This window comes from Solidesulfovibrio fructosivorans JJ], assembly GCF_000179555.1.
GTDB classification, from domain to species: domain Bacteria; phylum Desulfobacterota; class Desulfovibrionia; order Desulfovibrionales; family Desulfovibrionaceae; genus Solidesulfovibrio; species Solidesulfovibrio fructosivorans.
Genome location: NZ_AECZ01000014.1, coordinates 55,709 through 110,639, shown reverse-complemented (window position 1 = coordinate 110,639; position 54,931 = coordinate 55,709). Strand labels below are relative to the sequence as shown.

Sequence of the window (54,931 nt, the reverse complement as noted above, 5' to 3'; positions counted from 1 at the left end):
CGAAGCCGTAATCGTTGCCTATAGCGGTAAGTATGGACGTATCGGTGGTCAAGGCCATGGCCGGCAGGGGCGGGCGCTCCAGCTCGAACCGGTTGACGAACTCGGCGGCCAGATGCTGGGCGTCGGCGGCCGAGCCGCCGTTGCCGCAAAAAAGAATTTTGCCGCCCTTGGCCAGGGCCACGGCCATGGTGCGGGCAGCCTTGTCGACAAGGGCCGCGTTTTCGGCAAAAAAACGCGCGCGCAGGGCGTTCGCTTCCTCGGTATAGGCGGCGATCAGCCGTAACGTTGTTTCCGACATGGCCTCCCCCATGTGCGCGACGTCGAAAAGCGCCGCGCCCGCCCCTTCTTAGCCAAAGGCCGGCTTTCTGACAACGTCGGGGTGAACGGCAAGGGCCGCTATGAAATCGGCGCGAAAAAGGCTAAGAGACCTTTCGCCGCAACGGCGGCCGACGCGGACCCCATGCAACCACCTTTACTTGGCCGAATATCGGATGAGCGCTGCGTAAGCCTCATCGGCATGGCCGGGGCGGGCAAAACCACCCTGGCGACGCTGCTTGCCCGGCATCTGGGCTGGGCCAGTCTCGACACCGACCGCCTCATCGAGGCCACCACCGGCGAACGTCTGGCCGATCTGCTCACGCGCCTGGGGCTTGCCGGCTTTTTGCGTCTGGAAGAGGATGTGGTGGCCGGGCTCGGCGTCAAGCGGTGCGTGGTGGCCACGGGCGGCTCCGTCGTGTACTGCCCCCGGGCCGTGGCCCGGCTGCGCGCCTGCGGGCCGGTGGTCTATCTTTCCATCGACCTGCCCACGTTTCTTGCCCGGGTGGGCGATCCCGGGGCGCGCGCCTTTGTCGTGCCGGAAGGGATGACCCTTGCCGACGTCTATGCCGAGCGCCAGCCGCTTTACGCGGCGGCGGCCGATGTGACCGTGACCAGCTGCGGCGTCACGCCCGAGGCGTGCGTCGAGGAAATACTCAAAGGAATCGCTTCGTGAGCCTATCGTTTCCCGCTTCCCGCAGGCGGACCGTTTTGGCCAAGTTGGCCACGCTGTATGCCGACATGGACGCGGCCTACACCGCCGCCGCCGCGGCCGCCGGGCTGTCCTGCGCCGGCTGCGCCGAGAACTGCTGCGTGAGTTTTTTTCAGCACCACACCCTCGTGGAGTGGCTGTACTTGCACAAGGGCCTCGACGCGTTGCCGGACGAGCGCCGGGAGCGCTATCTTGAGCGGGCCAGGGAATATGTGGCGGGTGTCCGGGAGGCGGTCGCCCGTGGCGAGACGCCGCGCATCATGTGCCCGCTCAACGACGAAGGGCTGTGCGGGGTCTACGACCACCGGCTCATGATCTGCCGGCTGCATGGCGTGCCAAATGTGCTCATCGGCGGCATGGGCGTGCGGGAGTTTCCGGGCTGCGGGCCGTGCCAACGGCTGGCCGAAGCCAACCCGAACATCAAGGCCATGGACCGCACGCCGCTTTTGCGCCGTCTGGCCGGGCTGGAGATGGAGCTTTGGGGCGGCAAGGCCGGCCGGCCGCCCAAGGTGGACATGACGCTGGCCGAGATGATGCTGCGACGCCCGGGGGAGTAACGGTTTACATCGGAAAGGAGGTATTATGACGTCTTCACGCCGCGCAACGGATGCGCCGCGCCTTTGGGCCGTGATGATTCTCGCCATGGCCGCGCTTGCCGGCTGCTCCAGCCTTTCCGTATCCCACCTCGAGTCGCGCCCGGTCGTCGCCACCGCGCCGACCGGCATCACCATGAAATTCTGGCGCTTTGAATTTACCGGCGCGCTCTCCGGCGACGCCTACGTCATCCACGGCCGGGCCACGCCCATAACCTCCAGCCTGCCGCCCTGGGTCGACCGGCTGGAAGAGCTGACGCTTACCGCCTATTTGCGCGACCCGGCCGGCAAGGTCCTGGCCAGCGCGGAAAAGACCTTCAAGGCCATGCCGCTTGGGCCGGACGCGGTCGTGCCCTTTTCCTTCACCCTGGCCCCGGCCGGGCAGGCCGCTGGCAATTACGGCATCTCCTTCGGCTACAAGGCCCTCTACGGATCGAGCTCCGCCCGCAACGCCCTGGGCGCGTCCGTGCCGCCGCCGGCCGGCAGCGTGTTCTTCGCCGGCGAAGGCGCGGTGCTCAAGGAGTAGGAGTAGGGGGAGGGAAGAGGGGAGAAGAGAATGCGAGAGGGGAAACCCTTTTGCACAGGGTTCTCCCCTCTCACGCTCTCCCCTTCCTAAACCTTTTATTGGTAGAACTGTGGAACAGGTAACAATCTGTCTCTATTGAAAGTCTTTGGGAAAGGGGTCTGGGGAAAACCCTTTCTACAGAAAGGGTTTTCCCCAGCTTCTTTTCCACTTCCCTTATTATGAAACGATTCCTTCGCATTGGCGGCATCGTGCTGCTTGTGGCTGTGCAGGTGCTGCTGGCGTGTTATATCGTCGACTTCGTGTTCCGTGATTATGAAAAGGAGCACGTCTACTCGTATGCTTCCAAGGATGCGCCTGAGTATTCATTGAAAAAGATGCTGCTCAACGACGTCCACGGGGTTGTCGCCAAGCGCAAGCCGGCCGGCGAGTACCGCATCCTGGTTTTCGGCGACTCCTACACCTACGCCGTGACCAAGCCGGAATACGGCTTTTGCGCGGTGCTGGAAAAAAAGCTCAACGCCATGGGCCTTGGCCGCACGTTTCGCGTGGTCAACCTCGGCTTCCCCTCCATCTCCTTTCCCGACTATCTGGAGCGCTTCGCCTTCTGGACCCAGGCCCTGGACTACGACGCGATCATTTTCAACGTCTATTTCGGCAACGACTTCAACGACGTGCGCAACACGCCCTATGATCCGGCCGCCTTTGCCGCGCGCCTGGCCGACGCCTGCCGCCACGGCATGGCCTACGGTCCCTACACCCTCGTGCCGCACCAGTATCCGTTCCGTTTCATGGACTTCGTCAAGGCCCAGGTGTTGTTCAAGCTGCAAAGCGACAAGGCCTTGCGGCGAATGCTCTTCCTGCCCGACCTCGATGCCCTGGGCGTGATGCCCGACAAGCAAGACCCGCGCTACAGTTCGCTTTTGCCGCTCACCCCGGACCAGATGGCCTCGGAGATGCGCTCCAGCATGAAGCCGTTTTATAAGGACACCATGTTCGCCTACAAAAACGACCTGCCCTGGTACGCGCTCTTTCTGGCCACGGCGGCCAAGGTGGCGGGCACAGGCAAGCCGGTCATGGTCATGCTGTCCCCGCCGGAATGCGCCGTGTCGCGCCCGGTCGGGGACAAGGCGGCCCGCGATCTGGGCGAGGACCCGGCCAAGGCGGATTTCGGCCTGCCCACCCGCATCACCCGCGAGCTGGCCAGGCGGGTCGGCCTGCCCCAGGACGACATCTACGACCTGACCCCTTGCCTGGCCGGCGACACGCCCGGGGGCAAGCGGACCTACACCGGCCGCGACACCCATTGGAGCCCGGAAGGCAACGCCTGGGTGGCCGAGCTTCTGGCCCGTCGCGTCGCTTCCCGCTGGTTCGGGCGCGAGACGGAGCCGGCCGCCTGTCCGCAAAAAACGTCGGCCTTCGAACCGATTCCGGCCGGCGAACTGCCGCCCACGGACAAAATCGAGGGGCTCGCCGCCTCCATCGTGGCCGGCTGCCCGCGCTGACCCGGGGACATCCGCCTTTCCCCGATCCTGGCCAAAGGCCGTATGACACCCGGGGATCGATGCGCGCGCGACGAAACCTACCAAATTGTCGCTGCTGATACGAAAACGTTGGGTAAACGTGTTCCCTGTGTCGGGTGACGACAGGGGAAATCGGCCCGATGCGGGCATTTCCGCAGAAACGCAAATTTTGGCACGGAGCTTGTAACAACCCGTGCGACCCCAGTTCCCAGGGAATCGGCCGGATGGGGCGTCCTCCTCCTGGCCGGCCGACATCCCGCTCCATTTTCTTAGGTTGGTTTTTGGGTTCCGCGTTCGGTGGCAAAAACGACGTTGCATGGTGCGGCGTCGTTTTTGTTTTTCTCTTGTATGGGTAGAAATTAAAAAGACACTGGTTTTTATAAAAAGGTGTCCGTTCGTTTTTGAAGTTGTGTTAATTCAGTGCGACAATTTTGTTTTTAGCGATTTTTACAATATTCGTGTTTATCTGTAGAGTATTGTTTTATAATTGCAGTATAATTCGAAACTGGTACGGCAAGTGCTTCATGTCGATCGCTTCTTGCAGGGGGGCGGTTTGCGGAAGGGGCGAAATTGCGCACGCTCCTTCCGGAACCGCCGGATGACAAAGACCTCAAGCCTCAAGGTACCGGAGGAACACTGCATGCGAAAGATCGCCATTTACGGCAAGGGCGGTATCGGCAAATCCACGACCACCCAGAACACCGTGGCCGGCTTGGCCGAGATGGGCAACCGGATCATGGTGGTGGGCTGCGACCCCAAGGCCGATTCCACCCGCTTGCTGCTCGGCGGCCTGCAACAAAAGACCGTCCTCGACACCCTGCGCGAGGAAGGCGAGGACGTCGATCTCGATGATATCCTGAAGGTCGGCTACAAGGACACCCGCTGTACCGAATCCGGCGGACCGGAACCGGGCGTCGGCTGCGCCGGCCGCGGCATCATCACTTCCATCAACCTCCTGGAACAGCTCGGCGCCTACCAGGCGGACAAGAAACTCGACTACGTGTTCTACGACGTCCTCGGCGACGTCGTGTGCGGCGGTTTCGCCATGCCCATCCGCGACGGCAAGGCCGAGGAAATCTATATCGTCTGCTCCGGCGAAATGATGGCCATGTACGCGGCCAACAACATCTGCAAGGGCATCGTGAAATACGCCGACGCCGGCACCGTGCGCCTGGGCGGGCTCATCTGCAACAGCCGCAAGGTCGACAACGAGCGCGAGATGATCGAGGAGCTGGCCGAGCGCCTCGGCACCCAGATGATCCACTTCATGCCCCGCGACAATCAAGTCCAGCGGGCCGAGATCCACCGCAAGACCGTCATCGATTATTCCCCCGAACACCAGCAGGCCGACGAGTATCGGGCCCTGGCCGAAAAAGTCCACAACAACGAGATGTTCGTTGTGCCCAAGCCCATGTCCATCAACGAGTTGGAGAAGCTGCTCATCGACTTCGGCATCGCCAACTGACTTCGCGACAGGCTCCAGTGTGTTTCGCGCCGGGGGGCGGACAGCCTCCCTCGCCCTCCGGCCGACTTTCCGCCAATCCGCCCCGCCTCTTTACGGAGCCGGTTCGATGGGGTAGCCCCAAAGGGCCGGAAGATAACACCCGTGCCCGGCCACATCCGCGCATTGTCGCCGATGGAGGCGCTTCCCCATGCTGCAACGCCTGCTCCTCTTGCTTGCCGCCGCCGCCATGATCTTCGTCGGAGCCTGGTGGCTCTACACCGGCGGGCGTGCCCCACAGCGCGCCGAGTCGCCGCAACCCGTGGCCGTGATCCCGGTCACGCCGCCGCTTCCCTCGCCGGTCCGGCCGGCCCCCGGTCCCGCGCCGGCCTGGATCGCCGCGCCCGGAGTGGTGGAACCCCGGTCCGGGGTGATCCGCCTGGGCTTCGCCACCGAAGGCGTCATCGGCTCGGTCGATGTGGAAGAAGGCGATACCGTGCAACAAGGGCAAATCCTGGCCCGCCTGGCCGGTCCCGAGTCCCAGGCCGGGATCGCGGCGGGCGGGCAGGCCCTGGCCGCAAGCGAGGCCCGTCTCGACGACCTGTCCCCATCCGCCGGCAAGAAAGAACGCCAGGATGCCAAAGACGCCGTCGACGCCGCCAGGGCCGCATTGGCCGCCGCCCAGGTGCGGGCCGAAAAGGCCATGTTGCGCTCCCCCCTCCACGGCATTGTGCTGCGCAAATTCCGCCGTCCCGGCGAAGTCGTCTCCCCCTCCCGCGACACCCCGGTCCTCACTGTGGGCGATACAAGCAAACTGCGCGTGCGCGCCGCCGTGCCCGAACGCGACATCGCCCGCCTCGCCGTGGGACAACACGCCGTCCTCATCCCCGAAGCCTTTGCCAAACATCGTTTCACCGGCATCGTCTCCCGTCTCGCCCCCGCCCTTCGCGGGCCGCGTGATTTTCGCGTTCTCGAAGTCGTCATCGACCTCGACGGCACGCCGCGACTCCCCGTCGGCTTGGCCGTGCAGGTCTATATCGTCGTGCGCCCCGGCGGAGAAAAGGAGCTGGAGCAGGGGATGCCGACAGGGGAGAGGGGGAAGCAGAAGCGGGGCTCCGCCCCTGGACCCCGCCGGGGGACTTGATGTCCCCCGGACCCCCTTTTACCGGGTTGGGTTGGTGGGGTGTGGGAGAGGTTGGTGGGGTGAGGGTTGTGATGTCTTTGGGTGATGGGACGCCGTATGTTTGTTGCCGCAATCGGCCCGGGACACGAGGGGCTTTCGCCCCTCGACGCCGGACGCGATTGCGGCAACAACCGCGCCAGCGGCGAAGCGCCGCATTTTAAGAAGAAGAGTTTTTTTGACTGTCGCCCCGTAGGGACGACCGGCGTGGTGGAGGCGGAATTTGTTCGGGACGAGCCTGCCGCGCAAGCGGCGGCATCGTCACGAACAAATCCCGCCTCCATCTTCTCCATGCTCCGCCTTCCCGCCAGCCAACCCGGCCTCCCGCCCAGCCAAAGCACACCAGACGGGGGGACCGGGGGCGCGCTCGCCCCCCGGCGGGGTCCGGGGCAGCGCCCCGGCTAGCCTTCGCCTTAACCCTGGCCCTAGCCTTCGCTGACGCCGGCGGCGGCGAAGGTGGCCATGTTGTTGTAGACGTTGGCGCTGGCGCGCATGAGGAAGATGGCCAGGGCCGCGCCGGTGCCTTCGCCGAGGCGCAGGCCGAGGTCAAGGAGCGGCTTGTGGTCCAGGGCGTTCATGATGGGGGCGTAGCCGGGCTCGGCCGAGGCGTGGCTGACGACGGCATAGTCGGCCACGTCGGGCGCGATGGCCCGGGCGGCGACGTAGGCGGCGGTGGAGATGAAGCCGTCCACGGCGATGGGGAGCTTGTTGGCGGCCGCGCCGAGGACGAGCCCGGCGAGGCAGGCGATTTCGAGGCCGCCGAGTGCCGCCAGGATGGCCACGGGGTCGCCGGAGTCGATGACCTTTTCGTGCAGTTCGAGGCCCTTGGCCACGATTTCGGCCTTGCGTCGCACGCCGGAGGCGTCGAGTCCGGTGCCGGGGCCGGTGATGGTTTCCGGGTCGAGGAACAGGTAGGCGCAGAAAAGCGCGGTGGACGGGGTGGTGTTGGCGATGCCCATATCGCCGGTGCCCAGGCATTTGACGCCTTCGGCGGCGGCCTGCGCGGCCAGGGATGCGCCGAGGAGCAGGGCCTTGGTGCAGGTGTCGACGCTCATGGCCGGGCCGACGGCCAGGTCCTCGGTGCCGGAGGCGACGCGGGAGCCGGCGAAGAGGGGATGTGGCGGGAACGGGTCGCCCAGGCATCCGGCGTCGACGACGCGGATGTCGATGCCGGCGGTATCGGCCAGGACGTTGATGCCCGCGCCGCCGGCCAGGAAGTTGGCCACCATCTGCCTGGTGACTTCCTGGGGAAACAGGCTCACGCCTTCGGCGGCCACGCCGTGGTCGCCGGCGCAGACGTAGATGCGGGCCGGGTCCATGGTCGGGGCTTTGCCGCCGGATATGGCGAAGAGGCGTTGGGCCAGTTCTTCCAGGCGACCGAGGCTGCCCCGGGGCTTGGTCAGGCTGTCGAGGTGGTTCTTGGCAACGGCGAAAAGGGCCGGGTCCACCGGCCGGATGGCGGCCAGGACCTCGGGGAGAGTCAGCGGCATGGAGGCTCCTTTCAGGGTTGATCGAACTGGGCGGCGAAGCGCGGCTGGCCCGTGGAATCAAGCACGGCCTGCCAGTACTCGGAGTTGATGTCGATGTGCTTTCGTTCACGGGTGACGAGCGACAGCGGGACGTGGACGTAGTGGTCGTTGACCGACCCGATCATGATGCCGGTCTTGCCGGCCATGCCGGCGTGGACGGCAAGGCGGCCGAGGAAGCCGCAATACACGGCGTCGGCGGTGTTGGCGGGCACGGCGCGCACGATGTAGCTCGGGTCGATGGACTTGAGCGTGATGGGGAGGCCTTGTTCCTTGAAATGGCGTTTGATTTCGCGGGCGAAAAGGCCGCAGAAATCGCCGAGCACCGGATTCCCCGAGGGGTCGAAGCGTCCGGTCGCGGGGATGAGGTGTTGTCCCGCGCCTTCGGCGGCGACGATGACGGCATGGCCGCGGGAGCGCAGGCGTTTTTCCAGCACCTCGAGCACGCCGCCCGGGCCGGTGAGGGAGAAGGGTTCTTCCGGCACGAGGACCATGTTGACGTGTTTGAGGCCCATGCTGGCCTCGGCGGCGATGAATCCCGACTGCCGGCCCATGAGCTTGACGAGCCCGATGCCGTAGGGCGCGCCGAGGGCCTCGACGTGGGCGCAGGCGATGGATTCGGTGGCCTGTTCGGCGGCGGTTAAAAAGCCGAAGGTGCGCGAGACGAAGTGGATGTCGTTGTCCACGGTCTTGGGGATGCACACGATGCCGATGGCGAGGTTTCGGGAAGCGATTTCGGTTTGTATGGCCTGGGCGGCGCGCATGGTGCCGACGCCGCCGATGAAAATGCAAAAGCCGATGCCGAGGCGTTCCATGGCGTCGACGATTTCGTCCACGGGCTGGGGGCCGCGCGAGGAGCCGAGCACCGTGCCGCCGAACTGGTGGATTTCGGCCACGTTTTCCGGCGAGAATTCCCGCACGTCGTGGCGGCAGGCCGGGATGAAGCCGCGCAGGCCGTAGCGGATGCCGAGGGTGGCGGCCGCGCCGTACTGGTGGTGGGCTTCCATGACGATGGAGCGGATGACGTCGTTGATGCCGGGGCAGATGCCGCCGCAGGTGACCACGGCGAGCTTGGTCTTATGGGGCGAGAAGAAGATTTTTTGTCGCGGCCCGGCTTCCTCGAAGAAGACGGGAACCTGGCTGTCGCAGGAGACCGAGGCCCGGGTGATGCCGACCAGCACGGCCGCGTCGTCGAGCACGAACGTGCCCACATGCTTGGGGCTGTCGCAGGCGGGGGCGCCGAGGGTTGTCACGGCGGTGTCCTCCGGGGTCAGCGACAGGTCGAGTATGGCATCCTTGTTGTTGCGCATGGTGGCTCCTTGCGGCATCACGGTTGCAAAACGCGGCCGCTTTTGGTGTTAGCCTTTTGAAACCGGGCCGGCAACCATGCGCCGGCATTCAAGGATCGTTGTGGGACGCACGTTCGTTTTTCTGCCGCCGCTGCGCGCCGTTTCGGGCGGGCTGGCGGTGCTGCTCGAGGTGGCCGGGGCGCTTGCGGCCTCGGGGCGCGAGGTCGGGCTGGTGTTGCGCGAGGCCGGGGCCACGCCGCTTACGCTGCCGGCCGGTATTCCGGCGGTATCCCTGACCGATGCCGGCATGGGGCCGGGGGACGTGTATCTCGTGCCCGAGGGCTGGCCCAACGCCCTGGCCCCGGGGCTTTCCGCCGGGGCGCGCTGCGTGGTGTATTGTCAGAACTGGGCGTATCTTTTCAACGGACTGCCCGAGGGGGTGGCCTGGGACAGGCTGCCGGTGTCGTTTCTGGCCGTGTCCGATCCGGTGGCGCGCTATATCGAGCGGGCCCTCGGCGTATTGCCGCCGGTCTTGCGCCCGGTCATCGACCCGGCCAGGTTTTATCCGCCCCGGGCCAAGCCCGCGCCCGCGCCGGTGCGGGTGGGGTACATGCCGCGCAAAAACAAGGGGCTCGCCGCTATGATCCGGCGGATGGTCGAAGCGCGCGCGCCGCGTGCCGGCATGCCCCTCGAATTCGTGCCCATAGACGGGCTGCCGCCGGACGGCGTGGCCGAGGCGTTGCGCTCCTGCCATGTTTTTCTGGCCACCGGGTTTCCCGAGGGCTGCCCCTTGCCGCCGCTCGAGGCCATGGCCTGCGGCTGCGTCGTGGCCGGGTTCGCCGGGTTCGGCGGGTTCGACTACATGCGCCAGGCCGGCGAAAGCGGCTACGTGCCGAGCGTGCCGCTTCGCGACGTTCCCTGGGGCGGGAACGGATTTTACGCGGCGGACAATGACGTTTTCGGGGCGACGGCGTGTCTGGAGGCGGCCTGCCGGCTGTGGGGCGAGGGCGGCGGGAAGCTGGCGACGGTGCTGGAGAATGGAAGAATGACGGTGGCGGCGTATGGGGAGTCGGCGCGGCGGGAGGCGCTTTTGAGGATAGGGGAGGGCCTTGGCGCGGCTACAAAAAATTCTTGTACTCCGCCTTGAAAAATTCTCCCAATCTCCGGGCCATGGCTCCGCTGACCGGCCGCCGCCCGGTCTCCAGATCGCTGACCACCGAACGGGTGACCTCGATGCCCCGGGCCAGCGCTGCCTGGGTCAGCCCCTCGCGCAGGCGGTAGGCCCGGACCGCCGCTCCCGGCGTCCAGGAGCCGAAGACCTCATCCGGGGAATACAGGGTGTCATCGTCCAAATCCTCGTCAGCGACCGGAGCCGTTTCGGACGCCTCCGGCAACAGCGCCACAATGGCCCGAAGCGCCGCGCCAACCCGCTCGGCCTGGGATTCGGGCACGCGAAGCGAAAATTCAACAAAGCCGTCCGTAGTCCGCGCCTTCATGCGTTCCGACATAGGTCACCTCCACCTCCTGTGCTTCGCCGGCTTCCTTCCACACCGCCACATATGTCGGCCGTCCGCGCCGGATATGGCAGTGGTGGCATCCCGGTCGCCCCGTGATCTTGCCGTAATGCGGCCAACCCTGTCGCACGGGGCCGGATGTCTCGATTTCATGGACAAGTTGGCGTGCGATGGCCCGCACCGGCTCGGGCAGCCGTCGTATCTGTTTGGCCACGCGGCCGGAGATGCCAACCGTCCATGACATGACACAAAATGTACGCACTTATTGCGTCATGTCAACCGGACAGGCAGGGCCGTTCAATGTTATCGCTTTAATCTTTTTCGACTCCGGTCTAATATGCTGCGACCGGCCGCGTCTGGCGGCCCGTCGGCCCGCCTTTTAATCCGCCAGATACGGCCTCCACTCGTACGCAGGAGGTCTTACCAGTGCCCGCTTTCGCCAAACGCATGTCCCAGGTGCGTCGTTCGTTTATCCGGGAAATCCTCAAGGTCACCGCCGATCCGTCCATCATCTCCTTTGCCGGCGGACTCCCGAAGCCCGACCTTTTCCCCATCGGCCCCATGGCCGACGCCGCCGCCCGCGTATTGGCCGAGAACGGTCCCGCCGCCCTGCAATACTCCGTCACCGAAGGCGAGCCGGAACTGCGGGAATGGATCGCCGCCCGCTACAAGGCCCGCAAGAATATGGATATCGATCCGGCGAATATCCTCGTCACCAGCGGCTCCCAGCAAAGCCTGGACCTCATCGGCAAGGTCTTTCTCGATCCGGGCGATTTGCTCGCCGTGGAGCTTCCCGGCTACATCGGGGCCATACAGGCCTTTTCGCTGTTCGAGCCGGAGTTCGCCGGCGTGCCGCTGACGCCCCAGGGCCCGGACATCGACCGGTTGACGGAACTGCTGCTTACCCGGAAAGCCAAGATGTTCTACGCCGTGCCCAATTTCCAGAACCCCTCGGGCATGACCTACAGCCTGGCGGCCCGGCGGGCCGTGGCCGAGACGCTGCGCGTTTCCGACACGGTGTTCGTGGAGGACGATCCCTACGGCGAGTTGCGTTTCGCCGGCGAACCCATGCCCCCGGTGAGCTCGTTTTTACCCGGTGGGGACGGCTTCATGCTCGGCACCTTCTCCAAGATCGTCGCGCCGGGGCTGCGCCTGGGCTGGGTGGCGGCCACGCCGGAAGCCATGCCCAAGCTCGTCACCGCCAAGCAGGCTTCCGATCTGCACAGTTCCACCTTCGTGCAGCGGGTGCTCGTGCGCTACCTGATCGACAACGACCTCGACGCCCATATCGCCACGATCAAGTCCGTCTACGGCGCGCAGCGAAACCTCATGCTCGAGCGCATCAAAGCGGAATTCCCCGAGGGCGTCACCTGCACCGAGCCCGAGGGCGGCATGTTCCTCTGGGTAACCCTGCCCGAGGGCTGCTCGGCCTTCGACCTGTTCGACCTGTGCATCAAGGAGAAGGTGGCTTTCGTGCCGGGCGGGCCGTTTTTCGTCGACGGCGGGGGGGCGCGGGCCATGCGGCTCAACTTCTCCAACGCCGACCCGGACCGCATCGTGGAGGGCATCGCCCGCATGGGGCGCGGCATAAAGGCGCTTCTGGCCAAGACCAGCTGCGCCGCCGTCGCGTAGGGAAAGCGCAGCCATGCCCGCCAGCCGCCTTCCGGGCGACACCATCGCCGCCGTCGCCACCCCGCCCGGACGCGGCGGGGTCGGCATCGTGCGCCTAAGCGGCCCGCTGGCCAAGGCCGTCGCGACGAAGCTCTTCACCTCGGCCCGGCCGGATTTCGCGGGGCTTAGGCCCTACCGGCTGCACCACGGAACCGTGCGCGACGCTTCGGGCCGGGTGCTCGACGAGGTCATGGCGGCGTTTATGCCCGGTCCCGGGAGCTACACCGGCGAGGACACGGCGGAAATCTTCTGCCATGGCGCGCCGGTGGTGCTCGCCGCCGTCCTGGCCGCCGCCTGCGCGGCCGGGGCGCGGCCGGCCGGGCCCGGGGAATTCACCAAGCGGGCCTATCTCAACGGCCGGCTCGACCTGTCCCAGGCCGAGGCCGTGGCCGAACTCATCGCCGCCCGTGGCGCGGTGGACGCGTCCCTTGCTCTGACCCGTCTTTCCGGGGGCATGGGCGAGGCCGCCCGGGAGCTCGGCCGGGCGCTTGGCGAACTGCGGGCCGGGGTCTGCCTGGCCGTCGATTTTCCCGACGAGGAAGTGGAGTGCCAGCCCAAGGAGGCCTTTGCCGACGGGGTTGCCGCCGTCATGGACCGCATCGACGCGCTGCTTGCCGCCGGACGCCGGGCCAGGCCCTTTCGCGAAGGGGCGGTCGTGGCCCTTTTCGGCAAGGTCAACGCCGGCAAGTCCAGCCTCTTCAACGCCTTTCTGGGCACGGACCGGGCGCTTGTGGCCGACCAGCCCGGCACGACCCGGGATTATCTGGAAGAGGGGCTCGACCTGGACGGGGTGCCCGTGCGCCTGACGGATACGGCCGGGCTGCGCGAGACGCCGGACGCCGTGGAGGCGGCCGGCAAGAAGCGCGGCCGGGACGTGGCCGGCCGCGCTGACCTGGGGCTGTATGTCGTGGACGGCGCGGCCCCGTACGCCCCGGACCCCGAGGCCGAAGCGCTGCTGGAGGAACTTGGTCCCAGGCGCGTGCTGGTCGTGGTCAACAAGGCCGACCTGCCGGCGGCCGAGCCGGGCGCGGCCAAGAAGCTCAAGGCAAGGGGCCTGGAGACGGTGGCCGTCTCGGCGCGCACGGGTTTCGGCCTGACCGGGCTTTTAACCGCCATGCGCGAACGGCTGACCGCGACCGACGGCCCGCCCGAGCCGGCCGCGACGGCCCCGAATGCGCGCGAGGCGGCGAGCCTCGAAGCGGCCCGGCTGGAGCTGGCGGGGCTTGTGGCCGATATCCGGGCCGGCGTGCCTTACGATCTGTTGGGGGCGCGGCTCGAAACCGCCGCGGCGCTTGTTGCGGACATCACCGGCGAGACCACGCCCGATGATGTCCTCAATGCCGTCTTCTCGAAGTTCTGCATCGGCAAGTAGGGAACCCTACCGATCCAGCTTGTCGCGGATTTCCTTGGCCTCGGCCAGATCCGGGTCCTGGTCCAGGGCGCGGCAGGCGTAGTCGTAGGCGTCGTCCTTGCGGTTCCACTTGAGGTAGAACTTGGCGATGTTGAGAAAGGTCTTGGGATGGCCGCCGAAACTTCTGACCGCCCCCAGGTAGAGCTCCTCGGCCTTCTTGAATTCGCCCATCGAATCCCAGGCGTCGATGCCGAGCCGCCAGGCCTGCTGGTCATTGGGAAAGCGCTCGATGGCCAGGGAAAACATCTCCGCCGCTTCGGTCAAAAGCCCGGCTTCGAGAAACAGCGCGCCCACGTCGCGGATGACGCCTTCTTCCGCGCCGAACGTTTCCGCCACCCGCCGCAGATAGACCTTGCCCTTGGGAAAGCTCTGTTGGGCCAGATGCTCACGGCCCAGGCGCAGCCATTCTTCCTTTTGCTGGCCGCGCCGCTTGGCCGAATGCTCCTGGTCGCGCCGCTCGGCTTCCTCCATCTTGAGGCGCAGCGCGGTCAGCCTTTTCACCAGGATGATTTCGTCCCCGGGCTTGTAGCGCAGAAAGGGGGTGGTGGTGATGCCGATGCCGCTCAGAAACGAGACCACCCGGGGATGGCGGCTGAAATCGTCGCACATTTCCGCGAAAAGCAGGTCCACCTCGGAGCGGGCGAGGCCAAGGGCCGTGCGGGAGATTTTGAGCCCCAGGGCGTCGTTGGCCGCGTCGATGCAGCGATACAGATCGTCGCGCCGCAGATAGCCCCGGGCGCGGCTGATGTTTTCGCGAATGGCGCGCGCGTCCGCCTCCATGCGCTGGCGATCGACCTTGCGATGCATCATGTAGCCTCCTTGGCCGAATCCGGGCCTCAAGGAGGCCGGCGTGCTACAATCCCGCCAACGTCCTCAGGCTCGCTTCGTGCTCGCGGACCCAGGCCAGCAGGTCGCGCAGGATGGTTGCCGCGTCCCGTTTCGGCTTCCAGCCGAAATCGGCCGTCACACGCCTGTTGTCGCCGATGTAGATGGCCAGATCGGCCGGGCGGTTGACGGGATCGTTGCGGATGGCGATGGCGTTGCCCGTCAGTTCCTCGCAAAGGCGCGTGGTTTCCAGGAGCGACAGACTGGAAAACGTCCCGCCGCCGACGTTGTACACCTTCCCCTTGGCCTTCTCAAGGTCGCCAAGCTGTATGTCGAGCAGGTCAAAGAGGTCGTCGACGTGCAGCAGGTCGCGCACCTGTTTGCCCAGTCCGCCAAAGCCGATGTAGGACAGGCCGCGCTTGAAGTAGTGCGCCTGCACCCACAGGGAAAAGACGCCCTGGTCCACCTTGCCGAACTGCCAGGGGCCGGCGATCACGCCGCAGCGGTTGATTACCGCCCGCACGCCGTACATGGCCTCGTATTCGCGCAACACGAATTCCGAGCACAGCTTGGTGGCGCCGTACATCGACTTGGGACCGTTGAGGTCGAAATCGACGTCGAGGCCCTCGGAGGACCAGCCGCGCGGCCCGTCGGCGCAGTCCCAGACAAACCGCGACTCCTCTTCACGCACCGGGATGGCGTTGATCGGATCGTAGGGATAGACGCGGCTGGTGGAAAGAAACACCACATCGGCCGCGTTCTTGCGCGCCACCTCCAGGCAGTTGATCGTGCCCGTCAGGTTGGTGTTGATGAGATACTTGGGCGAGCCGCCGAAACCGGCCAGCACCGAAGGCTCGGCCGAACACTCGAGCAGCACGTCGATCTTGTCCGTAAACTCCATGTCCTCGGGATTGCGGATGTCGCCGTGCACGAACCGGATGCCCTCGGCCGCCAGACGCGGCACGTTGAACTCCGAGCCCCGACGCTTCAAATTGTCCAGCACGATGACCGTAAGCTCCGGATAGCGGCGCTTGAAGGCCACAGCCAAATTGCTGCCGACAAACCCGGCCCCGCCGGTGACAAGCATCGTCTGGTACTTGGACATGGACATGGAATGGAGACTCCTTTTGGGGATTGAGGAACCGGGGGAGGGAACCTTTTTTTGCAAAAAAAGGTTCCCTCCCCCGGACCCCCACCCTCCCAAAAAACTCTTAAAGGGTGCGCGACGATACGGTTGGGTGGGGTGTCGGACATCCGTTATCGCGGGGCGGTTTGGAGGTCGGCGTGCTCGGCGCGAAGCGGCGTGCGCCGCCGGCCTCCAAACCGCCCCGCAAGAAGGGGGGACCGGGGGGCCCGTGGCCCCCCGGCCGCCGGAGGCATCTTTTCTCTTCTCGTTCTTCTCTACTCGTGTTCGACGACGTCTTTTTGCGTCTCGTAGATTTCCTTGAGAATGGTCGGCACGTTGTAGGTGATCTTCCAGGTGGGGTAGTGCTGCTCGAACTTCTTGAGCCCGCTGATCCACCAAATGTGGTCGCCGATGCGGTTGTCGTCCTGGTACTCGTACTGGAGCTTTTTGCCGGAGATTTCTTCGCAAAGGGCGATGGCTTCGATCATGGAGCAGTTGGAGTAGGGGCCGCCGCCCATGTTGTAGACCTCGCCGACGCGGGGCTTTTCGAAGTAGTGCCACAGGCTGTTGACCAGGTCGTGGGCGTGGATGTTGTCGCGGACCTGTTTGCCCTTGTAGCCGTAGATGAAATACTTCTTGCCGCTGATGCAGCAGCGCATGAGGTAGGACAGGAAGCCGTGGAGCCGGGTGCCGGAGTGGGCCGGGCCGGTCAGACAGCCGCCGCGGAAGACGCCGGTGTGCAGGCCGAAATAGCGGCCGTATTCCTGCACCAGCACGTCGGCCGCCACCTTGGACGCGCCGAACAGGCTGTGCTTGGTGTGGTCGATGGACATGGTCTCGTCGATGCCGTCCTTGTAGGGGTGGGACGGGTCGATCTCGAAGCGGGTCTCTTTTTCGATCAGCGGCAGGTAGTTGGGCGTATCGCCGTAGACCTTGTTGGTGGAGGTGAAGATGAAAACCGCCTCGGGGCAGTGCTTGCGGTAGTTCTCCAACATCGTCAGGGTGCCGTTGGCATTGACGGTGAAGTCCATGTAGGGGTCGGAGGCGGCCCAGTCGTGGGAGGGCTGGGCGGCGCAGTGGATGACGGCTTTGACGTCCTTGCCGTAGCGGCCGTGGATCTTGGCAATGGCCTCGTGGTCGCGGATGTCGGCGTCGTAGTGGGTGTAGTTCTTGTAGGCGTTTTCGAGGCGCTTGCGGTTCCAGGAAGTGTCGGCGTCCTCGCCGAAAAAGGTCTTGCGCAGGTTGTTGTCGATGCCGACGATGTCAAAGCCCTTTTCGCTGAAGAATCTGACGGTTTCCGAACCGATCAGGCCGGCCGAGCCGGTAACGATGGCGACTGCCACAGGAGTTCTCCTTTTGACGGATTGGGTGCGCGTCCCGGGGACGGCTTACGCGGCTCCGGCCTGGCGTGGTCTTCTGGCCAGAAACATCGCGCCCACGAGAAAGCGCAGGAAATACATGCCGAAGGTTTTGCCCGGATGGGAAAGAAGCCTTCGGTAGCGGCCTTGTTCGACAAAGACGCCAAAAAACCGATAGGCGGCGCCGTACTGGCGACGGACGTCGGGGTCCCGATCGGTCCATTTGGCGATATAGGCCTCGGCGCTGCCCGTGTAGTACGTCTTTTTCCTCAGGTAGCGAACGAGGTCGAAAGCGGCTTCGTTGTGGAAAAGAAGGGGCGTGTCCTGGCCGCTTTTTTCCTCGAAGCGGATAAGGTCTTCGAGAAAGTCCTGGCGCGGCAGGCCGGCGACATAGGCGTCCACCGCGTCGAAATCGTAGCGCGACAGGAGGCCGATGGTGCCGATGCGTTTGAGCTTCTTGTCCAGGTCCCAGTCCTCGGGGCCGGTCAGGGAGGTATCGAAGCCGCCCACGGCGGCGAATGCGTCCTTGGCGATGAAGCGGGCGCCGTCGATAACGGTGCCGTCGTAGAAGCTGCGCTCGAAGCGGCGCACGGACGGAAAGTAGTCCGCGCCGAGCACGATTTCCGGAATATGCAACGCGACATGGCGGCCGGCGGCCATTTTCTCCACGCAGCGGCGCACCACGGTGCGCGAGAGGATCATGTCGGCGTCGAGAAACATGACGTAGCGCCCGCCCGCCACCTCGAGCATGCCGTGGTTGCGCTGGGCCGAGCGTTCCGGGCCCATGTCGCGCACGATGTCGGCGTGGCGGCCGGCGATGGCCTTGGTGTCGTCGGTGCTGGCGTTATCGACGACGATGATCTCCAGGAACTCCCGGGGGTAGTCCTGGGCGGCCACGGACGCCAGACAGGCGCCGATGTTGGCGGCTTCGTTTTTGGTGGTGACCACCACCGATACGCGGTCCAAGGCTAACGCTCCCCGCCTGCGGCATGGTCGGCGGACGGACGTTGTCTGGCGGCTGTGCGATGGTGTCGGGTCATGACGGCGGCAAGGATGCGGCGGGCTCGCCTTATTTACAGCCGCAATCCTTGTTGCGGCTTTTGTTGAGCAGATGCCCCACGAGCTTGCCGGCGGCCCGGAACAGGAACTTCACGTCATCCACATCGCGGATGCTCATGATCTTGCGTGCGATAAACGCCGGCGTCAATGCGGCCTTATACAACTCATCCTTGAATTGCAACACGTCGTCATTCGATATCGGACTTTTCCAGACCGAGGCCCGCATATCGTACTCGTCCCAGTTCTCCGTGGTCAGCCAGCCGTTCTCCTTGGCTTCGGCGAAAAGCGGCGTGCCCGGGTAGGGGACGACGATGGTGGCCTGCAAGGTATTGAGCAGGCCTCTGGAAAAGAGCGACTTGGCGAAGTCGATGGTGCGCCGGGCGTCTTCGCGCGTTTCCCAGGGATAGCCGACCATGGTGGTGATGTGGGGCTCGAGGCCGGCCTTTTTGGCCATGGCCACGGTCTGTTCGATCTGTTCGACCTTGATGCCCTTGCACAGGCGGTTGAGGGTCGCCTGGGACATGGATTCGAGGCCGATGAGGATGAAGCGGAAATTGGCTTTTTTGAGCAGGTTCCACTGGTCCTGGGTCAGTTCGCCCACCCGCATGTTGCAGCCCATGACGACTTTCTTGTGGAGTCCCTTGTCGATGAGCCGCTGGCAGAATTCCTCGAGCCAGGCTCCGCGCGGAAAACAGCCGGAGTCGTCGAAAATTTCGCGCACGCCGCGCTCGGTCACCAGCCGCTCGATCTCGGCCACATGGCGTTCGGGAGAAACCGTGCGGTAGGTCGCGCCCGGAAAGAGCGTGGTCCAGGAGCAAAAAGTGCAGCGGCCCCACCAGCAGTCCCGGCCGGCCATGACGTAGGTGCCGGGCGTGTACTTGAAGTTGCCGTTTTTATAGGCGTAGCGCTGCCATTTGGTCAGGTCGCGGTCGATGTAGGGCAGGTCGTCGAGGTTGTGGTTGAGCGACCCCATGCCGCCGTCGACGATCTCGCCCCCTTCGCGCCGCCACACGCCGGCCGGCATGGGCACGTCCTTGCCGTCGAGGTGGTCGGCCAGATCGGCCAGGATGAAGTCGAAGTCGCCGCCGGCGATGACGTAATCCACGGAACTTTGTTCCATGGTTTCCCGGGGCAGGGCCGTGACGTGGTCGCCCATGAGGACCACGGCCGCTTTGGGCAGCCTTGCCTTGACGTCGGCCACGATCTTCCAGTGCCTGGTCACGACCGGGGTCTTGGTCTCCATGGCGACCAGGTCCGGGGCCTTTTTGACCAGATCGGCCATGAAGGCGTCGTAGGTCATCTCGTCGGCGATGCCGTCGTCGAAGGTGACGCTGTGGCCGCGCGAGGCGCACAGGCTCGCGGCGTAGGAGGGCACCATGGGATAGATGTAGGTCGGATTGGTGAACCACTGGAACTGGCGGTTCTGGGAGAGCAGCGGCGTGCCCTTGTCCGAGGCGAGCGGCGGATAAGCCACGGAAATTTTCATGTTACCTGCCGAGACTGCTGATCAGTTTTTTCTTGGTGAGGCCGTAGAGAAAGCGCAGGCCGTACCAGACGTGGGTAAGGGCCACGAAGGGCAGAGCGGCGAGCGCGACGGCCGGGGACTCGAAACGCACGAGATCGGCCAGGATCAAGAGTAAAAAGACGGCGTAGGCGGCAAACCCCAGGCCGATGAGTTCTCCGGCGCAGGGGAGCGCGGAGACGCCGCCGGCGGCCACGAACAGGCCGTGCAGGATCGAAGCCGCGATGAAAAGCACCCACAACGACGGCAGGAAATAGCGCAGGCGGCGGGAGGTCTCGGGATGCACGCGCACGAAATGCCCCCGGTGCAGGCCGTAGTTGCCGACCTGGCGCAGGTGCTTTTTCAGTCCCGGCCGGCGGTGGTGCCAAACGAAAAGTTCGGGCAGATAGCGGATCGCGCCGCCTTTCTTGTGCACCAGGTCCAGGCAGAACTTGGTGTCCTCGCCGGGCCAGCAGGCGGTGTCGAAACCGCCGACATCGAAAAAGGCCTCGCGGGAGACGATGAGGTTCACGGTGGGCCAGTCGTCCACCAGCCGGCTTGGCGGAGTGGGGCGGTAGCGCTCGGGAAAACCGGTGAGGCGGCTTAAAAACACCGCGCCCGAGGCCCGGGCCCAGAAAGGATCGTCGGGCGGGGTTACGGCCGGACCGCCCACGGCGGCAAGCCCCGGGTCGTCTTCGAAGGCCACCCGGGCCACGGTCAGCCAGGCCGGGTCGGGATAGGCATCGTCGTCGATGAAGGCGAGGTAGGCCCCGAGCGCCTGGAGCGCGCCCCGGTCGCGCTTGACGGCCGGGGAAACCGGGCCGGTGGCCACGGCGCGCACGCGCGGGTCGTCCGTGTAGGCGGCGACGTCCATGGGCGCGTCGGGCAGGAGGATGACCTCGAAATCCTTCTCGATAAGCCCCAGCAGGTGCGGCAGGCTTTCGACGAGGTAGGGGCCGGGCGCCTTGAAGGGGATGATGATGGAAAATAGGGGCGCGTCGGGAATGGCTGTCGGGATCACTGCTGCCCGTCCCAGTTTCCGGCGCGGCAGCGCACGATATAAAGCGGCCGGTTGACGACCTCGGTGTGGATGTGGCCGATGTAAAGGGACATCATGCCGAGGGCGCAAAGGACCACGCCGATAAGCAGGGTGTTGAAGACCGTGAAAAAGGCGATGGGCGTGATGTTGGCCCCGACGAACCAGTTGGCCAGGACCATGAGCACGAGCAGCGGGATGGTCACGGCCATGATGCCGAGACCGAGGTAGCCGGTTAGCCGCAGCGGCACCAGGGAAAAGGAGGTGAAGCTGTTTATGGCCAGATTGAAGAGCTTCTTGACGGAATAGGCCGGCTCGCCCTGGCTTCTGGCCGGGGCGCAAAAGGAGATGTAGGTCTTTTTGTAGCCCATCCAGTCGATGATGCCCCTAAACATGCGCGAGCCTTCGGTGAACTTGGCGAGCGTGCGCACGACCTTTTTGTCCAGCAGGCGGAAGTCCGTGGAATTGGGGGGCAGGTCGAGGTCGGTGAACCGGCGCATGAACCAATAAAAGCCCTTGGAGCCGATTTTTTTGACCAGGGTGTAGTCGGCGACCTTCTCGCGGATGGTGGCCACGATGTCGTAGCCTTCCTCCCACTTGGCGATGAGCTCGGGGATGACCTCGGGCGGGTGCTGGAGGTCGGCGTCGAGGCAGATGACGGCGTCCGCCCCGATGGAGGCCTCGACCCCGGCGGTCAGCGCCATCTCCTTGCCGAAGTTGCGGGAAAACATGAGCCCCTTGAAGCGGGGATCGGCGGCGACCAGGGATTCGACGATGGACCAGGAGTCGTCGCGGCTGCCGTCGTCGACGAACAGGCAGTCCCAATCGTAGGGCAGGGCGTCCATGACCGCGACCACGCTGTCGCGAAGCGCGTAAAGGCCCTTGCCCTCGTTGTACACGGGGACCACAAGGGAAATTTTGCCGCCGCGCCCGGGGGCGCGGCGGCTGGCGTCATCGTGCGTCATTGAGCGGACCGTTCCCGGCTACTTTTCGCGCATGAAGGCGTCAAAGTAATCGATGGTTTTCTTGAGGCCCTCGGAAAGCGGCACCTTGGGCTCCCAGCCGAGCTTGGCCTTGGCCAGGGTGATGTCCGGACGGCGCTGCTTGGGGTCGTCCTTGGGCAGGGGCCGATAGTCGATGGTCGATTTCGAGCCGGTGTATTCGATGACCATCTTGGCCAGTTCCAGAATGGTGAACTCGCCGGGATTGCCGGTGTTGATCGGGCCGGTGAAGTCGTCGGGGGTGTCCATCAGGCGCAGGAACGCCTCGATGAGGTCGTCGACGTAGCAAAACGACCGGGTCTGCTGGCCCTGGCCGTAAACGGTCAGCGGCTCGCCGCGAAGGGCCTGGATGATGAAGTTGGACACCACACGGCCGTCGTTGGGGTGCATGCGCGGCCCGTAGGTGTTGAAGATCCGGGCCACCTTGATGCGCAGGTTGTGCTGGCGGTGGTAGTCGAAGAAAAGGGTTTCGGCGCAGCGCTTGCCCTCGTCGTAGCAGGAGCGGAAACCGATGGGGTTGACATTACCCCAGTAGGATTCGGGCTGCGGGTGCACGGAAGGGTCGCCGTAGACCTCGGAAGTCGAGGCCTGCATGATCTTGGCCCGAAGCCGCTTGGCCAGCCCGAGCATGTTGATGGCCCCGTGCACGCTCGTCTTGGTGGTCTGGACCGGGTCGTGCTGGTAGTGGATGGGCGAGGCCGGGCAGGCCAAGTTGAAGATCTCGTCGACTTCCACGTACAGGGGAAAGGTGATGTCATGACGCATGAGCTCGAAATGCGGATTATCGAGCAGGTGTTTGACGTTTTGCTTGGCTCCGGTGAAGTAGTTGTCCAAGCAGATGACGTCGCAACCCTCGTTAATCAGCCGTTCGCACAGATGCGAACCAAGGAAACCGGCGCCGCCGGTGACGAGAACGCGTTTTTTCAGGTGCATGGCTTAAGCCTTGAAACACGGTTTTGGTAGAAGGTTATGTGAAGGCAAGGCGACCTAGTAAACCCGTTTTTTCCGAATGTAAACTCATTGCCAGGCAAGCACGGCCCACTCCCCGCTGGTGCGTGTCTCGGGCTCGGGCAGCCCTGTGGCGCGGTAGGCGGCGGCCACGGCCGGGGCCTGCTCCACCAGGATGCCGGAGAGGACGAGCACGCCGCCGGCGGCCACGTGGCCGGCCAGGCGGGGGGCCATGGCGATGAGCGGCGCGGCCAGGATGTTGGCGGCCACGATGTCGAAGACGGCCTCCGGCGAAACCGCCCCCACGCCGCCGACGGCCAGGCTCATGGCCTCGTCCACGGCGTTTAAGCGCAGGTTTTCCGCCGCGCACCACACCGCCTGGGGATCGATGTCCAGGCCGACGCCGGTAAGGCCCAGCTTGGCGAGCCCGATGCCGAGGATGCCCGAACCCGTGCCGAGGTCCAGAAACCGTTTCCCGGCGACGAGGCGGCCGGTCGCGGCGCAGGCGGCGAAGGCCTCCAGGCAAAGGGCCGTGGTCGGGTGGTGCCCGGTGCCAAAGGCCATCTTGGGCTCGATGAGGATGGGCGCGCGGCCTTCGGTGTCGGTGTCGGCCAGCCAGGGCGGCAATATCTCATAGATGCCGCCCACGGCGATGGGCGTGAAAAATTCCTTCCAGGCCGCGCCCCAGTCCTCTTCCTCGAGGGTGTCGAGGGCCACGGGAATATCCGGCCAGTCCTCGCCCACGGCGGCGGCGAAATCCCGGGCCGGCGGCCCGTCTTCCAGATGCACCCGGAAGCGCACGGCCGCGCCGTCGTCCGTCGGCGTCTCCTCCCAGCCCTGGGCCGCGCGTTCGGCCAGCCAGGCCTCCACCCGCTCGGCCAGATCGCCGGTATCGGGGACGGTGATGTCCACTCGCAGTAACGTCCGCACACGTACTCCTTAAATGAAGGGCAGGGGCGCTGCCCCTGTAACCCCGGCAGGGGAGGCGCTGCCTCCCCCGCACCCCTCCGCCGAGGGGCCAAGGGGCCCCCGGACCCCCCATAAAGGGTTTGGGGGATATACGGGAATTGGGAAGATGCCTATCGGGAAATGGGCGCGGCGGCAACGCCGGACGCCTGGCGCATCCCGCTGAGGAGGTGCCGTTCCACAACCCATTAAAAAGTTAAGGAAGGGGAGAGCGCGAGAGGGGAGAACCCTTTTCAAAGGGTTTCCCCTCTCGCATCTCTTTCCCCTCTTCTCTTATCGCCTACGCGTTGGCGTCGGCCAGGGAGCCGATGCCCGAGGCGTAGGCTCCCAGCGCATCCTTGGACGGGAGACCATCCGGCCCCGACGCGTAGCTGGGGACGGCGAAGGACCGTAAGTCCGCCACGTGGTCGAGGGTCTGGGTCATAAGGCTGTAGCCGGCTTCCGACCCCATGATGGTAATGCGGGGAAAATCGTCCATCATGGTCTCCTTGGGCTGCCGTCCGTAAAGCCGGCGCTGGCGATCGTCGTCTCGTGGGCCGCAACCCGCGGACCGCGTGGCCGTGCCGCCACAGTTGCCTGATGAAACGTTTGGGAAGGGGAGGGCACGAACGGGAAGAACCCTTTTGCAAAGGGCTTTTCCTCTCGCACCTTTTTCCCTTCTTCTTTTATCTCTTACGCGTTGGCGTCGGCCAGAGAGCCGATGCCCGAGGTGTAGGCCCCGAGCACGTCCTTGGAAAACTGGTAGGTCTGGCTCATGTCGTTGGTCATGGACGCGTGGGAGCCCGCCCCGCCGCTGTTCATGTAGTCCAGCGTCTTGCTCACCACGGCCGCGCCGAAGGTTTGTTTGTCGGTCGGCGCAAAGGAGGTGAAGGATGAGGAACCGGTGTTGTTCATGGTGTCCAGCGTCTTGGACACGATGCCGTAGGAGGCTTCCGCCCCCATCGCGCTGGAATAGTTGATCGCGCTCATGGCGTCCTCTCCTTGCCGACCTGTCCGGCCGGCTGTCGATACCGCTTATAGTATGCCTGTAGCCAGCGGTTCCCCGGTCGTCAAGGGGACGGGCGCGGGATTATTTTTCTTGCGCTGCGGCGGGGGCGGCGTCGGTTACGGAACGCAGGACCGCGCGCAGCCGGCCGGACGGGTCGGCCAGGGCCAGCCGTCTGGCGAAACGTTTTTCCTGTCCCGTTTTCACGGCCGTGGCCGCGGCCAGGACGACTTCCTCCAGGCCCGGCCCCAGGCGGAAGGCGGCCAGGTCGGCCAGGCCGAGGGTTAGTCCGAGGGACCAGTCGTCCGGGCGGTGGAGGGTGAGGTTGGACATGAGGGCCACGCGTTCGGGTTCGCTGCCGGGCAGGCGCGCGAGCAGCCTGTCCAGGCGTCGGTCGATTTCCAGGTCGTCCGGGGCGAGGGCTTTGGCCGCCACCAGGCATTGGACGGCGTTTTCCGGCAGATGGCGGGTCGGGTCGAACACCATGCCCGGCGCGGCTTCGTAGCCGGCCGCCTCCAGGGCTCCGGCGAAGTGGAGCAGGTAGTCGCGTGGGCCGGACAGGCGGGGGATGTCCCGGCGTCCGTGGCCGGCCTGGGCCACGTAGGCGAGGCGGGCCTCTCCCGGGGCGTCCAGGCGGCAGGCGGCCAGACAGCAGGCCGTGGCCGTCAGCGGATGCCCGGACAGCGCCGGCCGGGCCAGGCAGAAGCCGATGAGGGCCAGCACGGCGTTTCGGTCTCCGGCCCCGAGCACCGTCTGGATGCGGGCGGCCATGACCTCCGGGGTGTCCGGAACGGCGGCGAGGCGCTGCCAGATCATCGATCCGGCCAGGGCCAGCTGCCCGGAGCGGCGCAGGTGGTAGAGGGCGAGGGCTTCGGCCGTGGCCGCCTCGGGGCCGCGCGGGGGGGCGGCGCAGCGGCCGGCCAGCTCGAGCAGGGCGGCCGCCCGGTGGAGGGGCAGGTGGCGGGCGGCCACGGCGGCGTGGGCGGCCCGGCCCATTTTCTCGGTCAGGTCCGGATGGGTCAGGGCGAAACGGAGGCGGTCGTCGAGTTCCAGCACATCATCATAATAGAAGGCCTCGCGCTCCGGGACGAAAAGCGTGTCCACGCCCTCGGGCCGGCGTTCGGCCACGGGCAGGCAACCGCTGGAAGCGGCCTCGAACAGGCGCAGGTTGATTTCGCCGGCAATGGACTCGTTGGGCACGATCCGGGCGGCGTCGTAGAAGGCGGCCATGGCTTCGCCGTGGACGTCGTCGCGCATGACGAGTCCGTAACGGGCCATATGCTCGGCGAACCATTGGCGTCGCCGGCGCTGGGGGGTGACGCGGCCGACGAAGGCCAGGGGCATGGCGCGGTCGGCATGGGGCACGAAGGGGCGGGGCGCGCCGTGCCAGGGCACCCAGGCCGCGTGCGGCGCGCCGGCGGCGGCAAACGCCTTCGCCAAATGGGGCTGGGTGGTGGCCACGGCGGAAAAGCCCCGGGCGTAGTGGCGTTGCCAGAAAAAATTGAGGTGCGGATCAAGGGCCCAGTACACGACCGGGCAAGGCGTCTTTGCGAGGTCGGTCAGCACCAGCCTCGCGCCGAGATTTTCCTGGTGGATGACGCAGTCCGGCGGTTCGGGCAGGCCGGCCAGAAGCTCCGGCAGGCTTGCCGTGCCCCGGGGCGGGTCGAGGCGCGTCGCGCGCACGCCCAGATGCGTCAGGGCCGGCCCGAGGTGCGAGTGGATGAGGCAGACGGTTTTAATCCGGGCGGCCATGGTCCGGTCCGGGGAAAGGCGGCGGTTCGCGTTATGGCGTCCCGCATGGACGCGGCGCGTCCCACGCGTCCCCGGGCGCGCCCCTTCCGGCCGGCGTCATGACGGTCCGGCGTGTCCCGCATCGGCGAAAGTCCCGTTTTTTTCCGCGTGCCCGGCCCGGCAGGGGGCGGGACGGACGGCGCGGGCCGGGCGGACGGTCGTTGGCGTGAACCTAGGCCATGACGACGGAATTCTCGCAGTCGCCGAACGGGGAAAAGGCGTGCTTGTCCGATTCGGGGTCGCTGATCCAGATCTCCCCATCGATCAGATAGCGGAACTGGTATTCGCGGCCGGTCGGGAGGTCAAGGGTAACGGAAAAGGAGCCGTCCTTTTGCCGGCGCATGGGCGTGGCCTCGATCTCCCAATCGTTGAACTCGCCGACGAGCTTGACGTTGCCGGCGTCCTTGGCTTGTTCCTTGGCCAAAACGAAGGTTACCTTGCAAACGGGTTTGCTTTTCAGGAACTTTTTCTTCAGCGACATGGGATCTCCTCCTCGGGAGTGGCCGAGCCGCAACGAAGCGTCATTGCGTCGCGCGGCGCAACTTGGGACTTAAGTCTGCCGTATCGCCTCTTTGTGACGATGTAAAATCTTTTTTGAAAAAAAGGGGGATAACTAGCGGGTTAAAGCAGTCCGTCCCGCTTGGGCCGGGCCGTCATGCCTTGCGGATCGCCGGGCTTGGCGCGGGAACACGAGGCCTTGCCGTGGAAAAAGAACCCGCTGGCGTTTGGGGCGTCGCCCTGGCAAGTGATCATGACGGTTGGGGCCTTCCTTGCGTCGCGGGAGGGCGACGTTCAGGGAACTGTTGCCAAAAAAGAATAACCGGTGCAAGGCATGCGCTCCGGCGGGAAGGCTGGATTTTTTCCGCCGCCGCCCCTAGTATCGGGATGCCGCCCGGCATCCTTGCCCGCCTGGGCCACAGTCAACACGGAATGATGCAAGCATGATGCGATCGCTTTTTTTTACGGCCTGCCTTGCGCCGCTGACCCTCGTTTTCAGCTCCCTGTGCTGGCTCTTCGCCCGCGTGGGGGCCGACGCCCGCCTGTCCCACCGGCTCGAGTGCCTGTGGGCGCGCTGCCTCGTCTGGTGCTCCGGCGTGCGCGTCACGGCCGACCTTTCGGCCCTCGACCCGAACGAGACGTACATTTTCATGGCCAACCACCAGAGCCATATGGATATCCCGATCCTTTTCGCCACGCTTTCCGGGTACAATTTCCGGTTTCTGGCCAAGGAAAGCCTGTTTGCCATCCCGGTTTTCGGGCCGGCCATGCGCCGGGTGGGCCATGTGGCCATCAACCGGGCCAACCGGCGCAAGGCCATGGAGGCCATCGCCGAGGCGGTCGGGCTCGTCTCGCGCGGGGTGGGGCTGCTCGTTTTTCCCGAGGGCACGCGGTCCATGGATTATTCGCGCCTTGGCGAATTCAAGACCGGCGGCATGATCGTGGCGCTCAAGTGCCAGGCCAAGGTGGCCCCGCTCATCGTTTCCGGCTCCGGGCGCGTCCTGCCCAAACACGCCCGCCGGGCGCGTCCGGGGGAAGTGACCGTGCGCGCCCTGCCGCCTTTCGATCCCCATGCCTTATACACGCTTAAGGAGCGTGAAGCCTTTAAAAACGATCTTTGGGCCCGCATGAACGGGGCCTACCAGGAGATGCGACAATGAATTCCACTCCCGCCGTGACGCTCTATCCGCTGGGCGGCCTCGGCGAAATCGGGCTCAACTGCATGGCCCTGGTGTCCGGCGAGTCCATGATTGTCGTGGATTGCGGCCTGATGTTTCCCGACGACTCCCTGTTCGGCATCGACGTGGTCATCCCGCGTTTCGACTTCATTTTGGCCAACAAGGACAAGCTCAAGGGCATCATCCTCACCCACGGCCACGAGGACCACATCGGGGCGTTGCCCTGGCTTATGCGCTCGTGCGACGCCACGCTCTACGGGTCGTCTTTTACCCTGGCCCTGGCCGCCAAAAAGCTTGAGGAGCACAACCTCAAGGAGTTCACCCACTTCGAGGCGGTGGAGGGTGGCCAGACCATCACGCTCGGCGACTTCAAGGTCACCTTTTTCCCGGTGTGCCATTCCATTGTGCGCGGTTTCGGCCTCGGCATCGAGACCCCGGCCGGGCGGATCGTGCACACCGGTGACTTCAAGATCGACCGCACGCCGCTTGACGGGCACGCCACCGACCTGCCGGCCATCAAGGCCTTTTCCGAAAAAGGCGTCATGCTCCTTTTGTCCGATTCCACCAATGCCGAGCGCGAGGGCTTCGCCCTGGCCGAGCGGGAGATCAAATCCGCCCTGGCCGGCATTTTCAAGGAAGCGGCCGGGCGCATTGTGGTGACGCTTTTTTCCAGCCACATCCAGCGCATGCAGGAGATCTACGACCTGGCCCACGCCTCGGGGCGCAAGGTGGCGGTCTCGGGCAAGAGCCTTTTTTCCAATATCGAGATCGCCCGGGAGCTCGGGCACCTGCGTGTGCCGGCCGGGGCCGAGGCCAGCCTCGACGACCTGCCGAGCCTGCCCGACAACCAGGTGGTGCTGCTCGTCACCGGCTCCCAGGGCGAACCGCTCTCGGCGCTGTCGCGCCTGGCGTATGGCGAGCACCGCCAGATCAAGGTGCAAAAGGGCGACACCGTCATCCTGTCCTCGCGTTTCATCCCGGGCAACGTCAGGGCCATAACCCGGCTCATAAACCGTCTCTACAAGCTCGGGGCCGAGGTCCTTTACGAGTCCGTCCAGGCCATCCACGCCTCGGGCCATGCCCACGCCGAGGAACTGCGGCTGATGCTGCGGACCGTTTCGCCGAAGTTTTTCATCCCCGTGCACGGCGAATACCGCCATCTGGTCAAGCACGCCCGCATCGGCGTTTCCTGCGGCGTGGCTCCGGAGCGGGCCCTGGTCATCGAGGACGGCCAGCCCGTGACCTTTTCCGACGGGCTGATCCGGCTCGAGGACCCGATTCCGGTGGAGCACATCTACGTCGACGGCAAGGGCGTCGGCGACGTGGGCGTCACCGTGCTCAAGGAGCGCCAGCTTCTTGCCGGCGAGGGGCTGGTCATCGTGGTCATGGTGGTGGACGAGAAAACCGGCGAACTGACGTTCGGTCCCAATATCCTGTCCAAGGGCTTCGTCTTCGAGCAGCACTACAGCCACGTGCTCGAAGACGCCAAGTGCATCGTGCTGGACATCTACGAAAACGTGCCGCCGGGGCAGTCGGACCTGCTCAAGGAGCGCATCCGTTCGGCCTTGCGCCGGTTTTTCCGCAAGGTGCTGGAACGCGATCCGGTGGTGGTGCCGCTGGTCATCACCTTGTAGGCGGGGCATGGCGATATGAAAGTGCTGCGGGTGCGCCGGGGGGCGGCGACCTTTTACGCCCAGCTGTTGCTGGAGGAGCGGGCCGTGCGCTGCCTCGACCGCACCCTCGGCGTGCCCGAGGTGCTGCCGCTGACGGAAGTCTCGGTGCTGGCGCCGGTGGCCCCGTCCAAGGTGGTGTGCGCCCAGGGCAATTTCCGCAGCCGCCTGGAAGAGATCGGCCGTGGGCCGGGCGACGCGCCAATGCTTTTCCTGAAGCCCCCCACGGCCGTCATCGGCAACGGCCAGTCCATCATGCTGCCCCGGGCCACGTCCCGTGTGGAGGCCTGGGGGGAGCTGGCCATGATCCTTGGCCGGGGCTGCCGCAACGTCGCGCCCGAGGACGTGCCGCGCCATCTTTTCGGCTACTCCTGCGCCAACGACGTCACGGCCGGCGATTTCCTCGCCCCGGGCGAGCCGCTCGGCCGGGCCAAGGGCTTCGACACCTTCGCCCCCATCGGCCCCTGGATCGAGACCGCCGTGGCCGACCCCACGCAGCTGTGGCTGCGCACCACGGTCAACGGCGCCGTGATCCAGGAATCCTCGACCGGCGACATGGTGCTCTCTCCCTACGCGCTCGTCAGCTTCATCTCCACCATCATGACCCTGCTCCCCGGCGACGTGATCCTGACCGGCTCCCCGTCCGGAGGGGGGCGGCTCGCCCCGGGCGACGAGGTCCGGGTGGAGATCGACGCGGTGGGGGTGCTCATAAACGCCGCCAAGGCCGAGGAAGAGGCCGCGCCGCTGCAATAGCCCGTCCGGGCACCCCGTCTCCGCCGTCCCGTCCCGCCGCCCGGGAAAGCCGCGATCCCCGGGATCGTGGGGCTTGCTTTTTTAAAAAAGGATGACTACAAACTCCCGTTCACCAAACACGCACGCTTCGCCTGTTCCCTGGGTGCCGGGCGGTCCGGTCGCTCCCCGGCGAAGCGGAGGGAAAACCCAAGGAGTAACCATGCCTTACGTCACCATGAAGCAGCTTCTGGAGACCGGCGTCCACTTCGGACACCAGACCCGCCGTTGGAACCCCAAGATGCGCCCGTTCATTTTCGGGGCCAGAAACGGCATCCATATCATCGACCTGCAGCAGACCGTGCGCCTGTACCAGAAGGCCCACGACTTCGTGGCCGGCATCGTGGCCGGCGGCGGCAAGGTCGTTTTCGTCGGCACCAAGCGCCAGGCCCAGGAATCCGTGAAAAAGGAAGCCGAGCGCGCCGGCCAGTTTTTCGTCACCAACCGTTGGATGGGCGGCATGCTCACCAACTTCCAGACCATCAAGAAGAGCATCGATCGCCTGAAGAACCTGGAGCGCATGTTCGGCGACGGCTCCATCAAGCGCTTTCCCAAGAAGGAAATCGTGATGATGGGCCGCGAGGTCGAAAAGCTCAACGCCAACCTCGGCGGCATCAAGGACATGGACAAGCTGCCCCAGGCCGCCTTCATCATCGACCCCAAGCGCGAGGAGATCGCCGTCCAGGAATGCCGCAAGCTCGGCATCCCCATTGTGGCCGTGGTCGACACCAACTGCGACCCCGACGTCATCGACTACGTGATCCCCGGCAACGACGACGCCATCCGCGCCATCAAGCTTTTTGCCTCCACCGTGGCCGAAGCTTGCCTCGAAGGCGCGGCCCAGACCAAGGATAAGGACGAGGAGCCGACCCCGGACAAGGACGAAAAGCCCGAAGCCGTGGCCGAGCCCGCCCCCGCCGTCGAAGCGGCGGCGCAAACCGAATCCGCAACCACTGCCGAGTAGGAGGACCGTCTCATGGCCGATATTACCGCCAGCTCCGTGAAAGCCCTGCGTGACAAAACCGGCGCGGGCATGATGGATTGCAAGAAAGCCCTGGGCGAGTGCTCCGGCGACGAGGAAAAAGCCGTCGCCTGGCTGCGCGAGAAAGGCCTGGCCAAGGCCCAGAAGCGCGCCGGCCGCGCCACCTCCGAGGGCATGATCGGTTCCTATATCCACTCCAACGGCAAGCTCGGCGTCATGGTCGAGATCAAGTGCGAGACCGACTTCGTGGCCCGCTCCGAGCGCTTCCAGGAGTTCGCGAAAAACGTGGCCATGCAGATCGCCGCCACCAACCCGGTGTGCCTCGGCCCCGAGGAAGTGCCGGCCGAGCTTTTGGCCAAGGAAAAGGAAATCTACAAGCACCAGGCCATGGAAGAGGGCAAGCCCGAAGCCATCGCCGAGAAGATCGTCGAAGGACGCATGAAGAAGTACTACAAGGAAGTCTGTCTGCTCGAGCAGCCGTTCATCAAGGACGACAAGGTCGTCATCAAGGACCTGCTCAACGAGCTGATCGGCGTACTTGGCGAAAACGTCCAGATCGGGCGATTCTGCCGCATGGCCCTGGGCGAGGACGCCGCCTAGGCGGATGCGCATCGAGGTTACAACGGGCCGCAAGGCCCGTTTTTTTTGCAATTCGGTCCGGGGGAGGTCCAGGACGCTCGGTCCTCCCCTCCATACTTCCCGCAACCAGTGAGGGGCGCCATGTCGAATTTGCGGTTTTCCCAGGTTTTGCTAAAGATAAGCGGCGAGGCGCTGGCCGGCGGTCGTCCCTTCGGGATCGACAACCAGACCATCACCAATTTCTGCCAGGAGATCGCCCAGGCGGCCGAGGCCGGAGCCAGGATTTCCCTGGTCATCGGCGGCGGCAACATTTTTCGCGGCGTCTCCGATCAGGCCGCCGGCATGGACAGGGCCTCGGCGGACTACATGGGCATGCTGGCCACGGTCCTAAACGCCCTGGCCGTGCAGGAAGGCCTGGAGAAACAAGGGCTGTCCACCCGCGTCATGTCGGCCATCACCATGCGCGAGGTCTGCGAGCCCTACATCCGCCGCCGGGCTCTGCGGCATTTGGAAAAAGGACGGGTGGTCATCTGCGCCGCCGGAACCGGCAATCCGTACTTCACCACGGACACCGCCGCGGCGCTGCGGGCCATGGAGCTCAAAACCGAGGCCATCCTCAAGGGAACGAAAGTCGACGGCGTCTACGACAAGGACCCGCTCAAACACCCCGACGCCGTCAAATTCGAAACCCTGACCTACATGGACGTGCTGGAAAAGCGGCTGCGCGTCATGGACACCACGGCGATCAGCCTGGCCATGGACAACAAGCTGCCCATCGTGGTCTTCAACATGTTCACGCCGGGCAACCTCAAGCGGGTGCTGGTCGGGGAGCCCGTCGGCACGGTGGTCAAAGGAGAGGATTAATATGCAGGCAGTGCTCAAGGACGCCGAAGACCGGATGCAAAAGGCGCTGGCTTCGCTGGACAAGGAATTCGCGCGGCTGCGTACCGGACGGGCCACGACTTCGCTCCTCGACGGTATCCGCGTGGACTACTACGGCACCCCCACTCCCCTGGACCAGATGGCCTCGGTGTCCACCCCGGACAGCCGCACCATCACCATCGCGCCCTGGGACCGCAAGGCCTTCCATGACGTGGAAAAGGCCATTCTCAAATCCGACCTCGGCCTGACCCCGGTCAACGACGGCAAGATCATCCGTATTTCCATCCCGCCCCTGACCGAGGACCGCCGCAAGGACCTGGCCAAGGTGGCCAAGAAATACGCCGAGGAAGCCAAGGTCGCCATCCGCAACATCCGCCGCGACGCCAACGACGCCCTCAAGAAAAAGAAGAACGACAAGGCGATCAGCGAGGACGACCAGCACAAGGGCCAGGAAGACGTCCAGAAGCTCACCGATGCCTATATCGCCAAGGCCGATGATGCCCTCGCCAAGAAAGAAAAGGAAATCATGGAGATATAGTGCCGGATTCCATGTCGCTTCCCCGCCACGTCGCCATCATCATGGATGGCAACGGACGCTGGGCCACCATGCGCGGCCTGCCCCGTAGCGAAGGCCACCGGGCCGGCACCGAGGCCGCCCGGGGCATCATCACCCGCTGCCGGGAACTGGGCATCGGCCACCTGACCCTTTACGCCTTTTCCAAGGAGAACTGGGGACGGCCGGCTGACGAGGTCAAGTTCCTTTTCGACCTCCTGGTGCGGTTTTTAACCCGCGAAACGGACATGCTGCTCAAGCAGTCCATTCGGTTCCGGTTGCTCGGCGAAATGGCCGACTTGCCCCTGGCCGCGCGCAAGGTCCTCGGCCACGTCATCGCCAAGACCGCCCACTGCACCGAAATGACCCTGAACCTGGCCCTCAACTACTCCGGCCGCGACGAAATTCTGCGCGCCTGCCGCAGCCTCATGCGCCAGGGCGTCGCCCCCGAAGATGTCACCGAAGAACGCCTCTCGGCCGAACTCTACACCGCCGGACAGCCCGACCCGGACCTCATTATCCGCACCAGCGGCGAAAAACGCCTCTCCGGATATCTGCTGTGGCAGTCCACCTACAGTGAGTTCTCCTTCCCCGAGACCCTCTGGCCCGACTTCACCCCCGACCACTTCGAAGCCGCCCTGCACGATTACCAAAACCGCACCCGGCGTTTCGGCCTCACCGGCGACCAAGCCGCCGGGTAGCCGGGGCGCCGCCCCGGACCCCGGCAGAGGCTTTGCCTCCGCACTCCGCCGGGGGGCGTGATGCCCCCCGGTCTCCCCTCCACAACACCGACGTCCCAAAGCAATAAGGCGGGGAGTGGGTATTATTTTTTATATAATGTATTGCAATTTATGTATATTTTTTCATATATATATTGACATTTGATAAAATATTCAGAAATATGTTTAGCAAAGTAAAAATTTATTTTTGGAGGCCGCTATGAAACGTTTATCTTTTAATGTTGCTTTTGTTTGTTTAGTAATGCTGTTCTCTTCTGGAATATTTTTAATTAATGGAACAACCACAGATGCACAAGCTGGAACCTTGGTTATTTACAATGATGACCCATTTGGAAATGATATTGTTGTCAGGGATAGGTATAGCAATAATAATATTGTTTACAGTGGTTATTTGGGTCCGCACCAAAAACGTTCTGTTTCAGTGGTTATTAGAGATGGGTATGCTAGCGTCTCCGTGCTTAATAAGCAGAGTGGTAGGACTATTGGATATTCATGGATGAAGAATGGTGATGAGGTGAAAGGATGGTAACTTTTTTACGTTGGATACCATATAAAGTTTCGTAGTCCAACAAACCAAAGCTAATCAAATTTCAACAATACATCCTGACCCGGTAAAAAGGGGTCCGGGGGACATCAAGTCCCCCAGCGGGGTTGCAGGGGCAGCTTCCCTGCCCTTTCTGCCGCCTGCGTCTCCTCGTCTTCCCTCCCTCCGCCCAAAAAACACAGGCCCCCGCCGGGGAAGCGGGGGCCTGCTCAAGGAGGGAGGAGAGAGAGTGTTGTAGCCGGCCCTGCGGCGTGGTGCGCGCCGCGGGACCTTGACGGACCGGCTTGAGGGGGAAGCCGGGGTTGCCGTCATCTTCCTTATAAACATGGATCATGAAAGGGGCATGGCCGGGGCATGAACTTTGGTTAGGAAAGAGGAAGCCCCCGCCGGGGAGCGGGGGCTTCGCATTCGAGGAGAGGAGGTTTCGGCTTGCGGTCCCGGGCGGGGTGAAGGGGGTTGGAACCGGGCCCTGGTTTGTTGGCAAAGGGCTTTTGACGGCGCGGCCGGAGGGGGATAGCCGCGTTGCCGTCGGGAAAAGATATAGGTCGGGAGGGTGGACCGGGCATGACCGGAACATGAACGTTGTTTAGGGAACGGGATGGCGGGCAAACGAAAGCCCCCGCCGTGTGGGCGGGGGCTTCGTTCAAGGAGGGGGAGGGCGACCTTGGGGCCATCCGGACGGGAGGGGCCGTACGGACGGCGGATGCAACAAAGAGGGTATGGCTCGGGCACGTTTGTGCGGGCCTTGCCGCAACGCCGTATCCGACGATGCCTGGATAGGCGGCCAGCATGGAGGTGGTATGGCCGCTTTATGAACTAAAATTCATGTTTGGCCGGGCTCAGGCGCGGGGCCGGGGAAAGGCCATGGTGACGCGCAGGCCCGGGGCGTTGTCCTCGAGGCGCAGGGCGGCCTGGTGCAGGCTGGCGGCGGCGGCGACGAGGGAGAGCCCCAGGCCGCTGCCGGGGGTGTTGCGGCTGGATTCCAGCCGGGCGAAGCGTTCGAGGACGAGCTCCCGGTATTCGGCCGGGATGCCGGGGCCGGTGTCGGCCACGGCCAGTTCCGGGCCGCTTGGGGTGGCGGTGAGGGTGACGGTGATGGCCCCGCCGTCGGGGGTGTATTTGACGGCGTTGTCGAGGAGGTTGGCCAGGGCCTGGGAGAGCAGGTGGCGGTTGCCGGCGACGGTGATGTCCGGGGCGAGATGAAAGGAGAAGGCCAGATCTTTTTCCTCGGCCAGGGGCTCGTAGAGTTCGGCCACGTCGGCGGCGAGGCTGGTCAGGTCCACGTCGGTGAAATCCTGGCGGCGGGTGCCGGCCTCGGCCTGGGCGATGGTCAAAAGGGCGTTGAACGTCATCAGCAGGTTGTCGATCTCGCTGATGGTCTGGCGCAGCACGGTGCGGTAGTGTTCGGGGTCGTCGACGGGCCGGGCCAGGGACATTTCCAGGCCCGAGCGGATGCGGTTTAAGGGACCGCGCAGGTCGTGGGCGATGTTGTTGGACACCTGCTTGACGCCGTCCATGAGCTTGGAGATCTGGTCGAGCATGGCGTTCAGGTTCTCGGCCAGGCGGTCGAATTCGTCGCCGGCCCCACGGGTGGGGATGCGCCGGGTCAGTTCGCCGCGCATGATTTCCCGGCTGGCGTTGTTGATGACGTCGATGCGCTTGAGCGTCCAGCGGCTGGTCAAAAGGCCGCCCAGGCCGCCGAGCACCACGGTGATGCCGAGGCCCCAGATCAGCGCGTCCATGATGAGCCGTTCCACCTTGATGCGTTCGGACACGTCGCGGCCGACGATGAGGTGGAAGTTGCCGGGAAGGAGGAAGTAGCGCATGCGCACCCGGCGCGGCTCGAAGTTTTCAGTGTCTTCCAGGGTGGCGTCGAACCAGCCCGAGCCGGTGTCCTTGAACTTGGGCCAGTCGGCCAGGTTGCCGGCCAAGGGATTGAATTTCCAGTCCGTGAGCAGGTAGACGCTCGAGCCGGCCTTGTCCTTGGCCACGCGGGACTTGATGACGCGGATGAGGCCGGTCAGGCCGAGCTGGCTGTATTGTTCGGCCAGCCCCTGGATCTCGGCGTTTATCGTCTCGTCGGTCTGCCGCTCCATGAAGCCGGCGGTGGAGGTGTAGATGAACCCCAGGAGCACCAGCACCGACAGGCCGAAGGCGGCCATATGGATGATGGACAGGCGCAGGGTGGAGGATCGCAGGAGCTTAGTTGGAATCACGCAGGCTGTATCCGGCGCCGCGGATGGTGGAGAGCAGGGGCTTGTCGTGTCCCTTGTCGATCTTCTGGCGCAGGCGGCTGATGTGGACGTCGATGACGTTGGTCTGGGGGTCGAAGGAGTAGTCCCAGACGTTTTCGAGCAGCATGGTGCGGGTGACGACGTGGCCGGCGTGGCGCATGAGGTACTCGAGCAGGGCGAATTCCTTGGGCTTGAGTTCGATGGCCTTGCCGGCGCGCCTGACCGTGCGGGCGACCAGGTCCATTTCCAGGTCCGCGACCTTGAGCGTCGTGTCCGGGACTTCGGCCCGTCCCCGGCGCAGCAGGGCTTCCAGCCGGGCGAGCAGCTCGGCGAAGGCGTAGGGCTTGACCAGGTAATCGTCGCCGCCGGCCTTTAAGCCCTTGACCCGGTCGTCCACGTCGCCGAGCGCCGACAGGATCAGCACGGGGGTATGGTTGCCGGCCGTGCGCATGGTGCGCACGATGGTGAGCCCGTCGACGCCGGGCAGCATCCGATCCACCACCAGGGCGTCGTAGGTTTCTCCCGCCACGCGGTACAGCGCCTCGCGGCCGTCGGCCACGTGGTCGGCGACGTAGCCCGATTCCTTGAGCCCCTTGACCATGTACGCGGCGGCTTCCAGATCGTCTTCCACGATGAGCACGCGCATGGCGCACCTCCGGTTTGGCCGTATTGAAACAGCCTACCTTGTTTGGTCCGCCTTGTTAAGCGCCCGCGCCGCCCCCCCGGCGACGCGGCCTGGCCAGGGCCCGGCGCAGGGCCGCCTCGAGCTGGCGCATGTCGATGGGCTTGGACACGTAGTCGTCGAAGCCCGCGGCCAGCATTTTTTCCCGGTAGCCCCTGACGGCGTGGGCGGTGAGCGCCACCACGGGCGTGTCGGCTCGCTCGCCGTAGCACGCCGGGTCGCGAAGTCGGGCCAGGGCCTCCAGGCCGTTTAATTCCGGCATTTCCACATCCATGAGCACGCAGTCGAAGGACCTCTTCGCGAGAAGGGCCAGGGCGGCCGCGCCCGAATCCACGGCCGTGACGCCGTGTCCCCGGCGTTCCAGCAGGCGTTTGCCCACGAGCTGGTTGATGCAGTTGTCCTCGACCAGCAGGATGGACAGCGCGGGCAGGGGCGCGCGGGCGGTGGTCGTCTCGGGCCGTTGCCGCGCCGCGCCGCTTTTTTTGCGGCACACGGTGGTGAAATAAAAGGTGCTGCCCTTGCCCGGCCGTGAGCTGAGCCAGAGGCGTCCGCCCATGAGCGCGACCAGGTTGTTGCAGATGGAAAGTCCCAGCCCCGTGCCGCCGACGCCGCGCGTAAGGCTCCCGTCGAGCTGGGTGAAGGGCTCGAAAATGCGGTCCTGCTTGGCGGCGGGGATGCCGATGCCGGTATCGATGACGGAGAAAAGCAGGGACACCCGGTTCCCGGGGGGCGTGTCCGACGGGTCGGCGCAAAGGATCTCGTTTTGGGTGTCGGGTTCCACGCACAGGCGCACGTCGCCGTTTCGGGTGAACTTGAGCCCGTTGGAGACGAGGTTGGCCACGACCTGTCCCAGCCGGCCGGCGTCGCCGATGAGGGTTTCGGGGACGTCCGGGTGCACGGAGAGGCTCAAGGTGTTGCCGTGGCGCGCGGCCAGGGTGTCGAACAGCCGCAGGCAGCGGCCGAGCATGCGGCGCGGGGAAAAGGGCGCGGCGGAAAGCTCCACCCGGCCGGCCTCGATGCGGGAGAAATCCAGAATGTCGTTGACGATGTCGAGCAGCGACAGGGCCGACTGGCGGGCCAGGTCGAGGTATTCCCGCTGTTCCCCGGTCAGGTCGGTCTGGAGGGCCAGCTCGGTCATGCCCATGATGCCGTTTATGGGCGTGCGGATTTCGTGGCTCATGGTGGCCAGGAATTCCGATTTGGCCTTGTTGGCCGCCTCGGCCGCCTCCATGGCCCGCGTCAGGTTCTGGCGCGTGCGCATGAGCTCGGTGACGTCCACCATGGCCTCGATGATGCCCGAGCCGTCGGGGAGTTTGTGGGCGGTCTTGTACATGACGCGTTCGCCGCGCAGGGTGGTGACGGCGCATTCCCTGTCCCGCACCACGCCGGAATCGGCGCTTAAGGCCGGGCAGGTCTCCTTCTTGCACAAATAGGCCTTGCAGGATTTCCCCAGGGCCGCTTCCCCGAACAGGCGGGCGGCGGCGGGGTTCTGGTATTCGAGAATCCGGTCGCCGTGCGGCGTGACGCGGACCTTGACGATGGGAATGGGGGCGCTGTCGAGGACGGTTTCCAGGTCCTGCCTGGCCAAGGCGCTGTCGGTGACGTCCAGGACCAGGCTTTGGACGGCGTTTACCCGGCCGAAGGCGTCGCGCAACAGCCGCGCGTGGTCGGTGACGTAGCGGGTTTGGCCGTCCCCGGTCCGCAGGCGGTAGTCCAGGATACAGGCATCGTTGCCGGCGACGGCGTTTTCCCGCAGGGCCGCTTCGACCTTGGGCAGGTCGTCCGCGTGGACGAGTTCGCGGGGGAGCAGGGCGCCGCTGATCAGTTTTTCCCGGGAAAAGCCGAAGCGGTCGATGTTTGCCGAGACGTATTCCACCGGGCCGGGTTCCTCGCCGGACACGGCGAAGCGCAGGAGAAAAGCGGGTCCCGTTTCGAGGATGCCGTCGGCCAGGCGCAGGGCCTCTTCGGATTCCCGGCGGGGGGGGAGGTCGGAAAGGGCGATGTGGAGGCCCCGCCCCGTGTCCGGGCCGGTCGGCCGGCCCGCCGGCGTGGCGGCGATCTCCACGTAACGGCCGGTTTGATCCGGGCGCAAGAGCCTTATTCCCGCCGTCTGCCGTTCCCCGGTCCGTCCGGCCCGATCGCGCAGGGCGCGCAGGCACGGCTGGTCCGCCCGGGCCACGAAGCGGGAAAAGGGCTGGCCGGGGAGCGTCTCGGGCGTATGGCCGAGCATGGCCGCGGCCTGGCGGTTGGCCGCGACGATGCCGCCGGCCGCGTCCAGGCTCAGAAAGCCGATCGGGGCGCATTCGTACAGGTCGGCGAAGCGTTCGCGGGTTTCGGCCAGGGCGGCGCGGGTCTCCCGCAACTGTTCGTCCTGGCGGGAAAGGGCTTCCTGGCTGGCGCGAAGCGCGTCGCGCAGTTTGGCGACGCCTTCCGGCGACAGGGAGGCGGGGTCCATGGCGAAGAGGTGGTCGGCTGTGGGGGGCGTGGCGCCCCGGCCCGGGCTCGGCGTCACTTCTTCCGAGGCGTGAGGGTCGGTCATGGCCAATCCTTCATGGAATGGGGCACAACATGCGGCAGGCTGCGCCGTTTCCTTTGTTTATGCCAACGGGCGTCGTTTGGAAAGGGCGGGCGGCGATCGGTTTTCTTTTGTCCCGCTTGCGGGTATGGGCATGAAAGCGTGGCCTGCGTTTGGACGCGGGCCGCGGACATTAGGGCGCGGCGGCCCTGGCGCTGTCGCGGCAAGGAGAGGCTATGAACGGGCATGGGGTTGGGAGGAAACGGCGCGCCGGGTTGGCCGGCCTGCGCGGTCTGGCGGCGGCGTGCCTGGCGGCGGCCGCGCTGCTGGCCCTTGTCGGCGTGGCGGCGGCCCAGAAGGGCGGCGGGTACACCTTCGGGGCGTTGTTGCCGCTGACCGGGCCCCTGGCCGAGCGCGGCAAGACGTCCAAGGCCGCCCTGGAACTGGCCCAGGCCGACATCAACGCCTATCTGGCCAATAACGGCCAGGGCGGCCAGGTCCGTTTCGTGATGGAAGACACCGGCGGCAAGCCGGCCACGGCCGTGGAGCGGCTGAAGGCCCTGGCCGGCCAGGGAATCCGCGTCGTCATCGGCCCCTATTCCGACGACGACGCCGAGGCCTGCCTGGAATACGCCGACAAGAACAACATGGTGCTCATCAGCCAGGGCAGCTCCGGGCCGTTTCTGTCCAGAAAGGGCGACAACCTCTTTCGCCTGTCGCCGTCGGACACCTATCAGGCCGAGGCGGTGACGAGCCTCATGCGCCAGGAAGGCGTGGGCACCGTGGTGCCGTTGTGGCGGGGCGACCGCTACGGCGACGATATGGTCGTGCACGTCAAGGCGCGGTTTCGCCAGCTTGGCGGCGAGGTCCTGCCCGGGGCGCGGTTCGCCCCGGACCGCAAGGATTTTTCCGAGATCCTCGGCGATCTGGCCAAGCTGGTGGGGCAGCTTTCGCGCGAGCGCAAAAACGGCAAGGTGGCGATCTATTTCGCCGGCGGACCGGAGATTGTGACCCTTTTAAAGGGCGCGGCCAAGCATCCGGAGCTGGCGGCCGTGCCCTGGTACGGCTGCGACGGCACTGCTATGTTCGATCCCATCGCCAAGGACCCGGAGAGCGCGGCCTTCGCCATGAAGGTCCGGCTGGCCAGCCCGCGTTACGGCGAGGGCGGGGCCAACGTGTACGCGCTCACGGAAAAGCGCATCCAGGACAAGGCCGACCTTTTCCCCGACACCCAGAGCCTGGCCGCCTACGACGGGGCCTGGGCGGCCTTCTTCACGGCCCAGGCCGTGGGTGGAACCGGCGATGCCGCGCGCTTCAAGCAGATGCTGCCCCGGGTATGCGAGCGCATGTACGGCGTCACGGGTTGGCTGGCCTTAAACGAGCATGGCGACCGCCGCGAGGACTGGGATTTCGACTTCTGGGTGCTCGGGCGCGACAAGGACAAGTATTTTTGGGAAAAGGCCGCCCGCTACCAGTTTGAGCCGGGCACGGCCAAGGAGCTTTTCCTGAGTTCCGGCAAGAAAAAATAAGCGCGAGCGGAGCTGGTTTCGGCCCGTTTTCCCCGGCCCGTCGCGGAGTCCTCTCCCGGCGGGCCGGCGGCGTTTCGGGTCCGCCGGGAGAGGCGGTCAGGCGCGGCGCGCGCCCGGGCCGAGCAATCGGCCTATGGTGAAAAGCAGCCACCAGAGCAGGGCCGTGGAGCCGGCCGCAAAGGCGACAACGCCCACGCGTTCCCGGTCCATGTTGGCCACGGCGTCGGCATGGCGGCTTTCGGCCTCGGCGATGTTGAAGCGTTCCCCGAACCGGTCCCGGAAATCGGCCACGAGCTGCTGGTACTGGGCCTCGGGGTCGTTCGCGGCGGGCTGGTCGTAGGGACGGAAGTCCTTGTCCACGGCGTTGGCCGCGAGGTAGGCCAGTCGGAGGCGCTCCTCGGCCAGCCGGCGCGGCGTGGGCCAGTCCAGGGCGGCCGAAACCGCGGCGACCACGAGCCAGAGGGCGGCCAGGGCGGCGAGAAGCGTCTCGCGACGGCTCAGACGTCTCATTTGCGGCGACGCCTCGAACTTTTGCGTTTGTTCTTGGGCAGGGCCAGGGGCGATTCGCCGCCTTCGACCAGACCGAGGTCCACGGACAGCCGGCCGAGGTCCACGCCGGTCAGCTCCACTTCGACGGGCTGGCCGAGGCGGAAGCGGCGGCCGGTGCGCTCGCCGATGAGTTCGTGGCGTTCCGGGAAAAAGGTGTAGTAGTCGTCGGAGAGCGACGACAGCCGCACCATGCCCTCGGCCATGACCTCCTTGAGTTCCACCCAGAAGCCGAAATCCGCGATGGAACTGACCACGCCGGTAAAGCGCCGGCCGACCTTGTCGGCCAGGAAGAGCACGGTGACGCGTTTTAAGATTTCGCGCTCGGCCTCCATGGCCACCCGTTCGCGGCGGCTGATGTGTTCGGCCACCTTGGCGAGCCTGGCCAGCTTTTTCTCCGGCACGGTTTTGCCGGCCAGCACGGTTTTGATGGAGCGGTGCACCACCAGGTCGGCGTAGCGGCGGATGGGCGAGGTGAAGTGGCAGTAGCAGGTCGAGGCCAGGCCGAAATGCCCGTCGAGTTTGGGCGAGTAGGAGGCCTGCATCATGGTGCGCAGCGCGATCCGGCTGACCAGGAAGTCGAGGTCCGTGCCCGAGGCGGCCCGCAGCACGGCGGCGAGATCCCCCGGGCCGGGGACGGCGGGCAGCTGGGGAGCGAGGTCGGTGGTGGCCAGGAGCTTGAACAGCGCCTCCAGCTTGGTCGGATCGGGCTCGGGGTGGACGCGGTAGAGCACCGGGGCGCCTTTTTCGGTCAGGAACCGGGCCACGGCCTCGTTGGCCGCGATCATGAACTCCTCCACGATCTGGTGGCCGAAGTGGCGCACCTTGGGCCGGATATCCTGGGTTTCGCCCTGGAAATTGAAGAGGATTTCCGGTTCGGGCAGATCGAAGTCCAGATTGCCCCGTTCCGTGCGCACGGCGTTTATGGCCCGGGCCAGTTCTTCGGCCCTGGTCAGCATGGGCAGGACTTTGGCGATCTTTTTGCGTTCCGCCTCGTCGCCGAGAAGCAGCGCCCGGTTGACCTGGGCATAGGTCAGGCGCTCCTTGGACTCGATGACCGCCGGGTAGATGTCGGTGCGGCCGGGCAGGCCCTTGGCCGAAAAATCGATCTCCGCCACCATGGCCAGGCGCGGCACGTTGGGGTTGAGGCTGCAAAGCCCGTTGGAGAGCCGTTCCGGCAGCATGGGCTCCACGGACTGGGGAAAATAGTAGGAGTTGCCGCGTTCCAGGGCTTCGGCGTCCAGGGCGCCGCCCTCGGGCACGTAATGGGACACGTCGGCGATGGCCACCCACAGGGTATAGGCCCGGCCGCGTCTTTTCACGTAGATGGCGTCGTCGAAGTCGCGGGCCTTGGCCCCGTCGATGGTGACGAAGGGCAGGTCGCGCAGGTCCTTGCGGTTGGCGAAATCGGCCTCGCCAGGGACTTCGGGCAACGCCTCGGCCTCCTTGACCGTCTTTGGCGGAAAGGGGCCTGGAATGTCGTGATTGAGCTTGACCAGCCGTTCCTGCACGGCCACGTCGCCCTGGGCACCCAGAAGCTCCAGCCCCTTGCCGGAATAGAGCTTGTATTCGAGCTTTTCCCCCACGCCCACGTTCATGATGTCCTCGGGCCCGGGCACCGGGTCCTCCGGCGTCGGGGGAATGTAGTCCACCATGAAGCTCATGGAGTGGCGGGCGTCCGTGGGACGGCACAAAAACAGATCCGGGGCCATGCGTTTGACCACCCGGCAGGGCAGCGTCGAAACACCGCGCTCGATGACCCTGGCCACACGGCCTTCGTGGTTCTTGTCCTTGCGTTCGCGGGTGACGGCGACGGCCACCCGGTCGCCATGCCAGGCATCGCCGATATCCTTGGGATGGATGAAGATGTCCTTGCGGCGCTTGTCGTCGGGAAGCACGTAGCCCACGCCCGAGCGGCTGATCTCAAGCACCCCGGTGAGAAGCCGCATACTTTCCAGAAGTCCCCAGCCTTTCTGGACCCGGATGAGCTTGCCCGCCTCGCGCAGGTTCTCGAGCATGTGGCGCAGGTCGTGGAACTTGAAGGCGGTGCCCTGGAGGCTGCGCGCCACCTCCTTGTCGGACAGGGGCTTGCCGCTTTCGCGGAAGATCCGCAATATGGCGGCCGTGTCGAGTCCGGCCCCCGGTCCCTTGGGGGATCGTCCTTTTTTTCTTCTTGCTGTCATGTATCCTCTGTCCTCCAATAGTCGCGCTCCTCACCCTCTACAGCCCCGCGCGGCGCGACACAAGCCCGCTACGCGTTGCGAGGGGTTTGCGGGCATGGTATTTTGTTGAAAAGTCAACAAGCGGAGGCGGTATGCAGGATGCGCCCTGTCGTCTGCTCGGCGAAATACGCTATCCCGAGGAATATTCCTTCGAACGGGTCGGGGAAATCGAGTCCGAGGCCGGGGAAGTGCTGGCAGGGGCGGTGGCCGGTATGGACGTCGCCCGGCTGGAAGTGACGCCTGGGCCGGAATCGCTGCGGTTCGAGGTGGCCTGCGAGGAGTGTTCGGCCGAGGACGGGGCGGCGGTGTCCGAGGCGCTCCTGGAACTGGCCGGCGACGGTCCGCTCGGCCGGCTGGTCGTCGTGCGCGGGGTGGAGGAGCCGATTTCCGTGTTTTATTTTTCCGGCGAAAAGCTCGACGAGATCACGCTGGAGCAGCCCTGACCCGGGCGCTCCAACTCCTTACGGCAGCCACAGCGGCAGATAGTGGCGGGCGCTGTTGAGCCGCGCGTCCATGGCCCGGCAGCCCGGAACGAATTTCTCCACGAGATCCCAGAACCGCGCCGAATGGTTGAGCTCGACGGTGTGGCACAGCTCGTGGATCAGCACCAGCCGGCACAGCTCCGGCGGCAAAAAGGCGATGGTGTAGTTGAGGCTGATGCGCCCTTTGGCCGTGCAGCTCCCCCATCGGGTGCGCTGGGCCCGGATGCTCACGGCGCTGTAGCCGAGCCCGATCTCCTCGGATACGCGGGCCAGCTCCCGCCGCAACAGCTCGCCGGCCCGGCGACGGCTAAACGCCGTCAGCGCCTCGGACACCGCCGCCGGGTCTGAAACCGCCCCGGACACCATGAGTTCGGTCGGACGCCAGTTCGAAACCAGGCAGCCTGCCATCTCCCGGGCCAGATACGAAAGCTTCCACTGCCGCGAAAAGGCCGTCAGCACGAGCATGGACGGGCGCGGCACGACCGGCCCCTGGCCCGGAAGCCCGCCCTCGGCCGCCATCTTGCGCGAAATCCGGTCGATCCAGTCGCGCCTGGCCTCCACCGCCTGGAGCAACAGCCCCGCCCCGACCCCGGCCGGAGCCACCACCTCGAGCCCCTTGCCCGGCAGCATGCGCAAAACGATGCCCCTGGCCCGGGCGCTTACCCGCACCGAAACGGGCACCGTTTCCGGCAGCCGGGCGGCGAGCAGACGCGCGGTTTCGGCCGCGTCCATGCCTTTAGGCTGCCTCGAAGCCACAACCTTTCATCCTTGCCGTCCTTTCGTGCTTGTCTTCGCGTGCGCCAACGTCTACCCTCCCGCCCAGCCGGATAGTCGGCGGCCGCCTCGGCCGTCAAGTTGGGGAAGGGGGCCTTGCGCCATGCAGTCCATGTCACGGCGGTTGCGTTTCGCCGCGCTTTGCGTCTTCCTGCTTCTCGTTTGGGGCTGCGCCAAAGCCCCGCGGGCGCCGCTTGTCCCCACGCCGGCTCCACCGACCGGCAAGGGCGAAGTCCAGGACCTGCGCGTTCTTCCTCAGGACCTAAACGCCTACCTGCGGCCCAATACCGCCGACCGCCCCCTTTATCCCAGGGAACAGGCCGGGCTGCGCATGGAAAGCTTTCTGCAAATCTGGCTCACGCCCTGGAACCTGGGCCGGCCGGAATACTCGCGCCGGGCCGTGGAGACGATCTTCCGCCGCTTCGAAAAGTCCCCGGGCTTCGGTTCGAACAACCAGCCGAACGGCCCGGCATTCGCCGCGTCGCTGCACAGCCTCGCCGGACTCGGCTCCTACCCCAACGTCATGCGCAAGGCGCTGACCGTCAAAAACACCAACCTGCGCGGTATGCCCACGAAGGCTCCGCGCTTCGCCGATCCGAGCCTGCCCGGCGAAGGCTACCCCTTCGACTACCTGCAACATACCGCCCTGCCGCCGGGTACCCCCATCCTCGTCACCCACGCCAGCCGCGACGGCTCCTGGGTCCTGGCCGAATCCGCCCTGACCTTCGGCTGGCTGCCGGCCACGGACGTGGCCTACGTCGACGAGGCCACGATCGCCCGGTTCTCCACGCCGCGCCTCGCGGCCGTGGTCAAGGACCAGACCTCGCTTCCCGAAGCCGGCATCACCGCCGACGTGGGCGCGATATTTCCCCTTGCCGGACCGCCCGACGCCTCGAGCGTCACCGTGCTCGTGCCGCGACGGGGCGGCTCGGGCCAGGCCGAGATCGCGCGCGTGCGCCTGCCGGCCACGGCCGCCGTGCCCATGCCCATGCCCATGACGCCGCGAAACGTCGCCGCCGTCGGCAACCAGTTCATGGGCAAAATCTACGGCTGGGGCGGCATCGACGGCAAACGTGACTGCTCGGCCCTCACCCACGATCTCTTCGTGCCTTTCGGCATCTACCTGCCGCGAAACTCCGCCAGCCAGGCCGCCTACGGCGGCGCCATCCCCCTCGGCGACATGGACAACGCCCAGAAAGAGGCGACCATCCTCAGTCACGGCGTTCCCTTCGCCAGCCTGGTTTGGCTCAAAGGTCACATTCTCGTCTATGTCGGCGAGTACAAAGGACATCCCGTGGTGTTCCACGACATGTGGGGACTCCATACGTTCAGTGAAACGGGCCGCGACGGCCGGCTCGTCATCGGGCGCGCCGTCGTCACCACACTGCGCGCCGGCGAGGAAGTGCCGGCCGTGGGACCGACCCATATCCTGCTCAACCGTGTGCGGTCCCTGTCAGTCCTGGTCAGCCCCTACTAAACCGCCGCACCCGGCATCCAAGCGAGGAGGGAAGAGAGAGGATGCGCAATTTTTTTTCCTGGGTGAGCGTCTGCTTCGCCGGTGGCCTCGTGGGAGGCCTCGCCAACAGCATTTTTCTCTATCTGGCCGGGAGCTACGGCCTGTTCGCCAGCATCAACGTCGCCCTGGCCCCCCAGTGGACCCTGCCCTGGCTCTATCCGAGACTCGTCTGGGGCGGCGTGTGGGGGCTGCTTTTGACCCCCCGCTGGATGCCCGGGTCCATCTTCTGGCGCGGCGTCATCGTCAGTATCGCCCCAACGCTTTTCCAGCTGCTCATCGTCTTCCCCAATATGCTCAATAAGGGCCTCTGGGGCCTGGAACTCGGCATGCTCACCCCCATCGTCGTCATCGTCGCCAATGCCGTCTGGGGCGTCGCCGCCGCCATATGGGTGCGCCTCGCCGACGATACGCCCGTCAGCAGCAGCTACAGCCGCCTGCGGTAGCGGCGCAGGGCAGGAGTAGGAAATAGTAGGACAGGAGTAGGAGCGGGGCTCTGCCCCGAACCCCGCCGGAGGGCTTATGCCCTCCGGACCTCCCTTTTCCGGGTCGGGATGGTGGAAGGTCATGGGGGAGACGGCGGGACGTCCTCTGTTTTGTTGCCGCAATCGGCCCGGCGACACGAGGCGCTTCGCGCCTCGACGCCGGACACGATTGCGGCAACAACCGCGCCAGCGGCGAAGCGCCGCATTTTAAGAAGACCCAATTGTTTCTGAATGTCGCCCCTTTGGGGCGACGGCGTGGTGGCGGCGGAATTTGCTTGGGACGAGCTTGTCGCGAAGCGACATGCACCGTCCCGACAAATTCCGCCGCCATCTTCTCCACCCTCCGCCCTCCCGCCAGCCAACGAACCCTCCGCCCGACCAAAGCCGAGAAGGGGGGACCGGGGGGCCGTGGCCCCCCGGCGGAGTGCAGAGGCGGAGCCTCTGCCGGGGTCTGGGGCGGAGCCCCAGCCTTAACTGCTTGCCAGCTTCCGCAGGATGGCCTTGGCCGGGATGAGTCCGGTCGCGGCGGCGGAGACGATGTTGCCGGCCACGCCCGGTCCGTCGCCGGCCACGTACATGCCGGCCACGGCGGTTTCGAGGTCCTGGGTGGTATCGATCTGGGTGGCGAAGAATTTGATTTCCGGGGCGTAGAGCAGGGTTTCGTCGTTGGCGACGCCCGGCACCACGGCGTTTAATTGTTCCAGGCCGTCGATGATGTTGGTCATGATGCGTTCGGGCAGGGCCATGGCGATATCGCCGCAGGTGACGGAGGTGAGCGTCGGTTCGACGGAGCCTTTGCGGATGCGGCTCCAGGTGCTGCGCTGGCCGCGTTTCAGGTCGCCGAAGCGTTGGAGGATGGGGTTGCCGCCGCCGATCATGGTGGCGAGGCGTCCGATGGCTTCGCCGTAGGCCTGGTTGTCGGAGACGGGGTCGGTGAGGACGACTTTGGAGAGGAAGGCGAAATTGGCGCTGTCGGATTTGGCGTCCATGTAGGCGTGGCCGTTGACGCACACGAAGTCCTGGTAGTTTTCCAGGGCCACGTAGCCGCCCTGGTTGGTGCAGAAGGTGCGGGTCTGGTCGTCGTATTTGCGGGTGCGCACGAAGAAGGTGGGGTCGTAGATGACGTCGGTGATGTCGGAGAGGATTTCGTTGTGCACCTCGACGCGCACGCCCACTTCGATGCCGCGCTGGCTGTAGGGGAGGCCATGGCGGCGGGCCAGCGCGCCCATCCATTCCGCGCCGACGCGGCCGGGGGCGAGGATGACGGCCGGGGCGCGGTATTCGCCCTTGGTGGTGGCGACGCCGGCCACGCGGCCGTTTTCGACGATGACGTCGCGGGCTTCCTCGCCGGTGCGGATGATGACGCCCTGGTCGGCGAGGCGTTTGGACATGGCGGCCATATGGCCGGGCAGGTGGTCGCTGCCGAGGTGTTTCTGGCGGATCAGCAGCAGTTCGATGCCGAGTTTGCGGGCGTCTTTGCGGATCTGGCGGGCCTTTTCCATATCGGTCGGATAGACGGGGCCGTCCATGCCGAGGTTGGCGAAGAGGCTCTCGGTTTCCTTGATCAGCGCCGTGGCCTCGGACAGGGGCATGAACTGGGTGAGGTCGGTTTTGCCGAGCTTGGGAATGAAGTTGAGCTTGCCGTCGGAGAAAAGCCCGGCCCCGCCGATGCCGGAGAGGATGTTGCAGGGCGCGCATTTGCGGCAGTCGTTGCTGCCGTGCATGGGGCAACGGCGTTTGCCGGCGGGTTTGCCTTTTTCCAGGAGCAGGACCGACAGGTCGGCGTTTTGGGACAGGTAGTGGGCGGCGAAAAGCCCGGCCGGGCCGCCGCCGACGATGATGACGTCATGTTTTTTTTGGGGATCGTTTGTCACGGCGGGTCCTTGTGGCGCCGCCCCGGGGGGCGGGAGATATAGCTTCTGCCTACAGCCGGGCGGGCCTTGTGGCAAGGCGCGGCTTTTTCCGGGAGCGCGGCCGGGGACGATCGACCCGTCGGCGCGGCAAGATCCTTTTTCTTTTTTTCGCGATCGGCTACCATGAGGAGCGCCCGAGCCCGGCTTTCGGGACGTACGGCCGGCGGGGCCGCCTTTTCGGGAGGCCGACTGATGCGCCGAAGCATTCTTTTCGTTGACGACGAGCCGCAGCTGCTTGGCGGGCTGCGGCGGATGCTGTGGGACAAGCGTGAAGTCTGGGACATGCATTTCGCCGAGGGCGGCGCGCAGGCGCTTGCGCTTTTGGAGACGACCCCGGTGGATGTGGTGGTTTCCGACGTGCGCATGCCGGGCATGGACGGGCCGGAATTTCTGGAAGCGGTGCGGCGGCGCTGGCCGGGCACGGTGCGACTGATCCTGTCCGGGCATTCCGACCGCGACTTCATTTTTCGCTCGGTCAAGCCGGCCCATCAGTTCCTGAGCAAACCCTGTTCGCCGCGGGAACTGACCGCCGCCATCGAGCGGGTGTTGCGTCTGGCCGGGATTTTCACCGACGATCGGGTGCGCGACGCCGTCGCCCGCGTGGAGGCCTTGCCGGTGCTGCCGTCGATTTTCGCCGAGCTGACCGAGGAGCTGCGTTCGCCCAACGCTTCGGTCAACACCATAGGCGATATCCTCGGCCGCGACGTCGGCATGGCCACGGGGCTTTTGCGGCTCGTCAATTCCTCGTTTTTCGGCATGCCCCAGCGGGTGTCCTCCACCCGGCAGGCGGTGACCCTGCTCGGGCTCGAAACGATCCGGGCCTTGGTGCTGGCCCACGGACTTTTTTCCCGTTTCGACGCCGATCGCTATCCGGGCTTCGGCCTGGGGCGGCTTTGGGACCACAGCCTGCGCGTGGCCAGGATGGCCAAGGTTTTGGCGTCCCTCGAGGGCGCGGACAAGGTGGAAAAGGACGCCTGTTTCATGGCCGGCATGGTCCACGACGTGGGCAAGCTGATGCTGGCCGAGCTTTTCGAGGCCGAGTACCGCGAGGTGCTGGCGGCCACGAGGACGCGAAACGTCACGCCCTTTGATGCCGAGGAAGAGCTCCTTGCCGTCTCCCATGCCGCCGTGGGGGCGTATCTGCTCGGGCTGTGGGGTTTCGAGGAGGCGGTGGCCTTCGGCGTGGCCGGGCATCATCGGCCGGGGACTTTCGGGGACGGGCCGCCGCTGGCCGTGCCGATGGTCCATGCCGCCAATGCCCTGGACCACGAGCTGGTGGTCATACACGGTTCCTATGCGCCCCATCCCCTGGATACGGCCGCTCTCGAGGCTCTGGGGTATGGCGGGCGAGCGGATGCGTGGCGCGAGGCGTGTCGGGATGTGTTGCAAGGAGGGGGCGGTGAATAAGCGGGTGCTTTTCATCGACGACGACGAGCGGATTCTGGCCGGGTTTCGCCGCAACCTGCATGGCGCCTTCGAGGTCGACACGGCGGTGGGACCCGAGGCGGGGTTGGCCAAGGTCAAGGACAATCCGGCGTATGCGGTGGTGGTTTCCGACTTGCGCATGCCGGGCATGGACGGCATCGCGGTGCTGTCCAAGGTGCGCGAGATGCGTCCGGAAACGGTGCGGGTGATGCTGACCGGCTACGCCGACCTCGAGGCGGCCATCGCGGCGGTCAACGAGGGCAACATCTTTCGGTTTCTGACCAAGCCGTGCGAGACCAGTTACCTGACCGGGGTCCTGACCGCCGCCGTGGAACAGTACCGGCTGGTCATGGCCGAGCGGGAGCTTTTGGAGGGCACGCTTCGCGGCAGCCTCAAGATGCTTTCGGAAGTGCTGTCGCTGTTGCGTCCCGAGGTCTACGGCCGGGTGTCGCGGATCGCGCCGTACGTGCGGCCGCTGTCCAGGCTGTGCGGCGATCCGAGCCCCTGGCAGACCGAGGCGGCGGCCATGTTGTGCCTGATGGGCTACATCACCCTGCCGGACGCGCTTATTACCCGGGTGGAGCGGGGGCGGGCGCTTTCGGCCGAGGAGGCGGCGATCTACCGGCAGCATGTCGAGGTGGCGTCCAGGCTCGTGGCCAATATCCCGCGCATGGGCGGCGTGGCCAAGGCCATCGCCTATCAGGAGAAGAATTTCGACGGCGGCGGCTTTCCGGGCGATGCCGTGCGGGGCAAGGACATCCCGATGGGGGCGCGCATCCTTCGGGTGCTGCTCGAATTCGACCGGCTCCTGACCGCCGGCCAGGCCAAGGCCGAGGCCTACAAGGCGCTCAAGCAGGCGGCGGGGGTCTACGATCCGGATGTGGTGGCGGCGTTTGGCGAGGTGCTGGGCGAGGAGAGCAACCTCGTCATCGTGCCGATGCCGGTCAAGAGCCTGCGCGACAACATGATTCTGGCCGAGGACATGTTCGTGATGCGGGGTGGGCAAACGCTCAAAGTCCTGCCCAAGGGCTACGCGCTTTCAAGCGTGGCCCTGGCCCACATTTCCAAGCTGGCCCGCTACGAGAGCGTTACCGATCCGGTCAAGGTCATCATCCCGTCGGACGAGTAGCGACGTCTTCCCGAAGCCCGCTCCCGACAAGCGCATGGAGCGGGTTCGAACAGTCTAGGTGAGGATTATATTGAAGTTCTTCAGGAGGGAGGCCGCCTCCGGAAGTGAGAATTTCGTTTTGTACAGCTTGTTGCGTTTGGCGTCGATGAAGTAGTTTTTGGAGGTCGAGAAGTCCGAGAAACTCAAATCGCTATTTTCGAACTGGCATCCTTGCAGGTCGCAGTTGGAAAATAGGGCATGCTTCAAGTTCGTATCCGTGAAGAGCGCGTCATGCAGGTCGCAGTCTTTAAAGATGAATTTCGCGAGCTTCATGCCTGTGAATATGTTGTCGTTGAGGAGGCAGGCATTGAAATGCACGGAGAAAATGCCTTTTGCCTGGCTCCAATTGATCCCGGTGAGTTTTGATTTATCGAATTCTGTCTCGACAAACTTTGATTGGGCGATGTCGGCCAAGGACAGATTGCATTGCTCGAATAAGCAATCTTCAAACAAACAGTTGGAGAACGATGCGTACTGGAATGAGGATTTTATAAATTTGCAGCTAAAAAATTCAATGCCGTCAAGGGAATCGTTATCGATTTCAAGATTGCTGAAGAGCTTGTCTTCATGGAGACCGGTGCTGCCGAGCATGCTTTTCATGGCATATTAAAAAATATTTTTTGATCTTAATCTGTTGAGAATATTGCTCACGTAGCGCGGTCAACGACGCGTGTCTTTCAGGAAAAGGCGATCGTAAAGAAACGGGGTGTGGCGCGCGCCTGCCTTGGCGGGCTGGCAAACGTCCCGGCCGGTCCAGGGAGGACCGGCCGGAAATGATTTTCTCGAAGCGGACTGGGCGGCAGCTGGCCGGCTACTCGGTGGTGGCGGCGGCGGGCTTGCGCCGACGCTCCCAGAGGCGCATGTCCTTCATCTTCTTGCGGCGTTCCCGTTGCAGGGACTTGGCCGCCAGGGGAGCGCCCTTCTTGTAGCCGTATTTCGCCCGGTATTCTTCCGGAGTAAGCCCGTGGGCGGCAAGGTGCTTCTTGGTGAGCACCTTGAAGGACTTGCCGCATTCCAGACAGACGACGCTGCTTTCCTTGACGGCCTTGGCCGGATCGATGGCCGGCGTAACGGCTTCCGCCGGGGCGGTTTCGGCTTCGGCGGCGGCTTGAATGCCGGCGGCTACATTTTTCAACATGGAGGTGATTTCGTCATCGGTCATGGTCCGAACTGAGGCCTGGGCCTTGACGATCTCCAAGGCGGCTTTCAAATAGTCTTCCATTTCTCGCTCCTGATAGATGGCTTTCAACACATATAAGTGAGGCAACGCATGATTGCAACTGAATTTGAAAATTAAGAGACAAAGTCACAGGAATCATATGGCGCCGTGCTGAGGCAGTCCTTGGTTTGGACAATCATTTCGCGCCGTCTCACTCCTTTCCCCTGCCTCGATACAATAAACGCAATACGGCGGCCCGACGCGTGCTGCATGCGGCCGAAACGGCGAGGTCAGGAAATCCGGGCCCCGGTCGGGCACGGCCGGCGCGAGTCCGCGGCCGGACTGCGCGTGATGTGTCCCTTCACCCCGCCCAGGCGGACGGGCAGCCTCGGATGCAGTCGCGGATTTTTCCGGTATGTTTTGGCGGGGGACAGCCTTGGTGCACGGTGGCACGGATACAGCAAAAGCACGCTCTTGCATAGAGGCGCCGGGGTGAAGACGTGATTTTGTACTGAAACGTCAGAACGGCTCGGGAAATACGTTCCCTTTAAGGGTGATTTTGCGGTCGAACCCTGGTGCGCAACAGCACGAATACCGCTCCGGCCGCTACGGCCAGCGCCACGTATTGGGAGGTGGCCAAGCCGTAATAGATGCCGCGTATGGCATCGCCGCGCCAGAATTCCAGGCAGAAGCGCAGGACCGCGTAGCCGAGCAGATAGAGCGTGGCGGCCCGGCCCGGAGGCAGCCCCCCCGGCCGCTTGGACACGGCGAGCAGGATGGCGAACAGCGCCAGGTCGCCCACGGCCTCGTAGAGTTGGGACGGATGCACCGGCAGCGAGGCGACCGCTCCGGGCGGCAGGATACCGTCGGCTTTGTGCTGGAGATAGGCCGGAGAGCCGGCCGGAAAACGGACCCCCAGCGGGCCGTTGGTCACCGCGCCGAAGCAGCAGCCGCCGAAAAAACAGCCCAGCCGGCCGAAAGCATGGCCCAGGGGCGCGTAGCGGCAGACGGCGTCGACGAGGGGCCAGGGGGACAGGCGGCAAAGCCGGCAGCCCAGGCGCATGGCCAGAAGCAGCGCCAACGCGCCGCCGTAAAATACCAGTCCGCCCCGGGTGATGATGCCGAACGTCAGCCGGCCGGCCGTAAAAGCGTCCTGGATGATGGGGATCAGCCGCGCCCCGGCCAGCCCCACCGGGAGGCTCGCCAGGAAAATAAGCAGATAACGCCCGCGCGCCGGGTCAGCCGACAACTCGCGCCGGGTGAAGAAAAACACCACGGCCATCCCGGCCAGGGATAAAAACAGATACCCTGCCTGGAGTATGGCGAAAGCGTCGATCCCCGTGGCCCGGGACAACACGAAGGCCAGCAGTCCGCCCATGACGACAAAAAAGAATTATTTACTGCCGCCGCCGCAACCGCAGCCGCTGCCGCATTCGAAGCAGGAGCATTTCATGCCGAGGCAGCCGCACGAGGACAGTTCGCACGAGGTGGCGTTTTGGACGGCGTCGGCATAGGCGGCGTAGGATTCGCCGGGCGTGACGCGGCCAAAGGCGAAAAGCGCGCCGGTAAGCGTCA

Annotated in this window: 54 protein-coding genes (2 of these 54 cut by a window edge); 24 read left to right on the top strand and 30 right to left on the bottom strand. The window is 65.2% G+C overall.

Annotation, left to right across the window (positions count from 1 at the left end; translation table 11 throughout):
* On the bottom strand, positions 1–298 hold the start of the coding sequence (locus tag DESFRDRAFT_RS11610) for a D-sedoheptulose 7-phosphate isomerase (protein WP_005994102.1). 317 nt of this gene lie to the left of the window's left edge; 298 of the gene's 615 nt are visible here — the first part of the coding sequence; its start codon is at positions 296–298; the stop codon falls past the left edge of the window.
* A 162-nt stretch (positions 299–460) separates the two neighbouring features.
* Between DESFRDRAFT_RS11610 and thrB the strand changes: the two genes are divergently transcribed.
* From thrB to DESFRDRAFT_RS11580, 6 genes are all read left to right on the top strand, one after another.
* Positions 461–991, top strand: coding sequence for a homoserine kinase (gene thrB / locus DESFRDRAFT_RS11605; protein ID WP_043794660.1), 531 nt, complete (start codon positions 461–463; stop codon positions 989–991).
* Positions 988–1,584: a hypothetical protein gene (locus DESFRDRAFT_RS11600; RefSeq protein WP_005994100.1), complete on the top strand. Its 597-nt coding sequence runs from the start codon at positions 988–990 to the stop codon at positions 1,582–1,584. The genes thrB and DESFRDRAFT_RS11600 overlap by 4 nt, the downstream gene beginning before the upstream one ends.
* Positions 1,585–1,609: 25 nt before the next feature.
* Positions 1,610–2,146, top strand: a complete 537-nt coding sequence (locus tag DESFRDRAFT_RS11595) for a hypothetical protein (RefSeq protein WP_005994099.1) — start codon at positions 1,610–1,612, stop codon at positions 2,144–2,146.
* 218 nt (positions 2,147–2,364) lie between these two features.
* Positions 2,365–3,648 (top strand): SGNH/GDSL hydrolase family protein, encoded by a 1,284-nt coding sequence (locus DESFRDRAFT_RS11590; RefSeq protein WP_005994098.1) that lies wholly within the window; start codon positions 2,365–2,367, stop codon positions 3,646–3,648.
* Between the two features lie 658 nt (positions 3,649–4,306).
* Complete coding sequence (gene nifH / locus DESFRDRAFT_RS11585) at positions 4,307–5,131, top strand: nitrogenase iron protein (protein WP_005994097.1); 825 nt, start codon at positions 4,307–4,309, stop codon at positions 5,129–5,131.
* A gap of 187 nt (positions 5,132–5,318) precedes the next feature.
* Positions 5,319–6,251: an efflux RND transporter periplasmic adaptor subunit gene (locus DESFRDRAFT_RS11580; RefSeq protein ID WP_005994096.1), complete on the top strand. Its 933-nt coding sequence runs from the start codon at positions 5,319–5,321 to the stop codon at positions 6,249–6,251.
* 461 nt (positions 6,252–6,712) lie between these two features.
* Here the strand turns inward: DESFRDRAFT_RS11580 and cobT are convergent, their stop codons facing one another.
* Positions 6,713–7,777: a nicotinate-nucleotide--dimethylbenzimidazole phosphoribosyltransferase gene (gene cobT, locus DESFRDRAFT_RS11575; RefSeq protein ID WP_005994095.1), complete on the bottom strand. Its 1,065-nt coding sequence runs from the start codon at positions 7,775–7,777 to the stop codon at positions 6,713–6,715.
* Between the two features lie 11 nt (positions 7,778–7,788).
* Entirely contained in the window at positions 7,789–9,123 is a 1,335-nt protein-coding gene (locus DESFRDRAFT_RS11570) for an ATP-dependent 6-phosphofructokinase (RefSeq protein WP_005994094.1), read from the bottom strand.
* Between the two features lie 100 nt (positions 9,124–9,223).
* On the opposite strand from DESFRDRAFT_RS11570, the gene DESFRDRAFT_RS11565 reads away from it, so the two are divergent.
* Positions 9,224–10,249 carry a glycosyltransferase gene (locus tag DESFRDRAFT_RS11565; RefSeq protein ID WP_005994093.1) on the top strand — a complete coding sequence of 342 codons (1,026 nt, stop codon included), beginning with the start codon at positions 9,224–9,226 and terminating at the stop codon, positions 10,247–10,249.
* On the opposite strand, the gene DESFRDRAFT_RS20785 is transcribed toward DESFRDRAFT_RS11565, so the two are convergent.
* Together DESFRDRAFT_RS20785 and DESFRDRAFT_RS21325 are read right to left on the bottom strand one after the other, a co-directional pair.
* The gene (locus tag DESFRDRAFT_RS20785) at positions 10,221–10,610 is read right to left on the bottom strand and encodes a helix-turn-helix domain-containing protein (RefSeq protein WP_005994091.1); all 390 of its coding nucleotides are present in this window, start codon (positions 10,608–10,610) and stop codon (positions 10,221–10,223) included. The two genes, DESFRDRAFT_RS11565 and DESFRDRAFT_RS20785, sit on opposite strands and share 29 nt — an antisense overlap.
* The gene (locus DESFRDRAFT_RS21325; RefSeq protein WP_005994089.1) at positions 10,567–10,860 is read right to left on the bottom strand and encodes a type II toxin-antitoxin system RelE family toxin; all 294 of its coding nucleotides are present in this window, start codon (positions 10,858–10,860) and stop codon (positions 10,567–10,569) included. Before DESFRDRAFT_RS21325 ends, DESFRDRAFT_RS20785 begins: the two co-directional genes overlap by 44 nt.
* A gap of 182 nt (positions 10,861–11,042) precedes the next feature.
* Here DESFRDRAFT_RS21325 and DESFRDRAFT_RS11555 point away from each other — a divergent pair, with 182 nt between their 5' ends.
* On the top strand, positions 11,043–12,248 hold the full coding sequence (locus DESFRDRAFT_RS11555) for an aminotransferase-like domain-containing protein (RefSeq protein WP_005994087.1): 1,206 nt from the start codon (positions 11,043–11,045) through the stop codon (positions 12,246–12,248).
* 13 nt (positions 12,249–12,261) lie between these two features.
* Complete coding sequence (gene mnmE / locus DESFRDRAFT_RS11550) at positions 12,262–13,659, top strand: tRNA uridine-5-carboxymethylaminomethyl(34) synthesis GTPase MnmE (protein WP_005994085.1); 1,398 nt, start codon at positions 12,262–12,264, stop codon at positions 13,657–13,659.
* Between the two features lie 6 nt (positions 13,660–13,665).
* Here the strand turns inward: mnmE and DESFRDRAFT_RS11545 are convergent, their stop codons facing one another.
* From DESFRDRAFT_RS11545 to DESFRDRAFT_RS23110, 14 genes are all read right to left on the bottom strand, one after another.
* Positions 13,666–14,508: a tetratricopeptide repeat protein gene (locus DESFRDRAFT_RS11545; protein ID WP_005994083.1), complete on the bottom strand. Its 843-nt coding sequence runs from the start codon at positions 14,506–14,508 to the stop codon at positions 13,666–13,668.
* A gap of 43 nt (positions 14,509–14,551) precedes the next feature.
* Complete coding sequence (locus tag DESFRDRAFT_RS11540; RefSeq protein WP_005994081.1) at positions 14,552–15,634, bottom strand: NAD-dependent epimerase/dehydratase family protein; 1,083 nt, start codon at positions 15,632–15,634, stop codon at positions 14,552–14,554.
* Between the two features lie 290 nt (positions 15,635–15,924).
* Positions 15,925–16,992 (bottom strand): NAD-dependent epimerase/dehydratase family protein, encoded by a 1,068-nt coding sequence (locus DESFRDRAFT_RS11535; RefSeq protein WP_005994080.1) that lies wholly within the window; start codon positions 16,990–16,992, stop codon positions 15,925–15,927.
* A 45-nt stretch (positions 16,993–17,037) separates the two neighbouring features.
* A complete protein-coding gene (locus DESFRDRAFT_RS11530; RefSeq protein WP_005994078.1) occupies positions 17,038–17,973 on the bottom strand; it encodes a glycosyltransferase in 936 nt (311 codons plus the stop codon).
* Positions 17,974–18,076: 103 nt separating this feature from the next.
* The gene (locus DESFRDRAFT_RS11525) at positions 18,077–19,552 is read right to left on the bottom strand and encodes a B12-binding domain-containing radical SAM protein (protein ID WP_005994076.1); all 1,476 of its coding nucleotides are present in this window, start codon (positions 19,550–19,552) and stop codon (positions 18,077–18,079) included.
* 1 nt (position 19,553) lies between these two features.
* On the bottom strand, positions 19,554–20,588 hold the full coding sequence (locus DESFRDRAFT_RS11520) for a glycosyltransferase family 2 protein (RefSeq protein WP_005994074.1): 1,035 nt from the start codon (positions 20,586–20,588) through the stop codon (positions 19,554–19,556).
* On the bottom strand, positions 20,585–21,568 hold the full coding sequence (locus DESFRDRAFT_RS11515; RefSeq protein WP_005994072.1) for a glycosyltransferase family 2 protein: 984 nt from the start codon (positions 21,566–21,568) through the stop codon (positions 20,585–20,587). Before DESFRDRAFT_RS11515 ends, DESFRDRAFT_RS11520 begins: the two co-directional genes overlap by 4 nt.
* 18 nt (positions 21,569–21,586) lie before the next feature.
* Complete coding sequence (locus tag DESFRDRAFT_RS11510) at positions 21,587–22,537, bottom strand: UDP-glucuronic acid decarboxylase family protein (RefSeq protein WP_005994071.1); 951 nt, start codon at positions 22,535–22,537, stop codon at positions 21,587–21,589.
* Between the two features lie 84 nt (positions 22,538–22,621).
* On the bottom strand, positions 22,622–23,482 hold the full coding sequence (locus DESFRDRAFT_RS11505; RefSeq protein ID WP_005994069.1) for a 50S ribosomal protein L11 methyltransferase: 861 nt from the start codon (positions 23,480–23,482) through the stop codon (positions 22,622–22,624).
* Positions 23,483–23,798: 316 nt separating this feature from the next.
* Complete coding sequence (locus DESFRDRAFT_RS11500) at positions 23,799–23,996, bottom strand: hypothetical protein (protein ID WP_005994067.1); 198 nt, start codon at positions 23,994–23,996, stop codon at positions 23,799–23,801.
* 194 nt (positions 23,997–24,190) lie between these two features.
* Entirely contained in the window at positions 24,191–24,487 is a 297-nt protein-coding gene (locus tag DESFRDRAFT_RS11495; protein WP_005994065.1) for a hypothetical protein, read from the bottom strand.
* 100 nt (positions 24,488–24,587) lie between these two features.
* Entirely contained in the window at positions 24,588–26,255 is a 1,668-nt protein-coding gene (locus DESFRDRAFT_RS11490; protein WP_005994063.1) for a glycosyltransferase family protein, read from the bottom strand.
* Between the two features lie 211 nt (positions 26,256–26,466).
* Positions 26,467–26,775: an isoamylase early set domain-containing protein gene (locus DESFRDRAFT_RS11485; RefSeq protein ID WP_005994061.1), complete on the bottom strand. Its 309-nt coding sequence runs from the start codon at positions 26,773–26,775 to the stop codon at positions 26,467–26,469.
* 140 nt (positions 26,776–26,915) lie between these two features.
* Complete coding sequence (locus DESFRDRAFT_RS23110) at positions 26,916–27,047, bottom strand: hypothetical protein (protein ID WP_272913126.1); 132 nt, start codon at positions 27,045–27,047, stop codon at positions 26,916–26,918.
* A gap of 188 nt (positions 27,048–27,235) precedes the next feature.
* Here DESFRDRAFT_RS23110 and DESFRDRAFT_RS11480 point away from each other — a divergent pair, with 188 nt between their 5' ends.
* From DESFRDRAFT_RS11480 to DESFRDRAFT_RS22195, 9 genes are all read left to right on the top strand, one after another.
* On the top strand, positions 27,236–27,952 hold the full coding sequence (locus DESFRDRAFT_RS11480) for a lysophospholipid acyltransferase family protein (RefSeq protein WP_005994059.1): 717 nt from the start codon (positions 27,236–27,238) through the stop codon (positions 27,950–27,952).
* A complete protein-coding gene (locus DESFRDRAFT_RS11475) occupies positions 27,949–29,604 on the top strand; it encodes a ribonuclease J (protein ID WP_005994057.1) in 1,656 nt (551 codons plus the stop codon). The genes DESFRDRAFT_RS11480 and DESFRDRAFT_RS11475 overlap by 4 nt, the downstream gene beginning before the upstream one ends.
* A 15-nt stretch (positions 29,605–29,619) precedes the next feature.
* Entirely contained in the window at positions 29,620–30,393 is a 774-nt protein-coding gene (locus DESFRDRAFT_RS11470; protein WP_005994055.1) for a fumarylacetoacetate hydrolase family protein, read from the top strand.
* A gap of 199 nt (positions 30,394–30,592) precedes the next feature.
* Positions 30,593–31,393 carry a 30S ribosomal protein S2 gene (gene rpsB / locus DESFRDRAFT_RS11465; protein ID WP_005994053.1) on the top strand — a complete coding sequence of 267 codons (801 nt, stop codon included), beginning with the start codon at positions 30,593–30,595 and terminating at the stop codon, positions 31,391–31,393.
* Between the two features lie 12 nt (positions 31,394–31,405).
* On the top strand, positions 31,406–32,011 hold the full coding sequence (gene tsf / locus DESFRDRAFT_RS11460; RefSeq protein ID WP_005994050.1) for a translation elongation factor Ts: 606 nt from the start codon (positions 31,406–31,408) through the stop codon (positions 32,009–32,011).
* A 120-nt stretch (positions 32,012–32,131) separates the two neighbouring features.
* The gene (pyrH, locus tag DESFRDRAFT_RS11455) at positions 32,132–32,854 is read left to right on the top strand and encodes a UMP kinase (RefSeq protein WP_005994048.1); all 723 of its coding nucleotides are present in this window, start codon (positions 32,132–32,134) and stop codon (positions 32,852–32,854) included.
* 1 nt (position 32,855) lies between these two features.
* Positions 32,856–33,410: a ribosome recycling factor gene (gene frr, locus DESFRDRAFT_RS11450; protein WP_005994046.1), complete on the top strand. Its 555-nt coding sequence runs from the start codon at positions 32,856–32,858 to the stop codon at positions 33,408–33,410.
* Entirely contained in the window at positions 33,410–34,126 is a 717-nt protein-coding gene (gene uppS, locus DESFRDRAFT_RS11445) for a polyprenyl diphosphate synthase (protein ID WP_005994044.1), read from the top strand. Before frr ends, uppS begins: the two co-directional genes overlap by 1 nt.
* Before the next feature lie 238 nt (positions 34,127–34,364).
* On the top strand, positions 34,365–34,694 hold the full coding sequence (locus DESFRDRAFT_RS22195; protein ID WP_144005018.1) for a hypothetical protein: 330 nt from the start codon (positions 34,365–34,367) through the stop codon (positions 34,692–34,694).
* Between the two features lie 854 nt (positions 34,695–35,548).
* Here the strand turns inward: DESFRDRAFT_RS22195 and DESFRDRAFT_RS11440 are convergent.
* The 3 genes from DESFRDRAFT_RS11440 to DESFRDRAFT_RS20780 are packed head-to-tail and all read right to left on the bottom strand — an operon-like array spanning position 35,549 to position 40,164.
* Entirely contained in the window at positions 35,549–36,925 is a 1,377-nt protein-coding gene (locus DESFRDRAFT_RS11440) for a sensor histidine kinase (protein ID WP_005994042.1), read from the bottom strand.
* Positions 36,912–37,589, bottom strand: coding sequence for a response regulator transcription factor (locus DESFRDRAFT_RS11435; RefSeq protein WP_005994038.1), 678 nt, complete (start codon positions 37,587–37,589; stop codon positions 36,912–36,914). Before DESFRDRAFT_RS11435 ends, DESFRDRAFT_RS11440 begins: the two co-directional genes overlap by 14 nt.
* Before the next feature lie 55 nt (positions 37,590–37,644).
* Complete coding sequence (locus tag DESFRDRAFT_RS20780) at positions 37,645–40,164, bottom strand: ATP-binding protein (RefSeq protein ID WP_005994037.1); 2,520 nt, start codon at positions 40,162–40,164, stop codon at positions 37,645–37,647.
* A 212-nt stretch (positions 40,165–40,376) separates the two neighbouring features.
* Here DESFRDRAFT_RS20780 and DESFRDRAFT_RS11425 point away from each other — a divergent pair, with 212 nt between their 5' ends.
* A complete protein-coding gene (locus DESFRDRAFT_RS11425) occupies positions 40,377–41,669 on the top strand; it encodes an ABC transporter substrate-binding protein (protein WP_005994035.1) in 1,293 nt (430 codons plus the stop codon).
* A gap of 96 nt (positions 41,670–41,765) precedes the next feature.
* Here the strand turns inward: DESFRDRAFT_RS11425 and DESFRDRAFT_RS11420 are convergent, their stop codons facing one another.
* Both DESFRDRAFT_RS11420 and rnr read right to left on the bottom strand, forming a co-directional pair.
* A complete protein-coding gene (locus DESFRDRAFT_RS11420; RefSeq protein WP_005994033.1) occupies positions 41,766–42,179 on the bottom strand; it encodes a hypothetical protein in 414 nt (137 codons plus the stop codon).
* Positions 42,176–44,398 carry a ribonuclease R gene (gene rnr / locus DESFRDRAFT_RS11415; protein WP_005994031.1) on the bottom strand — a complete coding sequence of 741 codons (2,223 nt, stop codon included), beginning with the start codon at positions 44,396–44,398 and terminating at the stop codon, positions 42,176–42,178. The genes DESFRDRAFT_RS11420 and rnr overlap by 4 nt, the downstream gene beginning before the upstream one ends.
* A 131-nt stretch (positions 44,399–44,529) precedes the next feature.
* On the opposite strand from rnr, the gene DESFRDRAFT_RS11410 reads away from it, so the two are divergent.
* Positions 44,530–44,880 (top strand): hypothetical protein, encoded by a 351-nt coding sequence (locus DESFRDRAFT_RS11410; RefSeq protein ID WP_005994029.1) that lies wholly within the window; start codon positions 44,530–44,532, stop codon positions 44,878–44,880.
* 18 nt (positions 44,881–44,898) lie between these two features.
* Here the strand turns inward: DESFRDRAFT_RS11410 and DESFRDRAFT_RS11405 are convergent, their stop codons facing one another.
* The gene (locus tag DESFRDRAFT_RS11405; protein WP_005994027.1) at positions 44,899–45,651 is read right to left on the bottom strand and encodes a M48 family metallopeptidase; all 753 of its coding nucleotides are present in this window, start codon (positions 45,649–45,651) and stop codon (positions 44,899–44,901) included.
* A gap of 145 nt (positions 45,652–45,796) precedes the next feature.
* Between DESFRDRAFT_RS11405 and DESFRDRAFT_RS11400 the strand changes: the two genes are divergently transcribed.
* Positions 45,797–47,170: an SH3 domain-containing protein gene (locus tag DESFRDRAFT_RS11400; protein ID WP_005994025.1), complete on the top strand. Its 1,374-nt coding sequence runs from the start codon at positions 45,797–45,799 to the stop codon at positions 47,168–47,170.
* Positions 47,171–47,211: 41 nt separating this feature from the next.
* Positions 47,212–47,652 carry a hypothetical protein gene (locus tag DESFRDRAFT_RS11395; RefSeq protein ID WP_005994024.1) on the top strand — a complete coding sequence of 147 codons (441 nt, stop codon included), beginning with the start codon at positions 47,212–47,214 and terminating at the stop codon, positions 47,650–47,652.
* A gap of 509 nt (positions 47,653–48,161) precedes the next feature.
* On the opposite strand, the gene DESFRDRAFT_RS11390 is transcribed toward DESFRDRAFT_RS11395, so the two are convergent.
* Positions 48,162–49,565, bottom strand: coding sequence for an NAD(P)/FAD-dependent oxidoreductase (locus tag DESFRDRAFT_RS11390; RefSeq protein WP_005994022.1), 1,404 nt, complete (start codon positions 49,563–49,565; stop codon positions 48,162–48,164).
* Positions 49,566–49,796: 231 nt separating this feature from the next.
* Between DESFRDRAFT_RS11390 and DESFRDRAFT_RS11385 the strand changes: the two genes are divergently transcribed.
* Both DESFRDRAFT_RS11385 and DESFRDRAFT_RS11380 read left to right on the top strand, forming a co-directional pair.
* Positions 49,797–51,011: a response regulator gene (locus DESFRDRAFT_RS11385; protein ID WP_005994020.1), complete on the top strand. Its 1,215-nt coding sequence runs from the start codon at positions 49,797–49,799 to the stop codon at positions 51,009–51,011.
* Positions 51,004–52,158 carry an HD domain-containing phosphohydrolase gene (locus DESFRDRAFT_RS11380; RefSeq protein ID WP_043794622.1) on the top strand — a complete coding sequence of 385 codons (1,155 nt, stop codon included), beginning with the start codon at positions 51,004–51,006 and terminating at the stop codon, positions 52,156–52,158. Before DESFRDRAFT_RS11385 ends, DESFRDRAFT_RS11380 begins: the two co-directional genes overlap by 8 nt.
* A 54-nt stretch (positions 52,159–52,212) precedes the next feature.
* Here the strand turns inward: DESFRDRAFT_RS11380 and DESFRDRAFT_RS11375 are convergent, their stop codons facing one another.
* The 4 genes from DESFRDRAFT_RS11375 to DESFRDRAFT_RS11360 form a co-directional block, all read right to left on the bottom strand.
* On the bottom strand, positions 52,213–52,788 hold the full coding sequence (locus DESFRDRAFT_RS11375; RefSeq protein WP_158306970.1) for a pentapeptide repeat-containing protein: 576 nt from the start codon (positions 52,786–52,788) through the stop codon (positions 52,213–52,215).
* A 220-nt stretch (positions 52,789–53,008) separates the two neighbouring features.
* Complete coding sequence (locus DESFRDRAFT_RS11370) at positions 53,009–53,419, bottom strand: MucR family transcriptional regulator (RefSeq protein WP_005994014.1); 411 nt, start codon at positions 53,417–53,419, stop codon at positions 53,009–53,011.
* Positions 53,420–53,903: 484 nt separating this feature from the next.
* Complete coding sequence (locus tag DESFRDRAFT_RS11365; RefSeq protein WP_005994012.1) at positions 53,904–54,734, bottom strand: prolipoprotein diacylglyceryl transferase; 831 nt, start codon at positions 54,732–54,734, stop codon at positions 53,904–53,906.
* 15 nt (positions 54,735–54,749) lie between these two features.
* Positions 54,750–54,931: the 3' portion of a hypothetical protein gene (locus tag DESFRDRAFT_RS11360; protein ID WP_005994011.1), read on the bottom strand. It continues 37 nt past the right edge of the window; the window shows 182 of its 219 coding nt (coding positions 38–219); its start codon lies off the right edge, out of view — the gene reads right to left on this strand; it ends in the stop codon at positions 54,750–54,752.

What these genes read in the sequence shown, in the direction of transcription:
- thrB (WP_043794660.1), top strand. Translation starts at nt 461, where the DNA reads ATGCAACCACCTTTACTTGGCCGAATATCGGATGAGCGCTGCGTAAGC.
- DESFRDRAFT_RS11595 (WP_005994099.1), top strand. Translation starts at nt 1,610, where the DNA reads ATGACGTCTTCACGCCGCGCAACGGATGCGCCGCGCCTTTGGGCCGTG.
- DESFRDRAFT_RS11590 (WP_005994098.1), top strand. Translation starts at nt 2,365, where the DNA reads ATGAAACGATTCCTTCGCATTGGCGGCATCGTGCTGCTTGTGGCTGTG.
- nifH (WP_005994097.1), top strand. Translation starts at nt 4,307, where the DNA reads ATGCGAAAGATCGCCATTTACGGCAAGGGCGGTATCGGCAAATCCACG.
- DESFRDRAFT_RS11580 (WP_005994096.1), top strand. Translation starts at nt 5,319, where the DNA reads ATGCTGCAACGCCTGCTCCTCTTGCTTGCCGCCGCCGCCATGATCTTC.
- cobT (WP_005994095.1), bottom strand. Translation starts at nt 7,777, where the DNA reads ATGCCGCTGACTCTCCCCGAGGTCCTGGCCGCCATCCGGCCGGTGGAC.
- DESFRDRAFT_RS11570 (WP_005994094.1), bottom strand. Translation starts at nt 9,123, where the DNA reads ATGCGCAACAACAAGGATGCCATACTCGACCTGTCGCTGACCCCGGAG.
- DESFRDRAFT_RS20785 (WP_005994091.1), bottom strand. Translation starts at nt 10,610, where the DNA reads ATGTCGGAACGCATGAAGGCGCGGACTACGGACGGCTTTGTTGAATTT.
- DESFRDRAFT_RS21325 (WP_005994089.1), bottom strand. Translation starts at nt 10,860, where the DNA reads ATGTCATGGACGGTTGGCATCTCCGGCCGCGTGGCCAAACAGATACGA.
- mnmE (WP_005994085.1), top strand. Translation starts at nt 12,262, where the DNA reads ATGCCCGCCAGCCGCCTTCCGGGCGACACCATCGCCGCCGTCGCCACC.
- DESFRDRAFT_RS11545 (WP_005994083.1), bottom strand. Translation starts at nt 14,508, where the DNA reads ATGATGCATCGCAAGGTCGATCGCCAGCGCATGGAGGCGGACGCGCGC.
- DESFRDRAFT_RS11540 (WP_005994081.1), bottom strand. Translation starts at nt 15,634, where the DNA reads ATGTCCATGTCCAAGTACCAGACGATGCTTGTCACCGGCGGGGCCGGG.
- DESFRDRAFT_RS11525 (WP_005994076.1), bottom strand. Translation starts at nt 19,552, where the DNA reads ATGAAAATTTCCGTGGCTTATCCGCCGCTCGCCTCGGACAAGGGCACG.
- DESFRDRAFT_RS11515 (WP_005994072.1), bottom strand. Translation starts at nt 21,568, where the DNA reads ATGACGCACGATGACGCCAGCCGCCGCGCCCCCGGGCGCGGCGGCAAA.
- DESFRDRAFT_RS11510 (WP_005994071.1), bottom strand. Translation starts at nt 22,537, where the DNA reads ATGCACCTGAAAAAACGCGTTCTCGTCACCGGCGGCGCCGGTTTCCTT.
- DESFRDRAFT_RS11500 (WP_005994067.1), bottom strand. Translation starts at nt 23,996, where the DNA reads ATGGACGATTTTCCCCGCATTACCATCATGGGGTCGGAAGCCGGCTAC.
- DESFRDRAFT_RS11495 (WP_005994065.1), bottom strand. Translation starts at nt 24,487, where the DNA reads ATGAGCGCGATCAACTATTCCAGCGCGATGGGGGCGGAAGCCTCCTAC.
- DESFRDRAFT_RS11490 (WP_005994063.1), bottom strand. Translation starts at nt 26,255, where the DNA reads ATGGCCGCCCGGATTAAAACCGTCTGCCTCATCCACTCGCACCTCGGG.
- DESFRDRAFT_RS11485 (WP_005994061.1), bottom strand. Translation starts at nt 26,775, where the DNA reads ATGTCGCTGAAGAAAAAGTTCCTGAAAAGCAAACCCGTTTGCAAGGTA.
- DESFRDRAFT_RS23110 (WP_272913126.1), bottom strand. Translation starts at nt 27,047, where the DNA reads ATGATCACTTGCCAGGGCGACGCCCCAAACGCCAGCGGGTTCTTTTTC.
- DESFRDRAFT_RS11480 (WP_005994059.1), top strand. Translation starts at nt 27,236, where the DNA reads ATGATGCGATCGCTTTTTTTTACGGCCTGCCTTGCGCCGCTGACCCTC.
- DESFRDRAFT_RS11475 (WP_005994057.1), top strand. Translation starts at nt 27,949, where the DNA reads ATGAATTCCACTCCCGCCGTGACGCTCTATCCGCTGGGCGGCCTCGGC.
- DESFRDRAFT_RS11470 (WP_005994055.1), top strand. Translation starts at nt 29,620, where the DNA reads ATGAAAGTGCTGCGGGTGCGCCGGGGGGCGGCGACCTTTTACGCCCAG.
- rpsB (WP_005994053.1), top strand. Translation starts at nt 30,593, where the DNA reads ATGCCTTACGTCACCATGAAGCAGCTTCTGGAGACCGGCGTCCACTTC.
- tsf (WP_005994050.1), top strand. Translation starts at nt 31,406, where the DNA reads ATGGCCGATATTACCGCCAGCTCCGTGAAAGCCCTGCGTGACAAAACC.
- pyrH (WP_005994048.1), top strand. Translation starts at nt 32,132, where the DNA reads ATGTCGAATTTGCGGTTTTCCCAGGTTTTGCTAAAGATAAGCGGCGAG.
- frr (WP_005994046.1), top strand. Translation starts at nt 32,856, where the DNA reads ATGCAGGCAGTGCTCAAGGACGCCGAAGACCGGATGCAAAAGGCGCTG.
- DESFRDRAFT_RS22195 (WP_144005018.1), top strand. Translation starts at nt 34,365, where the DNA reads ATGAAACGTTTATCTTTTAATGTTGCTTTTGTTTGTTTAGTAATGCTG.
- DESFRDRAFT_RS11435 (WP_005994038.1), bottom strand. Translation starts at nt 37,589, where the DNA reads ATGCGCGTGCTCATCGTGGAAGACGATCTGGAAGCCGCCGCGTACATG.
- DESFRDRAFT_RS20780 (WP_005994037.1), bottom strand. Translation starts at nt 40,164, where the DNA reads ATGACCGACCCTCACGCCTCGGAAGAAGTGACGCCGAGCCCGGGCCGG.
- DESFRDRAFT_RS11425 (WP_005994035.1), top strand. Translation starts at nt 40,377, where the DNA reads ATGAACGGGCATGGGGTTGGGAGGAAACGGCGCGCCGGGTTGGCCGGC.
- DESFRDRAFT_RS11420 (WP_005994033.1), bottom strand. Translation starts at nt 42,179, where the DNA reads ATGAGACGTCTGAGCCGTCGCGAGACGCTTCTCGCCGCCCTGGCCGCC.
- rnr (WP_005994031.1), bottom strand. Translation starts at nt 44,398, where the DNA reads ATGACAGCAAGAAGAAAAAAAGGACGATCCCCCAAGGGACCGGGGGCC.
- DESFRDRAFT_RS11410 (WP_005994029.1), top strand. Translation starts at nt 44,530, where the DNA reads ATGCAGGATGCGCCCTGTCGTCTGCTCGGCGAAATACGCTATCCCGAG.
- DESFRDRAFT_RS11405 (WP_005994027.1), bottom strand. Translation starts at nt 45,651, where the DNA reads ATGGACGCGGCCGAAACCGCGCGTCTGCTCGCCGCCCGGCTGCCGGAA.
- DESFRDRAFT_RS11400 (WP_005994025.1), top strand. Translation starts at nt 45,797, where the DNA reads ATGCAGTCCATGTCACGGCGGTTGCGTTTCGCCGCGCTTTGCGTCTTC.
- DESFRDRAFT_RS11395 (WP_005994024.1), top strand. Translation starts at nt 47,212, where the DNA reads ATGCGCAATTTTTTTTCCTGGGTGAGCGTCTGCTTCGCCGGTGGCCTC.
- DESFRDRAFT_RS11385 (WP_005994020.1), top strand. Translation starts at nt 49,797, where the DNA reads ATGCGCCGAAGCATTCTTTTCGTTGACGACGAGCCGCAGCTGCTTGGC.
- DESFRDRAFT_RS11375 (WP_158306970.1), bottom strand. Translation starts at nt 52,788, where the DNA reads ATGCTCGGCAGCACCGGTCTCCATGAAGACAAGCTCTTCAGCAATCTT.
- DESFRDRAFT_RS11370 (WP_005994014.1), bottom strand. Translation starts at nt 53,419, where the DNA reads ATGGAAGACTATTTGAAAGCCGCCTTGGAGATCGTCAAGGCCCAGGCC.
- DESFRDRAFT_RS11365 (WP_005994012.1), bottom strand. Translation starts at nt 54,734, where the DNA reads ATGGGCGGACTGCTGGCCTTCGTGTTGTCCCGGGCCACGGGGATCGAC.